Source organism: Rhizomicrobium sp. (genome assembly GCA_037200045.1).
Lineage (GTDB): Bacteria > Pseudomonadota > Alphaproteobacteria > Micropepsales > Micropepsaceae > Rhizomicrobium.
Map to the genome: position 1 here is coordinate 802539 of JBBCHM010000001.1, position 57671 is coordinate 860209.

Below are 57671 nucleotides of genomic sequence, written 5' to 3' on the forward strand. Positions count from 1 at the left end.
TGGCGTCGTCGCGGTGGTCCAGGCCGCCTGCACGATCTCGGCCACTCCATTGGCGTTCGGCAACTATATGGCCGTGCAGAAGGACACGACGGGAACGCTCACGGTGACCTGCACCAACACGACGCCTTACAATGTGGGCCTATCCGTCGGGCTGGCGCCGGGCGCGACCGTGCGCACACGCGCCATGACGGGTCCGGGCGCGGAAACGCTGAACTATGCGATATTCAGGGACAGCACGCGAAGCATCAATTGGGGCAATACGGTCGGGACCGACACCCTTGTCGGCCAAGGCACGGGTTCTACCCAAAGTCTCTCCGTTTACGGACGAATTCCCGCCGGACAGAATCGACGCCCAGGTTCCTATGCGGACACGGTCATCGCAACGATCGCTTACTAATTGCAACCCGCTGGCAGCCGCCGCGAGGTCGGTTCTTGCCGAATGGTCGGCTTTCTAACGACATCGGCTGTCCGCCGTCGGCAATAGGATAACCGCCGTGAAGACCTGTTCTCCGGCCCACAGGTGCTTGCCCCGGAATGTGAGGCCGGCCCGGAATTCGTCCGACAGGTCGGTCAGCAGGCGAAGGGAGAAGGAACCGGCGGCGGAATCGAAACCGACCACTTCGGCGTCCGTGAAGTCGAACATGCGTCTTGCGATCGGGTAGAGACATTTGAACAGCGCTTCTTTGGCGGAAAAGCAGGCCGTCAGCGTCGGGCGCGGCAACGCATCCGCGCGCTGCATGAGGCTCGCTTCCGCTGCGTTGAAGCATAGCGACGCGATTTCGCCGGCGGCCTGGGGCGACATGACGGACTCGACGTCAATCCCGACTCCGCGCACGTCCGCGCGGCGAGCCGCCGCGGCATAGACGAACCCGTCCGAATGGCTGATGGATCCGATGAAGCCCCGCGGCCAGGCAGGCGAGCGGTCGGCGTTCTGGGCGACGTCGCACCGGCCGGCCCCAAGCTGTGCCAATACTTCGGCGGTCAGGCGGCGCCCGGCACGGAACCGGACCTCCGTGGCCGCACGCCGGGATTGCCTGTCCGTGGAGTGGAGAGGCGGGACAAACGGCAAAACCCCACAAACGACGCCGGTATTCGCGAAGAATTCCGTTTGCACGATCGCGGTCAATCGGGAGCCGGAAGATGCTCCGACGGGATCTGGTGCGAAGCGATATGTCATCGGCGCTACACCGGATCTCCGCATGACATCGACCCCGATACAATAATCAATTGTCTTCGCAAGCAGTAAAGACGGTCGTTCCGCAGTTATAATATTCGTACAAAATATTTCGTGCTGTACAATACCATGGACAGTTGTATTGGGGGAAAAAATCTCTACTATTCCAGTCACGGGCGCGTGCTAGCCACGATGTAGTCGTTCGGACCCAATAGTTTCTGTCATCTGACAAGTCCGCATACATGTTCGTGTGTGGATGACGACGGGTTTGGACGATTCTTTGAAAGAGTCGCGCGTGCTGACCATTCCGATAGCCGTTGTAAACGCAAGTACACTCGTGGACGCCGAAGAAGTACTTGCATCAACGGCCGCGCTGCAAGTCCAGGTGCGCCGCGACTTCGCGCCCGCCTGGGGCGTGGGTGCGGATCTGGCGATCGTCGCCTCCGGCCAAGCCCCGCCCACCGGCGCCTGGTGGGTGGTGATCCTGGACAACTCCGATCTCGGCGGCGCGCTGGGTTATCACGATCTGACCTCGCAGGGTCTGCCGATCGCCAAGGTGTTCGTGGAAACCGCCAGGAAATCGGGGCAGGACTGGACGGTCCTGCTCAGCCACGAAATTCTCGAAATGCTGGCCGACCCGTTCGACTGCCTGACCGCGCTCGCGCCGGGGGCCTATGGCACTTATCTCTATGCCTACGAAAACTGCGACGCCTGTCAGGCCGACCAGTTCGGCTACAAGATCGGCGATCAGCTCGTATCCGATTTTTGCCTGCCGGCCTGGTTCGATGCCGGCGCCGCCGCATCGGGCGGCCCGTTCGATTTCAAGCTGCACATGAAGCAGCCCTTCGAGCTGCTCCCCGGCGGATACGCGATGTGCTGCAATCTCTCCTATTATGCCGGGTGGCAGCTGGTCACCGCGCCTGGCCAGCCGCCGGCCTTTTCCACGCGCCCGAGGGTCGGCAGCAGGCGCGAGCGGCGCAGGACCGATCAGACCAGTTGGCAAAAGAGTGTCGTCAAGACGGGCGGCGACTTTCGGACGGCCAAATTGATCCGCCCGCAACCCGAGTTGTTGTCGAAGCTGTCTGCGTCGGGATAGCCGCGATATTTCCCGCGCGGCAATCGCGTCGACAAGATTGGTAATTGAGCATCGTTCAGTACGGTCGCAACAACGATAGAGGTCGCAGCTCGCTCGAAGGCGCGGGCGAATGTATCGGCGGCCTCTTCTGAAAGGACGCAACAATGCAGATACCCAAACAGCCTCGCACGAAAGCCGTGTCCGCGGCGATCGCGAAACCGGACACCAAGCCGATCGAACATCAGAAAGGCCCCGCAACCATGTCGCTGCAAGATCTCAACGAGCAAATACAGCAGGCTTACAAGGGCTACGCGGAGGAACTGAATTCCGCCTACGCGGACGCGCAAACGGCGCATGCCAAGGCCTATCTGGCGTATTTGGACGCGCTGCACCAGATCGTGCAGCCGGGCCGGGATCCGACGCTCGAATATTGGAAAGCCGTCCTACAGGCGCCGCAGGACGCGCAAGCGACCCTCGATGCGCATCACAAATTCCTGGTGGCGGCCGCCGATCAGCAAACGACAAGCCAGAAGGCGGTCGCCAGCGCCGCCACAAGTTACACCCAGGCGATCCACGAAATCGGCGAACAGCTTCAAAACGACGTCAAACAGCACAACACGACGATCGCGAACACGTTGAAGGATGCGGTGCTGAACGCGAATTTCAACGTCGCGGACATCCCGGTGCTCTCGGCATTCTATCAGGGCATCAGAGCGACGAGCGCCGCGCCGGAGAGCGACACATCCACGCCTTCGTGACGGTACGGACGGGGCCTTATGCCGGGTGGGCGGCGCTGGAAATCATCGGTATGGCGAATAGCGATGTCGACGTAACGGGCCGCGTTCGGGCGGCCGATTGCCGTGCAAGCGGCCACGGCCGCGCGCGCGGGAAAGTTTCGCCATGACGAACGACGCGGCCGCCTTTCCGCTGTCGTTCGCGCAGCGGCGCCTGTGGTTTCTCGAGCAGCTCGAACCCGGCAATACGTTCTACAACTTGCCGCTGGCGGTGCCGCTGAACTTCGCGGTCAATGTCGCCGTGCTGGAACGCAGCATCAACGAGATCGTCGGCCGCCACGAAGCATTGCGCACCGTGTTCGACACCATCGACGGCGAGCCGATGCAGCTCGTCTGCGAACCTTTTCCGCTTCCGTTGACGGTCGTGGATTTCCGCGCGCTGCCCAAGGACGAGCAGGACGCCGAAACGGCGCGGCTGACGGCGGAGCTGGCGCAGCGTCCGTTCGATCTTGGACGCGGGCCGCTGTTGCGTGCGGCCCTGATCCGGCGGGGCGCGCAGGACAACGTCTTCGTCCTGGTGATGCACCACATCGTCTCGGATGGCTGGTCGCTCGGCATATTCTGGCGCGAACTCATCGCGCTCTACAATGCGTTCTACATGGGCGGGCCGTCGCCGCTGCCCGAATTGCCGATCCAATACGCCGATTTCGCGGTGTGGCAGCGCGAGGAACTTCAGGGCGAGCGACTGGCGCGTCTGGTGGACTATTGGAAGAGGCGACTTGCGGACCTGCCGGTGCTGGCGCTGCCGACCGACCGCCCGCGGCCGCCGGTTCTCAGTTACCGCGGCGCGGTCCAGGAGTTGACGCTGCCGCGAGGCCTGACGGGTGCGCTCCGCGCGCTCAGCCAGCGCGAGGGCGCGACGTTGTTCATGACGTTGTTTTCCGCGTTCGCGGTCGTGCTGCAGCGCTATAGCGGCCAGGACGATATCGCCGTCGGACTGCCGTCCGCGAGCCGCAATCACAAGGAGCTCGAAGGACTGATCGGCTTTTTCATCAACTCCCTGGTCCTGCGTGCCGACCTTTCCGGCGATCCTACCTTTCGCGAATTGCTGACGCGGATACGCGAGATCGCGCTCGACGCCTATGCGCATCAGGAATTGCCGTTCGAAAAGCTCGTGGAGGAGCTCCAGCCGGAGCGGGATTTGAGCCGCAATCCGCTTTTCCAGGTCAGTTTTCAACTTTTTTCGGTCCCCGGCGAGCGTGCTCAAGCGGGGCAGGCGGAAGCCGCGCCCGCGGTCAGCGTCAATCGCGGTTCGGCGATATTCGATCTCGCGGTCAATCTCTGGGAAGCCCCCGAGGAGATCGGCGGGCAGCTCGAATTCAGCACCGATCTGTTCGATGCGCCGACCGTCGCGCGGCTCGCCGGCCATTTCAAGACGATGCTGAAGAGCATCGCGGCCAATCCGGACGCCAGGCTCTCCGAGCTGCAACTCCTCGGCGATGCCGAGCTGCACAAGATGCTTTTCGAGTGGAACGACACGCAAATGCCGATTCCGCCCTTTTGCCTTCACGAACTGTTCGAGCAGCAGGCGGAACAAAGGCCGCAAGCCGTTGCGGTCGCGGATGGAGCGGAGATGCTGACTTACCGCGAGACGAACGGCAGGGCGAACCGGCTCGCCCATCGCATGCTGGCGATGGGCGTCGAACGCGGCGATCTCGTCTGCGTGTGCCTGGAGCGCGGCACCTCCTTGGTGGTGAGCCTGCTCGCGGTTCTCAAGGCCGGAGCGGCGTATGTCCCGCTGGATCCGGGTTATCCCGGTGAGCGTCTTGCATTCATGATGGCGGACAGCGGCGCCAAGCTCCTCTTGAGCACATCGGCAATCGCGTCACGACTGGGCGCGGTTCTCGCGCCCGCTCTGTTGCTCGACGACGAGGCTGCCTTCGAAGGCATGAGCGACGTCAATCCGGGCCTCGGCGTGACGCCGGAGGATCTCTGCTACACCATCTACACGTCGGGATCGACCGGCGAACCGAAGGGCGTCGCGGTTCCCCATTGCGGCTTGATGAACCTCGTGGCCTGGCATCGCCAGGCATTCGCCGTATCGTCGTCCGACCGCGCGAGCCAGTTGGCATCCGTCGCCTTCGACGCCTGCACCTGGGAGATCTGGCCCTATCTCGCGTCGGGAGCTTCGCTGCACGTCATTGCCGACGACGTCCGCGGTTCGCCTCCCACCCTTATCCGGACTTTGATCGACAAGAAGATCACGATCGGATTTTTGCCCACGCCGCTAGCGCAGATCGTGTTCGAGGATCCGGCCTGTATCGGTCTCGAAATGCGCTATCTCCTGACGGGCGGCGACAAGCTCACGCGTCCCGCACCCTCGGGCAGCGACTTCGTCGTCGTGAACAATTACGGGCCGACCGAATATTCCGTGGTGACGACATCCTGCGTGCTCGGCAAGCACCAGAGCCTGTTGCCGCCGATCGGGCGGCCCATCGCCAATACGCAGGTCTACGTCCTGGACAGCCATCGCAAGCCCGTGCCGATCGGCGTCGCGGGCGAACTCTATATCGGCGGCCTGGGCCTGGCGCGCGGTTACCACAACCGTCCGGCGCTCACCTCCCAATCGTTTGTCGCGAATTCGATTCCCGGCACGCCCGGCGAGCGGCTCTACAAGACCGGCGATCTTGTGCGCTATCGCGCGGACGGCATGCTGGAATTCCTGGGCCGCAAGGATCATCAGGTCAAAATTCGCGGCTTCCGCGTCGAACTGGGCGAGATCGAATCGGCCTTGACCGCGCATGACGGCGTACGCGAAGCCCTCGTCATGGTCTTGCCGCAGGCCGGCGACAGCGGACGCCTCGTGGCCTATGTCGCGCCGCAGGAATTTCGCCGCGACGGCAATGGTACCTCGCCGGACATCGCGGACGGGTACGAACTCGTCGCGATCCTGCGCGGGTATCTGCGCGCGCGCCTGCCCGAATTCATGGTCCCCGGGGATTTTGTCGTCCTTTCCCATCTGCCGCAGACACCCAATGGAAAGATCGACCGGCGTGCGCTGCCTTCTCCCCAGGCCGCCCGGGACGCCACGGGCGGTTCCTACACCGCCCCGCGCACGCCCCTGGAGGAAGTCGTTGCCTCGATATGGGGCGAGATTCTCGATGTCGAGCGTGTCGGGATCGACGACAATTTCTTCGAGGTCGGCGGGCATTCGCTTCTCGCGGCCCGGCTCATTTCCCGGGTGCGCGACTGGCTGAAGGTCGAAGTGCCGCTCAAGACGCTGTTTCGCTTTCCCACGCCCGCGCAATTCGCCGCCAATCTTATCGCAACTGCCCCAAACCCCGCCGCGATCGAGAAGACCGCCAAGCTGATCCTATCGCTATCGGACATATCCGACGCCGAAGCGCGGCAGATGCTTGCGCGGCCTTCGCCGCCCATCGACGAAAGCATTCGCCCATGAAGGCGCAGACCTTTTCCGCCGAGAAACGCAACCTGCTGGACGCCCTGCTCAAGGACGAGGACGGTGTCGAAACGGCGACGACCGGCATTCCGCTTCGCAATCTTCAAATCGACGGCATGGATGCGTTTCCGCTGTCGTTTTCGCAGCTTCGCCTCTGGTTCCTCGACCAGCTCGAGCCCGGCAGCGCCTTCTACAATTTTCCGCTGGCCGTTCCGTTCAATGTCGCGGTGAATACCGCCATCCTCGAACGCAGCATCAACGAGATCGTCAAGCGGCATGAAGCGCTTCGCACGGTGTTCGGCTCGGTGGGCGGCGAACCGGTGCAGATCGTGCTGCCGGAACTCGCTCTACCCCTTGCGGTCTTCGATCTGAGGTCGCTGGACAAGGAGGCGCAGGACGCCGAAATGACGCGGCTGGCCGCGGAATGGGCGCAGCGGCCGTTCGATCTCGCCCGCGGACCGCTGCTCCGCACGGCCTTGCTGCGGCGCGGGCCGGACGACAACGTATTCCTGCTCGTCATGCACCACATCATTTCCGACGGCTGGTCGCTGGGCGTGTTCTGGCGCGAGCTAATCGCGCTCTACAACGCCTTCTACGTCAACCGTCCCTCGCCGCTTCCCGAGCTGGCGATCCAATATGCCGATTTCTCCGTCTGGCAGCGCGAGCGCCTGCGGGGCGAGAGACTCGAGGAACTCGTTTCTTACTGGAAGAAGCAGCTCGCCGGGATGCCGGTGCTGCAGCTTCCGACGGACCGGCCGCGGCCGCCGGTGCTCTCTTATCGCGGCGCGTTTCAGGAGCTCGTTCTGCCCCGCGCCCTCACCGACGCGCTGAGGACGCTCAGCCAGCGCGAGGGCACGACGCTGTTCATGACGCTTTTCGCGGCGTTCACGGTTCTGCTGCAGCGTTATACCGGCCAGAGCGACATCGTCGTCGGCTCCTATGTCGCCAGCCGAGATCGCGCCGAACTCGAAAACCTGATCGGCTTCTTCATAAATTCGCTCGTCTTGCGCGCCGACCTGGCCGGCGATCCGACGTTCCGCACCTTGCTCGGGCGGGTGCGCGAAATGGCGCTCGATGCCTATGCGCATCAGGAGCTCCCTTTCGAAAAGCTCGTCGAGGAGCTCCAGCCCGAACGCGATTTGAGCCGCAATCCGCTCTTTCAGGTGAGCTTTCAACTGTTTTCGGCGCAGGCCGAGCGCGGCGCGGCGGCCGGACCCGACGGGACCCCGACCATCGATCTCAACCGCGGCATGGCGATCTTCGACATCGCCGTCAATATCTGGGATGGACCGGATGGGCTGAGCGGCCATCTCGAATACAGCACAGATCTGTTCGACCCGGCCACGATGGCGCGGCTTACGGGCCATTTCCGCAACCTGCTGAAAAGCGCGGTGACCAGCCCCGATGCGAAGCTGTCCGAGCTCGACATGCTGAGCGAATCCGAAAAGCGGCAATTGCTGGTCGAATGGAACGACACGAGCGCGGAGATTCCCGAGGCCGGCGTTCACGCGCTTTTCGAGCAGCAGGTCGCGCGAAATAGCGACGCCGTGGCGCTCGTCGCGGAAGGCGCCAGCATCACATACGGCGAGCTCAACAGGCGCGCCAACCGGCTCGCCCACCGCCTGCGTCTCATGGAGGTCGGCCCAGGATCGGTGGTCGGCATCTGCTTCGAACGCGGCGGCGACATGGTGGCGGCGATCCTTGCGGTCCTCAAGGCGGGCGGCGCCTATCTGCCGCTCGATCCGAGCTATCCGTCGGAGCGTCTCGCGTTCATGCTGCAGGACAGCGGCGCGAAGATCGTCATTTCCGAAGAGCGTGCGTTCGGGCGCCTGCCGCCGCATGACGCCGAAATCCTGCGCATGGACGACGACGCCGTATTCGCCGGCCAGAGCGAGGCGAACCCGCCGGCCTCAGCCGGGCCGGACGATCTCTGCTATGTGATCTACACATCCGGCTCGACGGGAAAACCCAAAGGCGTCATGGGCCCGCATCGCGGGACCGTCAATCGCCTGCAATGGATGTGGTCGGCCTATCCGTTCGAAGCCGGCGAGACCGTATGCCAGAAAACGGCCCTCAGCTTTGTCGATTCGATCTGGGAATTGTTCGGCGGATTGCTCCAGGGCGTCAAAACATTGGTTCTCCCGGACGAGACGGTCAGGGATCCGCGCAAGCTCGTGGACGCTCTTGCTAGGGCGAAGGTCAGCCGGATCGTCCTGGTGCCGTCCCTGCTGCGCGCGATGCTGACGAGCGGCATCGATCTGGCCGCGGAACTTCCGCATCTGAAGTTCTGGACGCTGAGCGGCGAGGCGCTGTCCTACGACCTGTTCACCGATTTCCGCCAGGACGTTCCCCACGCACGGATCCTCAACCTTTACGGATCTTCGGAGGTCGCCGCCGACGTATTGTGTTGCGATCTGGGAACGACGGAGCCGGTCGCGAAATCGGTGCCGATCGGGCGGCCGATCGCGAACACCGAAGCCTATGTGCTGGACCGCGATCAGAACCTGGTTCCCATCGGTGTTCCCGGCGAACTGTATGTGGGGGGCCATGGGCTTGCGCGGGCCTACCACAACCGGCCGGAACTGACCGCCGAGAGCTTCATCGCCAGCCCGTTCGATGGGGCGAAGAGCGCCCGTTTGTACCGGACGCGCGATCAGGTCCGCTACCGGGCCGACGGACAGATCGAGTATCTGGGGCGGCTCGATCACCAGGTGAAGTTGCGCGGCTACCGCGTCGAATTGGGCGAGATCGAGACCGCTCTGGCGGAGCACCGGCTGGTCCGCGAAGCGGCGGCGTCGGTCGTCCAGGTCGGCGGCGAGGAAAATCGCCTGATCGCCTACGTGGTCCCCGCAGACGGCGACGGCGCGAACGTCGCGGACGATCCGGGCGCGGAACTCGCATCGCGCTGGCAGACCGTCTGGAACGAGACCTATGTCGGCACCGAGGCGGGCAGCGGATCGTTCAACACCATCGGCTGGAACAGCTCCTACAGCGGGGAGGCGATTTCCGAGCCCGAAATGCGCGAATGGGTCGAGCAGACGGTCGACCGCGTTCTCTCTTTCGCGCCGAAGCGGGTGCTCGAGATCGGGTGCGGCACCGGCCTCGTTCTGCTGCGCGTGGCCGATCGCTGTGTGGACTATGTCGCAACGGACTTCTCGCGCATCGCGCTGGACCAGGTGCGTCGCGAAATCGAAAAAGCGCCCGAGAAATATCGGTGCGTTTCGCTCCTCGAACGCGAGGCGACCGATTTCGACGGCCTGGAAGGACCGTTCGACCTCATCATTCTCAATTCGGTGATCCAGTATTTCCCCGGCGCTCCCTATCTCGCGGAGGTGTTGAAGGGCGCGCTCGGCCTGCTCGCCCCTTCGGGTTCGGTCTTTATCGGCGACGTGCGCAGCCTCTCCTTGCTGCGCGGATTCCACACGGCCGTCGAATTGCATCACGCGCCCGACGACCTCTCGGCCGATGTCTTGAGTGCGCGCATCCACCGGCAGGTCGTGCAGGAGAAAGAGTTGGCCGTCGATCCCGCCGTTTTCCACGCGTTCGGACCGGACGTTGCGCAAGTCACCGTGGATTTGAAGCGCGGAACGCTCGTCAACGAGATGATGCAGTTCCGCTATGACGTGACTCTGCGCCGTGAGGCGGCGCCATTGGCGTCCTCTCCGGATAGCTGGATGGACTGGCGGGCGGACGAAATGACGCTCGAGCGGCTGCGCGATCTCCTGTCGGCCGAGCGGCCTGCGGTGCTCGGCGTGACGGGCGTTCCGAATGGGCGGCTGGGCAAGCCGATGAAGGCGCTCGAGCTTCTCGCCACGGCGTCCCTTGCGGCCGCGGGTGAATTGCGCCGGGCCGTCGAACGGGCGGAACATGACGGCATCGATCCCGAGGCGGTGTGGGCTCTGGGCGGCGAGTTCGACTACGACGTTGCGGTGGGCTGGCTCGGATTGGGCGGCGACGGCTGCTACGACATCGTATTTCGGCGCCGCGAACCGTCTTCGCCGCACCGCGGCTTCGGATTCCCTTCGGCCGGCATGGCGCATGGCGCGGCGGGCGAGCAGCACGTCACCAATCCGGCCGCCGGCGTAAGGATGCAGATTCTGATCGCCGACCTGCGTGCGCATCTTCAGAAGCGTCTGCCGCACTACATGGTGCCCGCTTCGATCGTTGTGCTCGAAAATCTGCCGCAGACCCCGAACGGCAAGGTCGACCGCCGCGCCTTGCCGGCGCCCAACGCGGTCCGCGACCGTTTCGTCAACACCTATGTCGCGCCGCGCAACCGCACCGAAAGGCAGCTTGCCGCCATCTGGTCCGACGTTCTCAACGTGGAGCGGATCGGCGTGCGCGACAATTTCTTCGAGCTTGGCGGCCATTCGCTGCTTGCGACGCAGCTGGTGTCGCGCATACGGATCGAGTTCAACAGCGAAATGCCGGTGCGCGCGATCTTCGAGATGCCAACCATCGCGGCGCTCGCGATGAAACTCGACCGTCGCCCCGGCGGCGCGCAGCGGCCGGCGGAATCGGGGATCGGAAGAATTTCGCCCGCCGGGGCCTTGCGGGCGTCGGCCAACAAACGCAACGGACGATCGGGACGCGCGTCGTGAACTCTCCAGACGATCCTTCGCCGAACGTGGATTTGTGTCGTCTCGGCACCGGGCATGGGCCTATCGCGCTGGTCTGTCTGCCCTATGCGGGCGGCGGAACGTCGATCTATCGGTCATGGCCGAAGGCGCTGCCCGGCGTTGCCGTCTATGCGCTCGGCCTGCCGGGGCGGGAAGGGCGGCTCGCGGAAGAGCCGTTCGCGGAGATCGGCGCGCTTGTCGCCGCGACGGCGGCCGCGATCCTGACCGTTGGCCCAGAACCCTACGCGCTGTTCGGCCACAGCATGGGCGCGCTGGTCGCGTTCGAAACCGCAAGGCGGCTGCGGCACCAGGACGCCGTCGCGCCGGCCCACCTCTTCGTGTCGGGATTCCGGGCGCCGCATCTGCCCGATCCCAAACCGCCGCTCCACGATCTGCCGCATGCGCGATTCATCGACGAACTGCGCCGCATCAACGGCGACGCCTTCGATCCGGACGGCCATTCGGAGTTGCTCGAACTGATGCTGCCCACGCTGCGCGCGGATTTTCGGCTGGTTCAGACCTATGCCTATCGCGCCGAGCCGCCGCTCGTTTCGCCGATCACGGCATTCGGCGGCCTGGGCGACACGGATGTCGACGAGCAGCAATTGCTGGGGTGGCGGCGGCACACTTCGGCATCCTTCGCGCTGAAGCTGTTTCCGGGCGGGCATTTCTTCCTTCAGACCGCGGCGGACAACCTGCTCAAGGAAATCGGCCTGCGCCTCAATCCGCAACCGACGAATCCATCCTGGCGATCGAGGGAGACTTGAAATGCGCCGCATGTTCAAAAGCAAAATCCACCGGGCGACCGTCACGGATGCCGATCTTCACTACGAAGGAAGCCTCTCGATCGATCGCGATCTGATGGCCGCGGCGGACATCGTCGAATTCGAGGAAGTTCACGTCTGGAACGTGACGCGCGGCACGAGGCTGACCACCTACGCCATCGCGGCGCCCAAAGGCAGCGGCATCATCTGCACGAACGGCGCCGCCGCCCATCTCACCAAGGCCGGCGATCTCGTCATCATTGCGACATTTCACGACGTCGATGAGGTGTCGGCGTCCTATGCGCCGATCGTCGTGCGGGTCGACGAGAAAAACCGTATCGTCGGACTGCAGCCGGAGACGGCGGGGCCGGCGCGGGCGGCGTAACAGCCTGTCAGTGCGCCGTCTGGGCACCGTCGATGACGAAAGTCTGACCGGTGGCGAAGCTTGCCAGGTCGGAGCACAAATAGAGCACCAGGCCGGTGATCTCCTCCGGCTTGGCGGCCCGGCCCACCGGACTGTGCGCCAGAAGCGCGGCCCGAAACTGCGGATCGTCCAGCCAGCGCTGGGTCATCGGCGTCTCGACGAAGCCCGGCGCCAGCGCGTTGATGCGGATGTTCTGCTTGGCGTAGTCCAGCGCGCCGGCCTTGGTGAGGCCGATCACGCCGTGCTTGGCCGCGACATAGGGCGCCATGCCGGGATCGGCGACCAGTCCGGCGATCGAAGCGGTGTTGACGATCGCGCCGCCGCCTGTCTTCAGCATATGGCGGATCTCGTACTTCATGCACAGGAACACGCCGAGAAGGTCGACCGCCAGGATATCGTCGAAGGTGTCGTCGGCCATGTCGGCCAGCGGCAAAGTGGGCGGCAGGATGCCGGCATTGTTGAAGGCGCAGTCCATGCGGCCGAAAGCGGAGACCGTGGCGTCGACGAGCGCGGCGACCTGATCGGCCTTGCGTACGTCGCAGCGCTTGAAGAAGGCCCGGCCGCCGGCGTCGGTGATGACCTTGGCGGTCTCTTCGGCGCGGTCATCGACATCGCCGATGGCCACGCTCGCGCCCTGCCGCCCGAAAGCCAGCGCGGTTGCCCGGCCGATGCCGGTCGCGCCACCTGTGATCAGGACGGTCTTGCCCGTGAAGTCCAGCAGGCGATCGACCATGTTCCCATCCTCCTGGCGCGAATCTCAGCGCGCCACCCAATCCCCGTATACCGGGCGACCAGTCCCCGCAACTTCGCGGGACAGGGCTATTCCGCCCAGTAGATCGATACGGGCACGTCGCTCTGGTGCAGCACGGCGCGCACGGGCTGCGACAGCACATCGTGACCGGCCAGGGCGCTCTTATAGGCCGCCAGCTTCGCCTCGCCCCGGATCAGAACCGCGATCCAGCGCGCGTCCAGGATCGCGCGCAGCGTCAGCGTCATGCGTTCGCCCATCGCGGTGACGTTCGGCGGGTTCACCGCGCGCACCAGTGCGGGATCTTGCCGGTCCAGCGCCTGCGCCAGTCCCTCGGAGCCGGGAATGAGCGACGCCGTATGTCCGTCCGTCCCCATTCCCAGCAGCATGACATCGAACGGCCGCGGCATCGCGGCCACCGCGGCATCGACATCGGCCTGCGCCGCGCGGGCCGTTTCGTGCGGCGTCTTGAACGGCACCAGATGGGCGGCGGCGGCCTTGCCCCGCAACAGGCGCGTGCGCGCCAGATGCTCGTTGCTGCGATCCGTCGTCGGCTCGGTCCAGCGCTCGTCCGAAAGCGTGATCTCGACATTCTTCCAGGGCACGTCGCGCGTCGCCAGCACGTCGTAGAAATCGCCCGGCGTCGTTCCGCCCGAGACGACGAGCCCCGCGCGCCCGCTGCGCGCGACGCCGGCGCTCAGGCGCGATCCAACTTCTTCCGCCAAAGCGCGATGCAGATCGTCCGCGCGATGGAATCCGACGAAGGACGGTCTTGCCGTATTGGCGGCGGTGTCACTCATACCAGCTATGTCCGTTGCGTTCGGTCAGCGCGATGGCCGATGACGGGCCCCAGCTTCCGGCGGCGTAGGGAGCGGGCGGCGTGCCTTGCCGCTGCCACCCCGCGACGATGTCGTCGATCCACGTCCATGCCGCTTCCGCCTCGTCGCGGCGCACGAACAGCGTGCTGTTGCCGCCCAGCGCTTCCAGCAGCAGACGCTCATAGGCGATGCGCCGCCGGGTCCGCTTGAATGTGTCGCTCAGGCTCAGGTTCAGGCTCAGCGGCCGCAGCCGCATCTGTTCGAGATCCGGCGTCTTGTTCATCAGCAGGAGCGCGATCTCCTCTTCCGGCTGAAGGCGGATGGTCAGGCGGTTCGCCAGCAATTCGTTTCCGGCGAAGATCGAATGCGGCACTTCGCGGAACTGGATCACGATCTCCGACTGGCGCCGCGGCAACCGCTTGCCGGTGCGCAGATAGAACGGCACGCCGGCCCAGCGCCAATTGTCGATATTGGCCTGGATCGCGACGAAGGTTTCGGTGCCGCTGGGGCGGCCGCCGGCCTCGTCGGCATAACCTTTGACCTCACGGCCTTCGGCGAAGCCCGCGCCGTACTGTCCGCGCACGGCCCTCCTGGCGATGTCGCGGCTGTCGATCGGGCGCAGCGAATGCAGCACCTTCACCTTCTCGTTGCGCACCGAATCCGGATCGAGGTTCGCCGGCGGCTCCATCGCCACCAGGCACAGCAGCTGGAGAAGATGGTTCTGCACCATGTCGCGGACCGCGCCGTACTCGTCGTAATAGGACCAGCGATCCTCGACGCCCACGGTCTCGGCGACGGTGATCTGCACCTGCTCGATGCTGACCTTGTTCCACAAGGGTTCGAACAGCGTGTTGGCGAAGCGCAGCGCCAACAGGTTTTGCACCGCCTCCTTGCCGAGATAGTGGTCGATGCGGAAGATGTTTTCCTCGGCGAAGGTCCGCGCCAGCGAATCGTTGATCGCGCGGCAGCTTTGCAGGTCGCGGCCGATCGGCTTCTCGACGACCACGCGGCTGCGCGGGCCCGCGAGCCCGGCGGTCTTCAGATGGCCGCAGATCGCGCCGTAAAGGCTGGGCGAAGTCGAAAGATAAAACAGGCTGTCCTCGGTCCCGCCCAGCGCATCGCGCAGGTTCGCGAACGAGGTTGCGTCCGTCGCATCGACCGCGGCATGCCGCAGGCGCTTCGCGAAACCCTCCCACGCCGCGTCGTTGTAGCGCTCGCCCGAACGGCTTCTGACCCATTCGCGCACCCGCGCGGCAAAGGCTTCGTGCGTCATCGCGGCGCGGGAGCAGCCGATGATCGTCAGATCGGCCGGCAGCAATCCTTCCGTTTCCAGGAAATAGAGCGACGGGAACAGCATGCGCTGCGCCAAATCGCCAGTGGCGCCGAAGATCGCGAGGACGCGACTGGCGGTCATCACCAGACCCTTGCGCCGTCGATCCAGGTTTCCTGAACGCCGAGCGCGTCGTCCATCACGACGAAATTGGCCCGCTGCCCTGTTGCGATCGTGCCCATCTCTCCGCCAAGCCCGAGAAAAGCCGCCGGGTTCCGGCCGGCCATGGCGACCGCCTCGGCGAGATCAACGTTCATCAGGCTCATAGCGTTGCGCACCGCGCTCGCCATGTCGAGGTCGCACCCCGCCAGCGTGCCGTCCGGCGCTATGCAGACGCCGTCCTTCACCGTGATCGTGCGGCCCTGCAGCGTGAACGTCTTGGTCGCCGCCCCGACGCTGGGCATCGCGTCGGTAACCAGCATCAGCTTGTCCGCGCCCTTGCAGGCCAGCGCGATGCGCAGAGCCGCGGGATCCACATGGTGGCCGTCGGCGATGATGCCGCACCAGCTCGCCGCGTCGTCCAGCGCCGCGCCAACCGTTCCCGGCTGGCGCGCACGCAGCGGCGACATCGCGTTGAACAGATGCGTGAAGCCGGTGAGCCCATGGTCCAGCGCGGCGCGGATGTCGCCATAGGCCGCATCCGTATGTCCCGCCGATACGATCACGCCCGCCCCGGCCAGCGCCGCCACCATGTCGGGCGTGGTCTGTTCCGGCGCCAGCGTGACCAGCGTCTTGCCGCGCTTGAACGACGTCAACAGCTCGAACGCTTCTGTGTCCAGCGCGCGGAAATTCGCCGCGTTGTGGATGCCCTTGCGCTCGGGATTGAGGAACGGCCCTTCGATATGGATGCCGAGCACGCCTGGCACGCCTTCCTGCATCGCCGCGTCGACGGCAGCGATCGCGGACCGGATGAGCGCGAGGTCGCCGCTGATCAGCGTCGGCAGAAAACCGGTCGTGCCGAACCGCGCATGCGCCTGGGCGATGGTCCGCAGGGTCTCGATGCCCGGCGCATCGCCGAACAGCACGCCGCCGCCGCCATTCACCTGGACGTCGATGAAGCCCGGCAGCAGCAGCCTGCCGCCCAGATCGTGGCGCGCCGCATCGGCCGGAATATCGCCCTGGCGCACGACGCCCGTGATGCGGCCGCCTTCGACCAGCACCGCGTGCTCCGCGATCGCGCCGCGGTCCGTCATCACCCGGCCGTTGGTCAAGGCGGTCTGCATGTCAGAAGGTCTCGGTGATCTTGTTCAGGTTCGGCGGCCGGTCCGGGTCGATGCCGCGCTCCAGCGCCAGCGCCTCGACCATGCGATAGAAGCTCAGCGTCATGGCGATCGGCTCCAGCGCCGGATGCGCCGCAACGAAGGGCAGGGCGGTTGCGCCCGGCTGTTCGAATCCGGTAACGAGGACGTTCGCTCCCGTGGCGACGAGATTGGCGGCAAGTTCCTGCAATCCCGGTCGCGTCTGGTCGTTCTGCGCCAGCAGCAGGACGGGAAATCCTTTCTTCACCAGCGCCATCGGGCCGTGCCGGACTTCGGCCGAACTGAATGCCTCGGCATGCAGGCCACAGGTCTCCTTGAATTTCAGCGCCCATTCCTGCGCCGCACCGAAGCCGAGCCCGCGGCCGATGGCGTAGAGATCACGCGCCGGCTTCAGTTGCGTGACGGCTTTTGTCCAGTCGCAGGCCCACGCCTTGCGCAGCAGCGCGGGCAGGCCGTCCAGCGCCGCGCGCAGTTCGGCATCCTCGGTCCACTCCGCGACGAGATCGGCCACCGCCGCGACCGATGCGAGATAGGTCTTGGTGGCGGCGACGCTGGCTTCGGCGCCGGCATGCAGCGGCAGCACGCTGTCCGCGAGCGCCGCCAGCGGGCTCGCATCGTCGTTGACGAGCGCCACGACATAGGCGCCGCCGGCCTTCGCCGCCGCGACGGTCGCGAGCAGGTCCGGGCTTTTGCCCGACTGCGAGATCGCCAGGAACAGCACACGATCGAATTTCGGCTGCGTCTCGTAGACCGAGCTGATCGACATCCCGGTGGAGGACGTGATGATTCCGGTTTTGGTCTCGATCAGATATTTCGCGAAGGTCGCGGCGTGATCGGAACTGCCGCGCGCGCCCGTCACGACGGCGCGCGGGTTCAGTTCGCGCAGCCGCGCACCAACCGTCCGCACCTGAGCACGGTTGCGGGCGAACTGCCGCGCCACGACGTCCGGCGCCTCTTGCGCCTCGTGCAGCATCCGCGTCAGCGCGGCCGCCTTCACTTGTCCATCTCCGACGCGTTGAGTTCGGCCACGAAGTCGTAGGTGTCGCCGCGATAGAAGGACTGCGAGAACTCCATCGCGCGCCCGTCCGGCAGAAAGCCGCGGCGCTCCACCAGAAGCCCGGCGTCGCCTTCCTGCGCGCGCAGAAGCTCGGCCTGCTCGCCGGTGAACAGTACCGCGCGCAGCCGCTGCAACGCCCGCGTTGGGCGATAGCCGGCCTTGGCCAGCGCCATATAGAGCGACGATTCCACCGCCTCGATCGACGGCAGGCAGAACGCCGGCACCGAGCAATATTCCAGCGCCATCGGCGCGCCGTCGGCGAAGCGCAGGCGATGGAAGCGATAGACCGGCGTGCCGGGCGACAGTCCCATGGTCAGGGATTCTTCCGGCGTCACGGTGCCCTGGCTCTTGCGCAGCCACTGGCTCGTCGGCACGCGACCGCGCGCGATCATGTCTTCGGTGAACGAGGTGAGCTTGGAGAAATTCTTCTCGACGCGCCCCGCGACGAACGTGCCAGAGCCCTGCTTGCGCGTCAGCAGGCCTTCCGCGACCAACCCGTCGATCGCCTTGCGCACCGTGATTCGCGACACCGAGAATTCTTCCGCGAGGTCGCGTTCCGGCGGCAGCGCGTCGTCGGGCGCCAGCAGCTTGTTCTCGATCGCGGCGCGCAAGCCGCGCTGGAGCTGCTGGTAAAGCGGCTGCGCGGCGGTCTCATCCAGCCGTCCGATGACTTTGAGCAGCGCCACGTCGCTCTCCCTGAGCTTTCCGCGCAACAGGCGGAAGAATTCGTTCTAAGTTCATATAACCAATCTAGTACCACATGTATAGGGTTTCACGTCAACGGCGGAAATACGACAAATTTTCGGCTTGACAGTGACAGCCCAACCGAGAAATGGTTCTACATTGGACTTGGATTGGTGCTTCTCCAGGTGGCGGACGCAAGCCCATCCGAGTCGCGGGGATTGTAGCTCAAGGAGGGATATCGCATGTCATTTCGGGGGATGTTGGCCGGATCGGTCAGCCTTGCGGCGCTCACGGCGGGGGTGGCGCCGGCTGTTGCTGCCGATACGAACGAACCGGTGGAAGTCGTCGTCGTGACGGGTATCCGTGCGTCGATGGGCCGGGCGATCGACATCAAGCGCGATGCGACGGGCATCCTCGACGCGGTATCGGCCGAAGACATCGGCAAATTCTCCGACAAGAACGTCGCCGACGCGCTGCAGCGCGTGCCCGGCGTCAACACCGTCTCGGCGGCGAGCGGCGAGGGCGGCTTCGACGAGAACGACCGCGTCTCGATCCGCGGCACCAATGCCAGCCTGACCCAGACCGTGGTCGACGGCCACACCATCGCCAACGGCGACTGGTTCATCCTCGACCAGTACGCAGCCATCGGCCGCAGCGTCAGCTATACTCTGCTGCCGTCCGAGATCGTCGATACCGCCAAAGTGTACAAGAGTCAGCAGGCCGACCTGGTCGAAGGCGGCGTCGCCGGCGTGGTCGACATCATCACCCGCAGCCCGCTCGCCTTCAAAGAGAACCTGACCTTCGAAGGCAGCGCCGAAGCCGCCTATACCACGCTGCGCGGCAAGACCACGCCGCAGGTCAACGGCCTGCTCAATTGGAAGAACGATTCCGGCACGTTCGGCGTCATGGTCCAGGGCTTCTACGAGGCGCGCGACATCCGCCGCGACGGCCAGGAATTCCTCGGCTATTCGACGGTGCAGCCCTGGGTCTGCGACGCGGCGTCGAATTCCTGTTCGGGAAATCTGGCCGCGCTGTCCCATCCCGATCTGGTCGGCAAGGCCTATCCGACGCTGATCGGCTCGGCCCTGTTCGAGCAGCAGCGCGTGCGCGAGGGCGGCGACATCACCGCCGAATGGCAGCCGAACAACGCGTTCGACATCAAGCTGTCGGGCTTCTATTCGCACCTCTCGGCCAGCAACGTCAACGACAACAACATGTTCTGGGGCACCAACGAATTCGCCACCATGAACAACGTGCCGACCAGCTATACGGTCAAGAACGGCACCATCGTTTCGGCGGCGTTCCCGGCGATCGCGCCGGCCTACACGCTGCCCGATGGCACGGTCGTCGCGGCCCGGCCCACCGCGCCCTTCGTGACGGACTTCATCCAGCGTCCGGGCGGCGGCGCCGAGACCTATTACTTCAACGCGGACGCGCATTGGGCCGCGACGGATACGCTGGATGTCGGCGTCAAGGGCGGCTACAGCCACGGCGTCGGCAAGACCGATCCGCAGGTCGCCTGGGAAGGCGAGATCGGGCTGGGCACCGGCGCGCCGGGCACCTACGACTTCTCCAAGGGCGTGGGGGTCGTGACCGTCCCCGGCGTCGACACCTCCAATCCCGCCAATCTCATCAACGATTGGGCCTGGACGGCGGTGTCCACCGCGGTCGACAGCGAGTGGTACGGCCAGGTCGATGCCGAGCAGCAGCTCGCGATCGGACCCATCACCTCGGTGAAGGGCGGCGTGCGCTATGCCGAGCATACGCGCCGCAACGACCTCTATAACGGCGGCGTCTCCTATGGCGGCTCGATCGGCAGCGACGTATCGACCCGGAACTATCCGGACGACTTCGCCGATGCGTTCAAGATCCCCGGCATGCTGACCGATCTGCCGCAAGGCGACACGGCGCTGATCGAGAAGCTGCTCTACAACAACACGAGCTGGCGCCCCTATCCGCAGACGCCGGCGGCGATCTCCAATCCCGCCAATGGCCGCTTCGACTGGCCGGCCAGCATGCATTTGAGCGAGCAGGATTTCGCGGCCTATGCCATGACCAATATCGGCGGCGACCACTGGAAGGGCAATTTCGGCGTCCGCGTTGTCAACACCCGCGAGGACATCGACCAGTACATCAATGCGCCGGGCGGCCTTCCCAGCGACTTCGGCACCTATGGCATCAACAAGATCACCCACAGCTACTGGGACGTCCTGCCGAGCGCCAACCTGTCGATCGACCTGAACGAGGAGATGGTGCTGCGCTTCGCGGCGGCCGAAACCATGGCGCGTCCGGACTATTCGGCGCTCGGTGGCGCGGTGCAGCTTACCGACACCAACCTCACCGGCCAGGGCGGCAACCCGAACCTCAAGCCGGTGAAGTCGGCGAACTACAACCTCTCCTATGAGTGGTATTACGGGCCGCAGGCGCTGTTCTCGGCCGGCGTGTTCTACATGGACCTGTCGTCCTACGTCTCCTACGGCAACACCAACGCCAGCTATGTGAACATGACGCTGACCGGCATGAAGCCCGTGCCCGTCTACTCGACCTATTCGATCACCTCGCCGTTCAATTCCAGCGGCCATGACGAGGGCATCGAGCTGTCCTGGCAGCAGCCGGTGTGGAACGGCTTCGGTGTGCAGGCGAACTACACCTTTGCCAGCGGCGTCGACGACGGCGGTGGCCCGCTGGTCGGCGACTCCAAGCACGTCGCGAACCTGGTGGGCTATTACGAGAACGACTGGCTGAGCGCGCGGCTGTCCTACAACTACCGCTCAAAGATGCTGCTCGGCCTGGATCGCAGCTCCGCCGAAGTCCAGAACGCCTACAACACGCTGGACGCCTCGGTGCAGTTCACGGTCACCGACTGGGCCTCGATCACCTTCGATGCCCTGAACCTGACCAACCAGACGCTGAAATACTACGCGGCGAACGAAACCCAGCCGCGCGCGCTCTATTCCAACGGCACGCAGATCTATGGCGGCATCCGCTTGAAGTTCTAAGAGGGGAAAAGGTGCGTCTTATCCGTCGCACTGCTAGCATCGAGGGGCGGAGAGCGGATGTTCTCCGCCCCTTTCTTTTGCACCGAGGGATTTGCGCCATGAAATCCGTCCGCCTGGTCGCGGCGGCCTTCCTCGCCCTGTGCGGCGCGGCGGCGGCGAACGCCCCGGCGCCGTCGGTTGTCCCCTATCCGGCGCATCTGACGCCGCAGGCTGGCGAGTTCACGGTCGATGCGACGACCCCCATCGTCTTCGACAGGGCCGATGCGCTTGCCGCCGCGTATTTCGTCGATCTCCTTCGCCGGTCGCGCGGCATCGCGCTCCACCGGCGTACCGGCGCGAACGCCATCACGCTGCGCCGTGACCCGAGCATCGGCGGCACGGAAGCCTATCGCCTCGACGTGACACCCCATGGCGTGACAATCTCCGCCGGCCGCAGCGCCGGCGTGTTCTACGGCACGATCACGCTGTGGCAGTTGCTGACGCAGACGCCGGGAAAATCGCCGCGCCTGGTCGTTCCCGCCATGCATATCGAAGACGCCCCGCGCTTCGCCTGGCGCGGCCTGCTGCTCGACTCGGTGCGCCATTTCCAGTCGGTCGCCTTCATCAAGTCGTTCCTGGATGCGATGGCGCGCGAAAAGCTCAACGTCCTGCAATGGCACCTGACCGACGACCAGGGCTGGCGGCTGGAGATCAGGAAATATCCGCGCCTCACCCAGATCGGCGCCTGGCGCGTTCCCGCCGGCGGGCAGGGCGATATCGATCCGAAAACCGTCAAGCCGCGGCTCTACGGTGGCTATTACACCCAGGCGCAGGTGCGCGAGATCGTCGCCTTTGCCGCCGCGCGCCACATCGCCGTCGTGCCGGAGATCGAGATGCCCGGCCACGCCATGGCCGCCGTCGTCGCCTATCCCCGTCTCGGCTCCGTTCCCAATCCGCCGACCGCCGTGTCGAGCGACTGGGGCGTGTTTCCCTACCTTTATAATGTCGACGACAAGACCTTCGCCTTCCTCGAAGACGTGCTGACCGAGACCATGGCGCTGTTTCCGAGCGCCTATATCCATGTCGGCGGCGACGAAGCGGTGAAGGATCAGTGGAAAGCCAACCCCGCCATCCAGGCGAAGATGCACGCCCTCGGGTTCGCCGACGAGGACGCGTTGCAAAGCTGGTTCGTCGCGCGCATCGGCGCGTTCCTGAAGGCGCATGGCCGGCGCCTGATCGGCTGGGACGAGATCCTGCAAGGCGGCGTGCCGCCCGACGCCACCATCACCTCCTGGCGCGGCATCGACGGCGCGATCACCGCCGCGAAGGCGGGGCACGACGCCGTGCTGTCGCCCGCGCCGGTGCTCTATTTCGACAACCGACAGGCAGAGGGCGCGAACGAGCCGTCCGGCCGCGGTGCCATCGTCTCGCTCGGCGATGTCTACGATTTCGATCCGGCGCCGACGTCGCTGAGCGATGCCGAGCGCGCCCACATCATCGGCGTGCAGGCCAACATCTGGACCGAGCATATCCGCGAGGAGCGCAACGCCGCCTATGCCACGTTCCCCCGCGCCGCCGCGTTAGCGGAACTCGCTTGGTCGCCGGCCGCGATGCACGACCACGCAGATTTCTTTGCTCGCATGCCCGCCGAGCTCGACCGCTACGCCGCGTTCGGCCTGCCGCATGGCCCGCTGGCGGCGGACCCGGCGCCTTTGTCGCCAACGATCCGCGACAGCCACGAACTCGCCCTGTGCAGCAGCGCCATCGTGCTCTCCATCGAGGGGCCCCAGCCCTTCACCGGCCCGCGTCCCGTCTTCCTACACGACATCATAAATCCTTGCTGGATCTGGAAAAATGCCGACCTCGCGGGCGTCATCCAGATCGCGCTGACCGCCGGCCTTCTGCCGTTCAACTTCCAGATCGGCGCGGACGCCGAAAAGGTCGCGAGACGCCCGGCCGCGACGCCCGACGGCGAGTTCGAGGTCCATCTCGACACCTGCGACGGGGCGAAGATCGCGACCGTGCCCATGTCCCAGCCATCGCCTGGGACGGGCCTCGCCGCCGCGCGCGGCCCGCTCGCGCCGCAGGCCGGTGTGCACGATCTGTGTTTCGTCTTCACGCGGCCGGCGCTTGATCCATACTGGGCGCTGCATACGGTCGAACTGGTCCACTAGAAGAAGGGACGCATGTCCAATCTCACGCTTGTCGCGCCGATCAAAGGATGGGTGGCGCCGCTGGACGAGGTGCCCGATCCGGTTTTCGCCGAGCGCATCCTGGGCGACGGCCTCGCCATCGATCCGACCGGGGCCGCGGTGCACGCGCCCTGCGACGGCCTCGTCATCGCGCTCGCGCGCCATGCCGTGACGCTGCGGGCCGCCAACGGCGCCGAGATCCTGATCCATGTCGGCCTGGAGACCGTGGCGCTGCACGGCCAGGGCTTCATCACCCATGTCCGCGAAGGCGCGATGGTGCGCACCGGCGATCCGCTGATCGCCTTCGATCTCGACTTTCTCGCGACCCACGCCAAGAGCCTGATCTCGCCGGTGGTCGTCACCAACGGCGACGCCTTCGCCATCATCCGCCGCAGCACCGGCCGCGAGACCGGTCTCGGCGAATTCCTGATGGAGCTGCGCCCGCTGACCGAGCAATCCGTCGCCGCGCCGGTCGAGGCGACGCGCGAGGTCGTCGTGCGTCTCGCGCACGGCATCCATGCGCGTCCCGCCGCGCAGATTTCCGCCGCCGCCAGAGGCTTCACGTCGGAGATCGAACTCTCCGCCCGCGCCCGCCGCGTCAACGCCAAGAGCATCGCGGCATTGATGTCGCTGGGCGTCGCCCGGGACGAGTCCGTCGTCGTCGCGGCGCGCGGTCCCGATGCGCAAGCCGCCGTCGTGTCACTCGCCGAGCTGATCGAGTGCGGCATCGAAGAAGCCCCCGAACTTCCACCGCCGCCAGCGCTCGCCGCCGCTCCGCCGGCGCCCGATCTTCCGCCCAACACGCTGCGCGGCGTCTGCGGCGCGCCGGGCCTCGTCATCGGCAAGGCCTTGCAAATGCGGGCCGCCGAATTTGCCGTCAGCGAAGATGGCCAAGGCGCCGTGCAGGAATGCACCGCGCTGGCCGACGCGCTTGCCGCCGTCCGCGCGCGTCTCGACCGCCTCGCCGCCGCCGGCAACCGCCAGCGCCGCGAGATACTGGGCGCGCATCTCGCGCTGCTCGACGATCCCGAGTTGCTCCGCCAGGTCCACGCCGCCATCGACGACGACAGGAGCGCCGCCTTCGCCTGGCGCCAGGCCATCCGCGGCTATGCGGATGCCTTCCGCGCCGCCGAGGATTCGCGCCTGCGCGAGCGGGTCGGCGATCTCGTCGACCTGGAACGCCAGGTCCTGGCGGCGCTGCAGGGCGACGCCGGCGCGGAGGGCAGGGCGCTCGCGCCCGACACCATCCTTCTCGCCGACGAGTTGCTGCCGTCCGAACTCGCGGGGCTCGGCGTCATCGGCGGATTCGTCACCGCCGGCGGCGGTCCCACCTCGCATGTCGCGATCATCGCGGCCGGCATGAACGTGCCCGCGCTGGTCGGCGCCGGCGCGGGCGTGCTTGCCATCGCCGACGGCACCACGCTGCTGCTCGACACCGAAGCGGGCCTTCTGCATATCGACCCCGACGCCGCGCAGCTCGATCGCGCCGGCGCCGCCATCGCCGAGCGTGCCGCCCGCGACTCCTCCGCGCGGACACGCGCTTTCCAAGACTGCCGCACCGCCGATGGCACGCGCATCGCGGTCGTCGCGAATCTCGGTGCCGGTGCCGAAGAAGCGGCGGCGGCGATCGCTGCCGGCGCCGAAGGCTGCGGCCTGCTGCGCACCGAATTTCTCTTCCTCGACCGCGACACGCCGCCGTCGGAGGACGAGCAGGCCGCCGTCTACCAATCCATCGCGCGGGCTCTGGACGGCAGGCCGTTCAAGATCCGCACCTTCGACATCGGCGGCGACAAGCCGTTGCCGTATCTGCCGATGCCCGCCGAGGAAAATCCGGCGCTTGGCCTGCGCGGCATCCGGGCCGCGCTGTGGCGCAGCGATCTTCTGAAGACCCAGCTCGCCGCCATCCTGCGCGTGACGCCCACGCCCCGCATCATGCTGCCAATGATCGCTTCGCTGAGCGAATTGCGCGCCGTCCGCGCCATGCTTAGTGAGATGGGCGCGCCGCCCGGGATCGAACTCGGCATCATGATCGAGACTCCCGCCTCGGCGGTCATCGCCGCCCGGTTCGCCCGCGAGACCGATTTCTTCTCCATCGGCACCAACGATCTCACGCAATACACGCTCGCGATGGATCGCGGCCATGCCCAACTCGCCCCGCGGATTGATGCCTTCCATCCCGCCGTCCTGTCGCTGATCGCCCAGGCCGTGGCGGGCGCCTCCACGCAGGACAGGCCGGTTGCGGTGTGCGGCGGTCTGGCCGGCGATCCGCTCTCCGCCTCTCTGCTGATCGGGCTCGGCGTGCGCGAGCTTTCCATGCCGGCCGGCGCCGTCGCGCGGCTGAAGGAAACCATCCGCGCCCTCGACATCGAACAATGCCGCATCGCCGCCGCCGAAGCGCTGAAGCAGGACTCGCCGGAGGCGGTGCGCGCCGTCGCCGCCACCTATCTTCCCGAGACGGGAGCACAGCCATGAACCTCGTCGAACGACTCCAGCCGCTGGGCCGCGCGCTGATGCTGCCGATCGCGGTACTGCCCGCCGCCGGCCTTCTGCTGCGCCTCGGCCAGCCCGACCTGCTGAACATCGCGTTCATCGCGTCGGCCGGCGACGCCATCTTCTCCAATCTGGGGCTTCTCTTCGCCATCGGCATCGCCGTCGGCCTGGCGCGGGAGAACCATGGCGCCGCCGGCCTGGCCGGCGCGGTCGGCTTCCTCGTCGCCACCAAGGGCGCGCAGGTCCTGATCGCCGTGCCGCCAACCGCGCTTGCCGGCATCCCCGCGACGGCGCAGGCGCTCGCCGCCGATGCGTTCAAGGCCGCCGCCATCGCCAAGCTCAGCGTGCCGGCCGGCATCGCCTCGGGCCTGATCGCCGGCTGGCTCTACAACAAGTACCGCGACATCAAGCTTCCCGAATTCCTCGCCTTCTTCGGCGGCCGCCGTTTCATCCCGATCGCCTCCGGCGCCGCCGGCGTCGTGCTGGCCGCGCTGATCGGCTTCGGCTACGCGACGATCAACGACGGCATGGACGGCCTCAGCCACGCCATCCTCGGCGCCGGAGACATCGGCCTTTTCGCTTACGGCGTGCTGAACCGGCTGCTCATCGTCACCGGCCTGCACCACATCCTCAATAACCTCGCCTGGTTCATCGTCGGCGACTTTCACGGCACGACCGGCGATTTGAAGCGCTTCTTCGCCGGCGATCCCGAGGCCGGCAAGTTCATGAGCGGCTTCTTCCCGGTGATGATGTTCGGCCTGCCCGCCGCGTGCCTCGCGATGTACCGCGCCGCGCTGCCGTCGCGGCGCCAGGAAGTCGGCGGCATGCTGCTGTCGATGGCGCTGACGGCGTTCCTGACCGGCGTGACCGAGCCGATCGAATTCACCTTCATGTTCCTGGCGCCGTTGCTCTACGCGATCCACGCCGTCCTGACCGGCGCGGCGATGGTGATCATGAACCTTCTGGGCGTGCGGCTCGGCTTCGGTTTCTCCGCCGGGCTATTTGACTATGTGATCAATTTCGGCAAGGCGACTCGGCCTCTATGGCTGCTCCCCGTCGGCCTGGTCTATTTCGCGCTCTATTATGGACTCTTCAGCCTTTCGATCCGCGCGTTCAACCTGAAGACGCCGGGCCGCGAGGAGGAAACCGAGGCGCCAACCGCCGCGCCGGCCGCGACCTCGCGCGGTGAGGCCTATGTCATCGCGCTGGGCGGCGCGGACAACCTCGTCAGTGTCGACGCCTGCACCACACGTTTGCGCCTCGTCCTCGCTGACGGCCAAGCCGCCGACGAGAAGGCCCTGAAGGCGCTGGGCGCCCGCGGCATCGTGCGTCCGTCGGCCAACGCGCTGCAGGTCGTGCTCGGCCCGATCGCCGATCAGGTCGCCGGAGAAATCCGCGCTGCCGTACCGACCGCGCCGCGCGGTGCGCCAGCGTCCATCGTCGTGGCCACGCCGCCATCGACCGTGGCGGCGCCGCAAATCGGCGACACGCGCGCCTTGCTGCGCGCGCTCGGCGGACCCGCGAATGTGCTCAAGGTCGAAACCTGTTCGAGCCGCCTGCGCGTGACCGTCGCCAGCGGCGAGGACATCGACGAAGCCGTGCTGCGAGCTCTGGGCGTGCGCGGCGTCGTGAGTCCCGTGGCCGGGAGCATCCACCTCGTCATCGGACCCGGCGCCGACGCCGTCGCGGTGAAATTGCGCGGCGAACTCGCCGCCTAACGCAGCGCCGCGATCAGCGGACCCAGATGCTTCTCATAGTGCCGCCACCGCCCGATGGAACTGGCGAACAGCGGCTGGCGCACCTGCGACTGGCTGAGCGTCCGCACCGGCCGTTCGGTCCTGGAGAAATCCAGGCACCGCGCGTCCCAGTCCAGCCCACAGAACGCGACGATCCTGCGCGCCTGTGCTTCGAAGTCGTCGACCAGCGTCTCGTATTGGACGTCGAGCAGCACACGCTCCGGCAACACACCATGCCAATGCGCCGTCAGTACCTCGTACATCTTGTGATAGCGCCCCAATTCACCGAGGTCGTAGGCGAAGTTCAGTCCGCCGAGGAACAGCTTGGAATAGCATGAGAGGCATGTGTCCATCGGATCGCGTCGCACATGCACGATCTTCGCATTCGGCAGCGCGAGATGGATCGTCCCCAGGTGGCGGAAATTCGCCGGCAGCTTGTCGACGATTCGCTTCGCGCCGGGCGCCAGCGCCCGCATGTGCTCGATATAGCGCCGCCCGAACTTTCGCAGTGCAGCGTCCGAAACCGCAGCGATCCCGGACGGATAATCCGGCAGATCGGCGATCAGATCGTTCATGACCAATAGCTCACCGGCGCCATACACGTCCGGATGGCTGGCGAGGATCTGCTCGACCAGCGTGGAGCCGGAGCGCGGCATCCCGACCACGAACACCGGCGCGTCCGAAAGATCGCCGGCGCCGGCCCTGCTTCGCACCAGGGCGGGAGAGAACGCCGCCGCTATTGCCGTGAAGAACTCCGCGACCGACGTCTCGTCGTAGGATATCAGCGTCCGCTTGAGCGCATTGCCGGCGCGCATCTGCTCGAACGCCTCGTCGTAGCGAGCCAGATCGTCATAGGCCTTGGCCAGCGCGAAATGCAGTTCGACGTTCTGGGCGTCGCCCAGACTCGGTCCTTCGCGCGCCAAGGCTTCCAGCGCGGGCAGGCGCGTATCGCCGACAACGAAGCGAGCTGTTTCGGCCAGGGCGCGATGATAGGCGGCGTTTTTTGGCGCGCAGGCGATGGCACGCTCGAACGCCAGCCGCGCTTCCGCCGTCTCTCCGGTCTGTGCCGCGAGGCTGCCCAGGCCGAAATGCGCCGTGGCGTTCTTGGCATCGGCCGCCAAAACCCTTTCGAACGCGGACCGGGCCGCGTCGACCCGGCCAAGTACGCTCAGAGCGTCGCCGAGCCCCAACAGCGCCTGCGCGTCGCCGGGCCGGTATTTTATCGCGGCCTCGAAGCTGCGCGCCGCATCGCCATAGCGTCCCAGGACGAGATATGCGCTGCCGAGATCGCTTTGGATCGCGCCGTTCTGCGGAGCCGCGGCGGCCGCCTCCGCCAGATAGGCCACGGCCTCTTCTGGCCTTTTGGTCCGTAGACGGATCAATCCCAGACCGTGCAGGACTCCGGGATGGCGCGGAAAGGCTTGGCGCACCGCCTCATAGTGCCGCTCCGCCTCGGCGAGCTCGCCCGCCCGGTGCAAGCCGACCGCCGCTTCGTAGTTTTTCCGCGCGGCTGCCAGCCGCTCGGTTTCCGTCTGTGTTGGCGCCACGGCTTATCCTCGTCGCGGCAATCCTAATCGTTCGTCCGCGTCGCCGAAACATCCGCGCGTGGGCGTTTTCCGCCGGCATTTGCGTCAGACTGCTGGGCCGATCGGCACGACATCGACGCCGACTTCGACGATGTGATCGCCGCCGCCGGTGACGATGCCGTTGAGCGGCGCGACGTCGCTATAGTCGCGGCCCCAGGCGAGCGTGACATGGCCCTCGCCGCAGCGCATGTCGTTGGTGGGGTCGAGATCGATCCAGCCGAATGGCGGCGCCCATACCGAGAACCAGGCATGGCTGGCATCGGCGCCCAACAGGCGTTTCTGGCCCGGCGGCGGCTTGGTCAGCAGATAACCGCTGACATAGCGGCCGGCCAGACCGATGGAGCGCAAGCAGGCGATCCCGACATGCGCCAGGTCCTGGCAGACCCCCGAATGGATCTGGAAAACGCGGTCGACCGGCGTGGTCGCGTCGGTCACGGTGGTGTCGTACTGGAAGTCCTTGTGGATGCGACTCATCAGGTCGAGCGCGCCGGCCAGGATCGGTCGGCCGCGCGGGAAGCTCGCCGCGGCATAGATCGCGATCTCGTCGCGCGCCGCCGTCAGCGGCGAGTCGAACAGAAACTGGATGGCATCGCGCGCCGCTGCGTCCGGCGTGTATCCCAAGCTCGTCCGAACCTGCTCCCAGGGCAGGCTGCCCTCGGCGGCGGGCGCCGCGATCGGGCCGACGCCGACCCGGCTCTGCGTTTCGACCTGCAGCACGGAGTGTGCCTGATCGATGGCGAACCATTCGGTCTTGTTGCCGAAGACGTCGGTCACCGTATAGCGCCGGGCCGGCGGCAGCGAGATCTTCAATGCGCTGGCGGCGACGCGCTGCGTCGGCGTCTCTCGGGGGGTCAGATGGGCCAGGTGGCAGGAATAGGACACGCTCTGCAGGTAGCGATAGGTCGTGCGATGCCGAACCGCGTATTCCATCACAGGGCCTCGCGCCAGGGCGCCGCGCCGGTGCGCCGACGCGTCGTGTGCTGAAAATAGGCGTCGGCGATCGTGTCCGTGAGAAGCGCCAGCGTGCTTTCGACCTTGGTCGAGAAATCGGCCAGCGCCGTGCGGCGCCCCGTCTGAGCCGCCTGCGCCAGCACGGGAGAATGGACGCTGCCGACCGCGAGGCGCAGCGCCGCGGCGATGGCGTTCGCGCTTTCGTGCCGCTGCACCGGGGTGATGCGCGGCAGCTGATTGAGATTGCGCGCGATCGCCTCGAGCTGGAACGCCAGGCTGCGCGGGTTGCTATCGTCGAGCAGCAACAGGTCCACGAAGGGAGGAATGTCGAACAGGTTCAGATAGCGCGAACGATAGGTCATCGCGCTGTCGGCGATTTCGAGCACCGCGCGCATGCGCGGGACTTCCGCTTCCGTCGCCTCGCCGGCCGCCTGCCGCACCAGCCAGGCCAGATCGGTGCCACGCTCGATGCGCCGGCCGAGATCGACGAACAGCCAGTTCGGTCCGCGCGTCATGTTCTCGGCGCAGAGGCCGGAAAACGCCGCCGATCGGCGCACGAGTTGGTCGAGATAGGTCTGGGCCGCCGGCGCGTCGAAGGTCTGCTCGGCGGGCGAGGCTTCCTCTTCGGTCAGGAAACGGATGGTGCGCCAGGTGTCGAGCGACAGCCGATCGCGCGCCGCCCAGGCGGTCCGCCGCACGCGTGCCAGAAGACGCGGCAGGCCGTCCGGTGCATTGCGGTCGTAGAGCAGGGCACGCAGTTCGGCGAGCAGCTTTTCGTCGTCGCCCGACGCGGCATCGTGGACGGCCGCGGTGCCCGCCGGCGAGGCGCGAAACAGGAAGCGGTCGGCGGTATCGGCCACGACCGCGGCGTCCTCGCCCAGCCGCGCGGTCACCGCCCGCAGGACGCGGACCGTGCGTTCGGCGCGCTCTGTGTAGCGCCCCAGCCAGAACAGATTGTCCATCGCGCGGCTCGGCGGCGCCTCGCCGGTGCGGCGGATCTCGATGGCGCCGCCGTCGCCCTTGAGCAGGCTGAACGTATCGGCCGGTTCGCGGCCGCGCACCCACACGTCCTTGCTCGCCGCGCCGGATTGGATCGAAAGCGACCGCGCGTGATCGTCCTGCGCCACGCGTACCAGGCCGCCCGGCATCGCGATATAGCCCTGCGGCGTCCAGGCCGCGAAGACGCGCAGGTTCACCGGCCTGGTGCCGAACTTACCGTCCTCGAACACCGGCGCAAGGCCGAGCGGCACGGCGTCCTGGGTCACGATGGTGGCGCCGCGTCGCCGGATACGGTCCTTCAGCGTGTCGATGTCGCTCAGCGACAGTTCCGCGCCGAGCCGGGCGCTCGACTGGCGCGAGAACAGCGGCCTTGCATCGAAGGCGTCGCGCACGACCACGCGTTCGAGCCGCGACAACGCCTCCTTGCGGCCCCATTCGGTGCCGCACCACACCGTCGGGATATCGGGCATCTTGAGCTCTTCGCCGAGGAGGGCGCGCGCCAGGCCAGGCAGATAGGCGTCCATCGCCGGCGATTCCATGACGCCGCCGCCAAGGGCATTGGCGAGCACGATGCTTCCGGCGCGCACCGCGTCGACAAGACCGGGAATGCCGATGGCGGAATCGCCGCGGAATTCTAGCGGATCGCAATAATCGGAATCGACGCGCCGGAAGATCGCCGCGACGCGCTCCAGCCCCATCAGCGTCTTGAGGAAGACCTGTCCGTCGCGCACCGCCAGGTCGTCGCCTTCGACCAGCGTGAAGCCCAGATAGTGCGCGAGATAGGCATGCTCGAAATAGGCTTCGTTGTGCGGCCCCGGCGTCAGCAGGACGGCGCGGCCTTTGCGGTTCCGGGACAGCGCGAGGATGTGCTCGCGGTAGGCGCTGAAGAACGAGGCGAGCCGCCGGATATGCATGTCGTCGAACAGATCGGAAAACGTCGCGCCGACGACGATGCGGTTTTCCAGGGCATAGCCAATGCCGCTCGGTGCGTCGGCGCGGCTTGCCAGCACGCGCCATGAACCATCGGGCATGCGCGCGAGATCGGCGGAATACAGATGCACATGCACGCCGCCCGGCGGCGTCAGGCCGACTAGCGGCCGCAGGAACTGCGGATGGCCGAGCACCAGATGCGGCGGCAGATGGCCGGCGGCCATCAACTTTTGCGGCCCATAGATATCCTTGAGGACGAGATTGTTCAGATGCGCGCGCTGGACAACCGCGGCCTCGATCGCGCGCCATTCGTCGGCGCCGATGACGAACGGCACGATGTCGAGCTGCCACAGCCGCGCCTGGCCGTCGGCATCGTCGTACACATTATAAGTCACGCCGTTGTCGCGGATCATGGCCTGGGCGGCGGCGCCACGGCGCGCATAATCCTCCGGCGGCATCGCGGTCAGCGCGTCGGCCAGCGGTTTCCAGGCGGGGCGTACCGTGCCGGCCGCATCGCGCAACTCGTCATAGCGCGGCGGGCTGGCCGGTTCGGCGGAGGAGGCGACATCGACCTGGCTCATCGGCGATTGGCGGCCCGCCTGAGGTCGAGGGTGTGCGGAAAGTCGGTATTGGCGTCCTCCGGCGGCGGCTCGAAGATGCCACCGGTGAAGCCGAACGGCTCGAAGCGCGCCAGGCGGCGCCCTTCCGCTTCATAGCCGTTGACGGGAAAGGTCACGTAATTGCGCCCGCCCGGATGGGCGACGTGATAGGTGCAGCCGCCCAGGGACCGCTTGCGCCAGCCGTCCCACACTTCGCAGATCAGCGGCGCGTGGCTGGGGATCGTCGGATGCAGCGCGCTCACTGGCTGCCAGGCGCGGAAACGCACCCCGCCGACCGCTTCATCGAGCGCGATCGGCTTCAACGGCACGGCGCGGCCATTGACGAGAATCTTGTGGCGGCCGGCGACCAGTCCCTTCACTTTCACTTCCAATCGTTCGACCGAGCTGTCCACGAAACGTACCGTGCCGCCGACCGTTCCTTCCTCACCCATGACGTTCCAAGGCTCCAGCGCCTGGCGCAGTTCGAGGGCGACGCCGCCATACTGCACCTTGCCGGCGAGCGGGAAGCGGAAGGCCCAATGGGGCCGGAACCAGTCCGCGTCGAAGGCGAAGCCGTTGGCGTTCAGATCGGCGATCACATCGGCGAAATCGGCCCATACGAAATGCGGCAGCATGAAGCTGTCGTGCAACGCCGTGCCCCAGCGCACCAGCTTGGTCTGATAAGGCGTCTGCCAGAACCGCGCGACGAGGGCGCGCAGCAGCAGGCCCTGCGCCAGGCTCATTTCGGGATGCGGCGGCATCTCGAAGCCGCGGAATTCGACAAGGCCGAGGCGGCCCGTGGGTCCGTCTGGTGAATAGAGTTTGTCGATGCAGATCTCGGTGCGATGGGTGTTGCCGGTCACGTCGATCAGGAGGTTGCGGAAGATGCGATCGACCAGCCAGGGCGGGATATAGCCCGTCTGCGGATCGGGCACCTGCGCGAAGGCGATCTCCATCTCGTAGAGCGTATCCAGCCGCGCCTCGTCGATGCGCGGCGCCTGGCTGGTCGGCCCAATGAACATGCCGGAGAACAGATAGGAAAGCGACGGATGGTTCTGCCAATAGCCGATCAGGCTGCGCAGCAGATCGGGCCGCCGAAGGAACGGGCTGTCGGCCGGCGTCGCCGCGCCGAGAACGATGTGATTGCCGCCGCCGGTGCCGGTGTGGCGGCCGTCGAGCATGAACTTCTCGGTGCCCAGCCGCGTCAGCCGCGCCTCTTCGTAAAGCGCCTCGGTGATCGCGACCTGGTCGTCCCAGGATTTCGCGGGATGGATGTTGACCTCGATGACGCCGGGATCGGGCGTCACCTTGATGACGTTGATGCGCGGGTCGTAAGGCGGGCCATAGCCTTCGACATGGATCGCCGCGCCAAGCTCGGCGGCCGCGTCTTCGACCGCCGACAGCAGGTCGAGATAGTCCGCCGCGGTTTCGGTCGGCGGCAGGAACACGCTGAGGCGGCCGCCGCGCGGCTCCACCGTCAGCGCGGTGCGGACGCTGGCGCCTTCCAGCGGCGGTTCCTGTTCGACGCGCGCGCGGCGCGCTTCCCAGGCCGCGTCGCGCAACCCGCCGGAGAGATAGGGCTGGCGGTAATCGTCGCGCTCGGGCAGCGGCGGCAGCTTCTCGAACGGATCGGGCGGCGGCACGAAGGGTCGCGCCGTCGCCGGCAGCCAGGGCAAAGCCTCGAGCGGCAGGCGGTATCCGAGGGGCGAGTCGCCCGGCACAAGCTGGAGCCGGCCGGCGCGCGTCGCCCACCGTTCGGAGCGCCAGCGCCGCTTGTCCGCCGCGTTCCAGCGCTGCACCGGCAGCACGAATCCGGTCGGCTTGCCCAGGCCACGCTCGAACACGCGCGCCAGGCGGGCGCGCATCTCCGGATCGTCGAGCTTGGAATTCAGCGGATCGACATTGACCGGCAGCATCCGCTCCTTGCCGATGTAGTGCCACGGGTCCTCATAGGCCTCCATCGCATTGCCGGGATGGATGTCGAGGCGCCGTGCGATGCCGGTCGCAAGATTGCGTGCGTCCTCGACGGTCGGCTTGTAGTTGTCGCGCTCGCGCGCGATGCGGGCGGCGTCGCGCCACAGCGGCACGCCGTCGCCGCGCCAGTAGAGCGCGAAGGCCCAGCGCGGCAGGCTCTCGCCCGGATACCACTTGCCCTGGCCGTAATGCAGGAAGCCGCCCGGCGCGAAACGGTCGCGCAGCCTGCGGATCAGCGTGTCCGCCAGGCCGCGTTTGGTGGGACCGACCGCCGCCGTGGTCCATTCCGCGCCGTCCATGTCGTCGATCGAGACGAAGGTCGGCTCGCCGCCCATGGTGAGGCGCACATCGCCGTCCTGGAGCAGCGTGTCGATGCGGTCGCCCAGCCGATCGATCGCGCGCCATTGGTCGTCGGTATAGGGCTTGGTCACGCGCGGCGGCTCGACGACGCGCTTGATCGACATCTCAAACTCGAAGCTGACCTCGCAGTCTTCGAGGGCGCCGCTGATCGGCGCCGCGTGGGTCGGATTGGCGGCACAGGCGAGGGGAATGTGGCCTTCGCCGGCGAACAGCCCGGAGGTCGGATCGAGTCCGACCCAGCCGGCGCCCGGCAGATAGACCTCGCACCAGGCGTGCAAATCGGTGAAGTCCTGTTCGGCGCCGGACGGTCCGTCGAGCGATTTCTGGTCCGGCTTCAACTGGATGAGGTAGCCCGATGCAAAACGCGCCGCGAGCCCGAGGTGACGCAGGAGCTGCACCAGCAGCCAGGCGGAATCGCGGCATGAGCCGGCGCGGGTCTCCAGCGTGTGGTCCGGCGTCTGGATGCCGGGCTCCATGCGGATCAGATAGTTGATGTCGCGCTGGAGCTGCGCGTTCAGGTCGAACAGAAAGCCGGTGGTCGGTTTTTCGATTCGCGGCACGGCGGCGAGATAGGCCGCGAAGCGCGGCCCGACCTCCGCCTTCTGGAAGAAGGGCTTGAGGTCCTCCAGGACTTCCGGCGCATAGGCGAAGGGAAAGACCTCGGCCTCGGGCTCCAGGAAGAAGTCGAACGGGTTGATGACGTTCATCTCCGCCGTCAGGTCGACGGTGACCGTCAGGTGGTCGGTCTTCTCCGGCACGACGATCCGCGCCAGCCAGTTGGACTGCGGGTCCTGCTGCCAGTTGAGGAAGTGCTGCTCGGGGCCGATCTTCAGGCTGTAGGCCAGGATCGGGGTGCGGCAATGCGGGGCGGGGCGCAGCCGGACGAGCTGTGGGCCGAGGGTGATCGGCTTGTCGTAGCGGTAGCGGGTGGAATGGGAGAGGGCGACCTGGATGCTCATGACTCCACCTTGCCGCAACTGCGAAAGGCCCGCCACCCATCCCGGATGGCCGCATCGACGGACGGCGGCGGATTGCCCGCCCGTGGATGCTTTATGAGGCTCATTGCCCGGAATTTCGTCGCAAACGGGCCCCTGGGCCGGCCCGAATCGGCCGTCGGGCGTTCAGGGCTATCCGTTGAAGCCGTGGGCCGCCGCGTCGATCAGGCGTTCGTTTGGAATGTTGAATCCCACGGAGGTTCCCTTGCCGGGCGTGCTCACCACCCTGAGACCCCCGCCATGCATATCGATCATCGATTTCGCGAGCGGCAGGCCCAGCCCGGTGCCTTTGTGCTTGCGGCTCACATAGCTGTCGATCTGCCCAAAGGGCTGAAGCGCCACCGCCGCTTCCTCGGGCGTCATGCCGATACCGGTGTCCGACACCGTGACGACCGCGCCGGCGGCCGGGTCCAGCTGCAGCCGCACGACGACGAGGCCGTCCGGCGGCGTGAACTTGACGGCGTTTGAGACGAGGTTCAGCAGAATTTGCTGGATCATCCGTTCGTTTCCCGCGATCCGGATCGGCTGCTCCGGAAGCTGGTCCGCCAGCACGACGCCGCCGTTCGACGCCGTCATGCTCATGAGCCGGCAGACATCGCGTACCGCCATCACGAGTTCGACGGGCTCGTCCATGCGAATCTTGGCGCTCGCCGACTCGATCCGGGATAGATCGAGGACATCGTTGACGAGGCTGAGGAGGTGATGGCCGCTCGTGAAGATATCGTAGGCGTATTCGACGTAGCGAGAGCTTCCGACGGTTCCGAAGGTCTCGTTCTTGAGAATTTCCGCGAAGCCGATGATCGCGTTGAGCGGCGTCCGCAGCTCGTGGGACATGCTCGCAAGGAATTTCGACTTCTCCTTGTTCGCGGCCTCGGCCTCGTCCCTGGCGATGATGAGCTGGTCCGTGAGCGACCGGGACGCAAGAAGCGACGACCGCGCCCGCCGGTACTGCATCTGGCCGAAGCCGACGACCGGGATGCCGACGAATATCGACGTGATCGCCATCGCGAACGACATCGCCCACGCGTTCCGGCCGAGGCCGACCGCGGCGAGCAGGCCGACGACCACGACATGGGCCGTGGCCAGCAGAAGCACGATGGCGCTCACGGTGACCGTGTTCGGCAGCCGATCCAGGAATTCGATGGAAATGGCGTCGAACAGCTCGGCGATCGCTTTCAGCAATCGGGCCAGGGCCTTTTCGAGGTTCCACCCGCGGCTGGCCGGCCGGGCGCCCAGGCCGGCAATCGTCTGACTCAAGGAATCGACTTGGATCATCAACTGCCTCTTCGCGCAAAGCCGTCTGACGCCCGCTCAGGATAGAATGTCCTTCCCTACCAACTGCTACACACTGTCGCGGATTGGGATAACCTACGTTACGAGCCGATACGACGGCGCGCGGTTTGCAGAAATGGTTCGTTCGCCGCCGGCAATCCGTCTGCTTTTTTCTTCAAGCGTTGGAACGCCCGGGTGGGGTATAAAAGCGACCGCCGGCGGCGAACGAATTCATTCGAACGACCTTCTTGCCGACAAAGATCGTTCGGCGGAGCGCTCAGGCGGAAGCGTGCTCCAGCATTTGATCGATATCGTCCTGACTGAGCCCCTCGCCCTGAAGAGCCGGTCCTTCGAGCCTGCAATCGCCGGAGTCCGGCGGTCCTTCCGGAATGTCCGTTGCGCCGTTCAACGCGCCGGCGACCTTGGCGAGCCGCTGGCCCACGATGTCCTGAAAGGTGCAGGCCTCGCGGATTCGCATGCACTCCGAACGGATCTGGCGCGCCATCGGGTCGTCGCCGCCACCGGTGGTGAGACCGACGATATGGTCGACGGCATCGAGGATCGCGATGACCGCGGTCTCGGTCTCGCCGATCGACGTCGACAATTCCGCCGCCAGTTGCAAGCGTGGTGTGGCAATCCCGGTCATGATCTGCCTGTTCTGAAGAGGGCCGCTCGGCGCCGTCGGCGGTGCACGCGCAGACCGCCATACCGTCGCTATTGCGTGAGGAAGGGCGTGATCTTCGTCTTGAGCGTCGCGCCGTTGAACGGCTTGACCATATAGCCGCTGACGCCGGCGGCCCGCGCGGTCGCGACGTTCTCGACCTTCGCCTCGGCCGTCACCAGGACGAAGGGCGTCTTGGCGGTCTTGGGATTGGAGCGCACCGCCCGCAGGAGGTCGAGCCCGCTCATCGGCTGCATGTTCCAATCGGAGAGGACGAGGTCGTATTTCTTGGCCTGCAGGAGCTGCAGCGCGCCCTCGCCATGGGTCGCCTCGTCGATGTTCTTGACGCCGATCTCCGTGAGCAGCCCTCGAACAATTCTCAACATCGTCTTGTAGTCGTCGACGATCAATACGTTGCAATCGGTGCGCATGTTGTCCTCCTTGTCTTGCAATTCGAAGAAGCCGTTTTCCCTGTCGATTCCGCTCAGGCCGCAAGTCCGGTGACGACCGACTTCACGGCGGTTCCGAAATAGCTGCCCTGGCCGAGCTTGATGCCGATGTCGCGCGCGCGAACCATTTCTTCGCGGGTCGAGATATTGTCGGCGACGGTCTCGATGCCGAGCTTGGTGCAGATGCCGAGCAGGCCGCGAAGCAGAATGTCGTGTCTGTCGCCGCTCTTCGAGCTTCGCACGATCGTGCCGTCTATCTTCACGAAGTCCACTTCCAGATCCTGCAGATACGCGATCGGCAAGACGCCCGGCGCGAAATGGTTCAAACCGACGCGTATTCCCATCTGCCGCAGAAGCCCGACCGCCATCTGGAGCTTGTCGAAATCGCAGGCCGATGGAAGGGTCGCCACCTCCAGGAGGAGCCGCGGCGCGAGATGCTGCCTGGCTTTGAGCAGGCCGGAGAAAAGCGCGAAACACGCCGGATCGGCGAGCGTGTGGCCGCAAATGCCCAGCGCCAGCTTGAAATGCGCGGTCGACTGGCTCTCCAGAACCCCGAGAACCTGCGCCAGTGAGACGACATCGAACGTGTCCGCGAGCCCGATCTCGCGCGCGATCCGAAGAGATTCGGCGGTCGATTCGGCGGCGTCGAGCCGGGTCAGCACGTCGTAGCGGCCGGTCTTGCCGGTCTTCAGATCGGCGACCGCTTCGTAGCGCAACTCGAACCCGTCGTTTTCCGCCGTGCTCGCTTCGCTGGAGGCCCGGGCGATGGCTTCGCCGACGAACCGGCCGAACACCGTCGCCAAACTGCCTTGATGCCGGCCGGGCATGTCGCCGCGCGTGAACCGGCCGATCGCCTGGCGCATCGCGAGCGAGGCCTGCTCGAGCGTCAACCCGTTATCGTCGAGAGACAGAAATCCGTCCGACGCGGACAATCCGTCGACGTCGCAGGTCTTGGCGACGCCTTCGATCGCGCTTGCGAGCGTACAATCGGTGTCCTGCGCGTCGCAGACCACGCCGAAGGCGTTCTCCGTCAACTGGCCGGCGCTGCCCAGCGCCTTGAGCGCCGCGCCGATCTGGAGGAGGAATTTGCGGGCGCGCGCGGGCGGCAGCCCCGCGCATATCTGGGACAGATTCGGAATGTCGACCAGCTTCATGCCGTACTGCGTTCCCAGGCTCTTTTCCGCCGCGGCGAGAAAGGCGTTCAGGTCCGGAAGCCCCGTGCGGGCATCGGTTCCCGACGCCGTCGCCGTGCGGGCGGGCGGCAGCCGGACGGCGCAGGAAATGCGCGGCACCTTCGCGGGAAGGCAGCACATCGAGACTTGGACCGCGTCGCCATTCGCGAGGCCGAGGCGAACCGGGCCGAAGCGGCGTCCCGGCCGGATGGCCATGGCGTAGGTGGCGAATTTCGAGCCATCGGAGGGCATGAACAGCGATCCGGCCCGCCGGCTGATCAGCTCTTCGGCCGGCACGTCGCACACAGCCGCGCGCGGCGCCCGATGCGAAGTGGATCAGGCATTCGGCATCGATCTCCAGCAGGAGGTCGGCATTGGCGAAGGCAAATCCCAGCAATCGGGCCGTGTCGATCATCGAAGTTCTCGGTGCCTGACGCGACCAGGCTAGCGCCGAGAGCGTTAGCATCGAGAAACCCTAATCCCGAAAAAGGGTAACAGATGTTTCCCTTCGCCGCAGGCGCCGGCGGCGCCCATGGGCGCGGGCCGGTCAGGCGGCGGCGAGCTTGCGCAACGCGGCGTCGTCGAAAATCGAAATCACGCCGCGATTGAAATCCACGATTCCGAGATCGCGCAGTTTCTTGAGCGAGCGGCTGACATGGACCGCCGTCATGCCGAGGGCATCGGCGAGGTCGTCGCGCCGCAGAGGAACCTCGAAGGCCAGCGGACGGTCCAGGGTATCGCCGAGGCGCGCCACCCGCCGCTGCAAAAGCAGGATGAAATGCGCGAGCCGCTCCACGGCCGTCCGCGCGCCCAGGCTCAGGGCGATTTCATCGGCGTCCCGCTGCGCGTCGCCGCAGGCGCGCAACACATCGGCCAACGCATCCGGATTCGCCATGAGCTCGCGAAGCAGGACATCGCGGGGAAACTCGCACAGCGTGGCGCGGGTCAAGGTGCGGACGGAGTATCCCCACCGCTGCTCGTCGAAACTGACTTGTCCGATCAAGTCGCCGGGAAGAAGCAGGGATAATATCTGCCGGCGGCCGTCGCGGGTGGCGCTGTAGCGGTAGGCCCAGCCGCTGCGCAGGGTGTAGACGAACTGCCGCCGGTCGCCCTGGTGGATGATCACCTGGCCCTTGTGCATCGTCCGCGCCGCGGTTCGCATGGACTCCGCGGCAAATTCGCGGCGAGCAATTATATTGCGATACGCAATCAAGCCGCGCACCGGGCAGCTCGCACAACTCGGCAGCAGGGGCTGCGCCGCCGCATCCGCCAAATTCCTGATGTCGCGGACCATCAGCATGATAGTGTTGCCCCGAGCCGAGCGCGGCGCCCAATCGGGCGCCAGTGGGCGCAAAAGTGCTTCGGGATGCCCGAAAACCGCGCTTTCCATCCGATCGTCGCCACAACATCCCCCCGTCTGACTTCGTACGCTTCCGCGTAATTTCGCCACGACTGTGCGACAAGTTGTCTGAAGCCGACGGTTGTCCTCTTAGGGTTAACAGAAGGTTAATACAGCAGAATAATCCATGTGATTTCAATCACTTACATTTGTTAATAACATAAATCATTTACATTGATCACAGATACTTTCCTTCTCCTTTGGGCGCGATTGGGCAATTTTAGCGCGTGAGATTTTATGCCCAGACGGCAGGCACTTTGGTCGGATTTCCGGCCTCTTGGGTGATGGCGGCGTCGGCCTAAATGACCTTCGAATTCGAAGAGGACCGCCACCGTCAATGAGTAGTGTGAACAGTGGATGCCAAGCCTGCGTGATGGGCTCGCTATCGATTTATGGGCCGACGCTTCGTCGGCAGGTTTCGGCGATCGAGACCCTGAAAACCGGGAGACGGGAATTTCCGGCGCGGCGTCGCATTTTCCGCGAAGGCGACAAGATCACCGAGATCTTCACGATCCGGGCGGGCTGGGCCTTTCGCTATCGCGAGCTTTCCGATGGCGAGCGGCAGATACTGTCCTTCTTCATACCGGGGGACATCATTCCCCTGGAATCGGTCTGGATGCCCAACTCGCCGCTGCTGTATTCGGTGAAGTCGCTGACCAATCTGGCGGTCTGCGCCCTTCCGCTGCCGAGCTTCTGCAAGATGCTCCAGGCGTCGGACGAACAGATCCGCGAGGTCGAAAACGCGGAATACCGATTTCTGCATTCCCTCTACGGCCGGTTTGTCCATATGGGCCGCAAGAGCGCGCGCAGCCGGATGGCGCATTTTTTCCTCGATATCGAAGCGCGCCTGCGCCGAAGGGGCCTGACGGAGGGCGCCACGATGTTTTTCCCGCTGCGCCAGGAGCACCTCGCCGATTCCCTGGGCCTGACGACGACCCACGTGAATCGCAGCCTCGCCAAATTCCGCAGCGAGGGCATCCTGACCTTGGAGCGCCAGGTGCTGTCGATCCTCGATCGCCAAGAACTCGCCAAGGCCAGCGACGAACCCTGAGCGCGGCGCGCAAAGAGTCGTCCAACGGAAAATCTGCGGAACAAATGTTACAAACCGCGCCTTGCAAGCGTGTCTGACGCGGTCCGTCGTATCGACTTGGTTGTGGCGACTCTACAAATGAGCGAGGCGGCGATTCGCCGTGCGTGAGGGGAAACACAAGAGGGCCATATGACACAGCAAGCCAACGTCGATCGTGAGACGCGCCTGCGCTTCATGCGTATTTCCCGGGAGACCGGAGCACTGCTGCACGAGGTATGGGGCAAGCTCGAGCCCAATTTGGCCGATCTTCTCGAGGGATTTTATCGACACGTCACGCAGGAGCCGCAGCTTGCGCGCCTGCTCGGCGGCGAAATACCTCGCCTCAAATCGGCCCAGGCCTCGCACTGGGCCCGGCTGTTTTCCGGCCGGTTCGACGATTCCTACATTCAGGGCGTGCGCGCGATCGGCCTGGTTCACAACAAGATCGGCCTCGAACCGCGCTGGTATATCGGCGGCTACAATTTCGTGCTCCAGGAGATCATCAGCACGGTCACCAAGCTGTACCGGTTCAGCCCCAGGAAGATGACCAAGATGCTGCGGGCCATCAACGCGGCCGTGATGCTGGACATGGACTTCGCGATCTCCGTCTATCAGGAGGCGATGCTCGCCGAGCGCCAGAAGCGCCAGGACAGCGTCGATGTCGCCATCCGGGAATTCGACACCCAGATGAAGAAGGTCCTGGACTCCGTCACCGCCGCGGCGGAGCTGATGCAGACGACGGCCCAGGCCATGGCAGCGAATTCGGAAGAAACGTCGCGGCAGTCCGCCGTCGTCAATTCCGCGTCGCAGCAGGCCTCGACCAGCGTGCAGACCGTCGCTTCGGCGGCGGAGGAGCTTGCCGCGTCGGTCGCCGAGATCGGTCGCCAGGTCGAACAGTCCGCCCAGGTGACGGCGAAGGCGGTCGGGGAGGCGAACGAGACCAATCAGATCGTCCGGGCGCTCGCCGACAGCGCGCAGAAGATCGGCGATGTCGTCAGCCTCATCAACGACATCGCGGGGCAGACCAACCTGCTCGCGTTGAACGCGACGATCGAAGCCGCGCGGGCGGGCGAGGCCGGCAAGGGTTTCGCGGTCGTCGCGGCCGAGGTCAAGGGTCTCGCCAACCAGACCGCCAAGGCGACCGACGAGATCGGCGTGCAGATCACCGGAATACAGGAAGCGACCCGGAAGGCCGTCGCAGCGATCGAAAGCATCGGCGGCACCATCACGCAGGTGAACGAAATCGCCACCACGATCGCCTCGGCCGTCGAGCAACAGGGCGCCGCGACCAAGGAGATCGCCCGCAGCGCCCAGCAGGCCGCGATGGGCACCGGCGAAGTCACCTCGAACATCGCCAGTGTTGACCATGCGGCGGCCGAGACCGGCCAGGGCGCGACGAAGGTGCTCAATTCCGCGGCCGAGCTTCGCGGCCAGGCCGACAAGCTGAGATCGGAAGTGATGGAGTTCTTCCAGGTCGTCAAGGCGGCGTGAAACATCCGTGGACGCAGTGCGGGGACCGTGCGGTCCTCGAGGTCGAACCGGAGATCACACCATGACCGACAGCTTTCTGGACGAAACGATTGCGGAATTCCTCACCGAGACGGCGGACAGCCTGACCGTGGTCGATGCCGAACTGATAAAGCTCGAACGCGATCCCGAGAACAAGGAGGTTCTCGGCCACATCTTCCGCCTGGTTCACACGGTCAAGGGCACCTGCGGCTTCATCGGGTTGCGACGGCTGGAAAAGGTCGCGCATGCGTCGGAGAACCTGCTCGGGCTGTTTCGCGACGGAAGCCTCAAGGTCACGCCGGCCTGCGTGACCCTGATCCTGGAATCGCTCGACCGCATCAAGGAAATCCTGGCGCAGCTCGAGAGCGCCGGTGCGGAGCCCGAGGGCGACGACGGGCCTCTGATCGCGCGGCTTGAGCAGGCCGCGGCCGGCTCCGACCAAGCCAGCCCGGCCGATTCCACCGAGGCGTTGCTCGGCATCGAAGCGATATTCTCCGGATCCGATGCGGTACCGCCCGCAACCCAGCCCGATCAGGCGGCGCCGATCGCCGAACCGTCGATCGCCAGCCAGTCGCTTCGGGTGAGCGTCGACGTCATCGAGAAGCTGATGACCATGGTGAGCGAACTGGTCCTCACCAGGAACCAGCTGCTCGAAATGGTCCGTCACCAGGACGACAGCGAATTCAAGGTTCCGCTCCAGCGGCTGTCCAACGTCACCGCCGAATTGCAGGACGGCGTGATGAAGACCCGCATGCAGCCGATCGGCAACGCCTGGCAGAAGCTGCCCCGGATCGTTCGCGATCTGTCCGCCGAGCTGAACAAGAAGATCGATCTGCAGATGCACGGGTCGGAGACCGAGCTCGATCGGCAGGTCCTGGAGCTGATCAAGGATCCGCTGACGCACATGGTCCGCAATTCGGCCGATCACGGGATCGAGACGCCGGCGGAACGCAAGGCGGCGGGAAAGCCGGAAAAGGGCACGATAAACCTGCGCGCCTATCACGAGGGCGGGCACATCATCATCGAGGTCGGCGACGACGGGAAAGGTCTTTCGACCGAACGGATCAAGGCCAAGGCGCTCGAAAACGGCATCGCCTCGGAGCCCGAACTGTCGCGCATGAACGAAGCGCGCATTCATCGCCTCATCTTCCATGCCGGCCTTTCGACGGCCAGCCAGGTCACGAAGGTCTCGGGCCGCGGCGTGGGCATGGATGTCGTCCGCTCCAACATCGAGCTCATCGGCGGATCGGTGGACCTGAAGTCGCGGGAAGGCGAGGGCACCGTCTTCACCATCAAAATTCCGCTGACCTTGGCGATCGTTTCGGCCCTCATCGTCGGCGTCGCGAACATGCGTTTTGCGATTCCCCAGATTTGCGTCGTCGAACTCGTGCGCGTCGCGAAGGGGACCGACGCGCAGATCGAGCGGATAAACCACACGCCCGTGCTGCGCCTGCGCGATCGCCTCCTGCCGCTGGTCCGCCTGTCGGAGATTCTCGGCCTGTCGTCCGGCGCCGTTCCGGCGACGGAAGCGTTCATCGTCGTGGCGCAGGCCGGCGGCCGCACCTTCGGCATCGTCGTCGAGAGCGTCTTCGATACCGGCGAGATCGTGGTCAAGCCCGTCAGCCCGCTGTTGCGGAACATTCCGATGTTCTCCGGCAACACGATCCTGGGCGACGGCAGCGTCATCATGATCATCGACCCCAACGGCGTCGCGGCGGCGATCAGCGGCGAAGCGGCCACCCGGTCGCCCTCGGAAGAGGACGCCGGCGACGGGCTCTCGACGGCGTCCGCCAAGGTCCAGTCGCTGTTGCTGTTCCGGGCCGGATCGGCGGAGCCCAAGGCGGTGCCGCTCGCCCTCGTCACGCGCCTGGAGGAGGTGGAGGTCGGACGGATCGAATCGTCGAACAACCGCCTGGTCGTGCAATACCGCGGCCGTCTGATGCCGCTGTCGACGATCGACGCCGGCCAGGTTCTCAGAAGCGCCGGCCGTCAGCCCATCTTGGTGTTCAGCGACGACGAGCGGACGATGGGGCTGGTGGTCGACGAAATCGTCGACATCGTCGATGCGCCGCTGAGCGTCGAGCTGCGCGCCAACGGCGAAGGGTTCCTCGGCACCGCCATCATCCGCGGCAAGGCGACGGAGGTGCTCGACGTCGCCTATTTCGTGCGAAAAGTGGCCGGCGACTGGGTTCGCCGCGTCGCGCACAGCAAGCAGCAAAGGCAGGTGCTGCTCGTCGACAAGAGCACGTTCTTCCGCCGGCTGATGGTGCCGCAGCTCCTGGCGTCGGGCTATGAAGTCGTCGAGGCGACCGACATGGAGTCCGCCCTGAAACTCGCCGAGGAAGGGCGCAGCTTCGACCTCATTCTCGGCGACATCGAAACCCTGGGCGGGGCGGAGGAGATCGAGGGCAGGCTGGCGCCGTCCTGGTCGTCCATTCCCATCGTCCATCTGAGCGACGAGAGCGAGGATCCGGAGCGCGACATCCGCCAGCCTGTCGTGCAGAAATTCGACAGCAACGCGGTGCTGACCTGCATTCGCTCTCATCTCGAGCAAAGGGAGCGCGCGGCATGAGCACCTCTTCCGACGCCGGCGCGCCTTCGACCGGCGCGCGCGACTTCGTGACGGTCGAAATCGGCAGCCAGCTCTTCGGAATTCCGATCGATCAGGTTCACGACGTCTTCCGGCCGCAGCACATCACGCATGTCCCCCTGGCGTCTCCGGGCATTGCCGGGGTCCTGAACCTGCGCGGCCGGATCGTCACCGTGATCGACTGCCGGGCGCGCCTTGGCCTTCCGCCTCGTACCGAGGGCGCGAACGTGATGGCCGTGGGGGTCGAATATGGCGACCAGTCCTACGGCTTGCTCATCGACGACATCGGAGAGGTCTTGAGCTTCGAGCCATCGGCGATCGAGCCGAACCCCGCCAATCTCGACGCGCATTGGCGCAGCATTTCGAAGGGCGTCTATCGCTTGAAGGGCCGCCTTCTGGTCGTGCCCGATGTCGCGGCCATCCTCGACATGCGGGAGCGGGAAGCGGCGTGAGGCGGCGCTCGGGCAGGCTGCCGGGCCCGGCAGCAAGATGCGTACATCCGGCCGTACCGCCAGGGAGTTCATGATGAAGCACTGTCTGGTCGTCGACGACAGTCGCGTGGTGCGCCGGATCGCGCGAAGATTTCTCGAAAACCTGCAGTTCTCCATCACCGAGGCGGAGGACGGCCGGATGGCGCTCGATGAGTGCCGCCGGCGCATGCCCGATGCGATCCTGCTCGATCGCAACATGCCGAACATGAACGGCGTCGAATTCGTGCGGGCGCTTCGCGTCGAGGCCGGCGGCGACAAGCCTATCGTCATCTTCTGCACGACGGAAAACGAAATGGCCTTCATGGTGGAGGCGATCGAATCCGGCGCCAACGAGTACATCATGAAGCCGTTCGACGAGACCGTCATCGTCGACAAGTTCACCCAGGTCGGATTGCTGGAGAGGTGATGATGTGAGTCTCTCCAAGCCCGCCACCGTTGCCGATCCGGCCGAGCCCATCCGCGTCATGCTGGTGGACGATTCGGCGGTCATCCGCGGCGTGATCGGGCGCTGGATCGACGCCCAGCCCGGTCTGAAGGTCGTCGCCGGCGCGTTCAACGGACGCATGGCGCTCGACCTTCTCGTCACCGCCAGGCCCGACATCGTCATACTCGACATCGAGATGCCCGGCATGGACGGCATCACGGCGCTTCCGCTGCTGGTCAAGGCGGCGCCGCATGTCAGGGTGATCATGGCTTCGACGCTGACGCGCCGGAACGCGGAGATCTCGCTGCGGGCGCTTTCGCTGGGCGCTACCGATTATGTCGCCAAGCCGTCCGCGCTTCAGGACGGTGTGGCGGCGGATGGGTTTCGTCGGGATCTGATCGGAAAGATCCTCGCCTTGGGGCGGCCGGCCCGGCGGGTCGCAGCCCCCCAGCAATCGTTGCGCACGCGACCGCCCTCCAGCATCGCCGCGCAGATCGTGGCGATCGGAGCATCCACCGGAGGGCCTCAGGCGCTGGCCAGCGTGATCGGCGGGATCGCCGCGCGGCTTTGCGTGCCGGTGCTCGTCACGCAGCACATGACCGCGACGTTCACGCCGATCCTGGCCGAGCATCTGGCGCGGATTTCCGGTCTCAAATGCGAGGAAGGGCGCAACGGGACACAGCTTCTGCCGCGCCACGTCTATGTCGCGCCGGGCGACTACCACATGCTCGTGAAACGCCGCGGCGGCCCCATCGAACTGGTGCAGACGCCGCCGGAGAACTATTGCCGGCCATCGGTCGATCCGATGCTGCGCAGCGTCGCCGCGACCTACGGCGCGGCCGCGCTGGCGGTCGTTCTCACGGGAATGGGCGCGGACGGACGCGAAGGCGCGCGCGCCATCGCGGCCAGCGGCGGCACGGTCCTGGCGCAGGACGAAGCCACCAGCGTGGTTTGGGGAATGCCCGGCGCGGTCGCGACGGCCGGCCTCGCATCCGCCGTGAAACCGCTCAGCGCGATCGCGGACGAGATTCTGAAACACATGGAGTTGCGCGGTTGATCGCCCAGGACGATTTCGACTTCCTGGCGCAACTCCTCAAGCGCCGCTCCGGCCTCGTGCTCGGAACGGAGAAGGGATATCTCGTCGAAAGCCGCCTGAAGTCTGTCATCGATGCGTTCAGCACGCGCGACATCGCCGGGATCGTGGCCAGGCTGCGCACCGGCGACGAACGGCTCGCCGTCGCGGTGACGGAAGTCATGACCACCAACGAGTCGTTCTTCTTTCGCGACGGCACGCCGTTCACCCTGTTCAAGGACACGATGCTGCCGGCGATGATGGCCGCGCGGGCCGAAACCCGTTCGCTCTCCGTCTGGTGCACGGCGGCGTCGACCGGCCAGGAGCCCTATTCGCTGGCGATGCTGCTGAAGGAAAGCGCCCTGCTGTTGAAGGACTGGCGGGTGCAAATCCTGGGGACCGACATCTCGAAGGACGTTCTGGCGCGTGCCGAGGCCGGCCTCTATTCGCAGTTCGAAGTACAGCGCGGGCTGCCGGTCCAGTTCCTGATCAAGTACTTCACGAAAATCGACAGCCAGTGGCGGATCAAGGACGAGATCCGCGCCATGGTCCAGTATCGCCGTCTCAACCTGCTCGATTCCTATCTCGGCATGGGCCCGTTCGACGTCGTCTATTGCCGCAACGTCCTGATCTATTTCGAGGAGGCGACGAAACGCCAGGTGCTCGAACGGATCGCGGCGCTGATGCACGACGACAGCTTCCTGGTGCTCGGCGCGGCCGAAAGCGTATTCGGCGTCACGGATGCGTTCGCTCCGGTTGAGGGCGCCCGTGGGCTTTACCGGCGCCGGCCGCGCGCCGGAGCCGCGAAAGATATCGACTCGCGGCGCCTCGACGGACCGCGCTACGGCCGGGTCGCCGCAAAATAGGAAATTCCGCCGCGGCTGCCGAGGGGAGAGCGGGAAACCGCCGTCAGTTTCCCAGCCAGCGTTTCATCCAGGCCTCGACGGTCGCGTACCACATCACCGAATTCTGCGGCTTGAGCACCCAGTGGTTCTCGTCCGGAAAATAGAGCAGTTCGCTCGGCACATGCCTGAGCTGGGCCGCGCCATAGGCGCCCATGCCTTGATCCAGCGGTACCCGATCATCGGTGCCGCTGTGCACGACCAGGATCGGCGCCGTCCAGTCCGCGACATGGTCGATGGGATTGAACTGCTCGACCGCCTCGGGATGCACCCAGGTCGGCGTGTCGTTCTGGGCCTGCTGAAAGCCGGGGATGTCGGTCGAATAGGACATCAGGCGGATATCGAACACGCCGTCATGGTCGACGAGGCATTTCCACGGCTTGGCCCAGTTGCCGGCGATCCACGCCACCATGTAGCCGCCATAGGAGCCGCCCAGCGCGCAGGCGTGGTCGCCGTCCAAGTAGGAGTATTGAGACAAGGCATGGGCCCAGCCCTTCTGGAGGTCTTCCAGCGGGCGGTCGCCCCAATGGCCGACGATCGACTTGGCGAACGCTTCGCCATAGCCGCTGGAGCCGTGGAAATCGATCATCACGGCGGCGTAGCCCAAGCCGGCCCACACTTGCGGATTCCAGCGATAGCTCCAGGCATTGCCGAAGGAACCGTGTGGGCCGCCATGGATCAGGAAGGCGACGGGATATTTGCGTCCCGGTTTGAAATCGGCCGGCTTGACGACATAGCCATGGACCGTTTCGCCGTTCCAGCCGGTAAAACTGAACTGCTCGAAGTCGGAAAACGATATTTGCGCGAGGCTGTCTTCGCCCACATGGGTAAGCTGCCGCGCGGCGCCGCCATTGCCAAGCTCGTAAACTTGCGCCGGCGAACTGAGGGAGTCGCGGCTGAAGATCACCGCGTTGCCGGCCACGTCGAGCGAGCCCACATGGCCGTCGCCCGTTAGCGGACTTGCCGCGCCGCTGACCGGGTTGATGGCGAAGAGCCGCGCCTGGCCGACATCCTCGGCGACGGCGTAGAGGACGGAGCCGTCCGCGGACCAGGCGAGGGCCGAGGGCGAGCGGTCGAAACCGGGCGCGATTTCGCGGCTCTGGCCGCTCTTGATGTCTCGGATCATGACCCGCGCGCGCGGCGCGGTGAACACCGAACCGGTCTGCGACAGATAGGCGAGCTTCGTCCCGTCCGGCGAAATAGCGGGGTCGCTGTCCGAGGTGGCCGCCTTGGGATCGAGGCGGCGCGGCGGTGCACCGGCGTCCAGCGGCACGCTGTAGAGGCTGCTCGGATCGCCGAGGCCCTGGGGCGATCCGGATGGGCGGGCGGAGAAGATCACGCTGGCGCTGTCAGGTGTGACGATGAAAGCCGAATCGTCGCCATCGGGCCTGGCGACGATATCGGCCTGATAGTTTCGTGTCAGAGGCTTCGCCTCGGTCGCGGGCGCTGGCCCGTTCAGCGGCACCGCGAACAGATTGATGTAGCGGCCGTCCAGATAGGCGTCCCAGAAGCGCGGCGTGGCCGAATCATAGACGGTGCCGCTCGTCTTGAGCTTCGCCTTGGCGTCGTCCTTCGCCTTGCTGCAGGCAAGCGTGTCGCAATCGGGATGGACGTTGATGGCGAGGACGAGCGTATGTCCGTCCGGGGCGATGCGATAGAACGCGACATCCAGCGGCAGGTCGGTCACCTGCCTGGCCTCCGCGCCGCCCGCCGGCACGCGCCACACCTGCACCGAACCGGACCGGCTGGAAAGGAAATAGAGCCATTTGCCGTCGGCGGACCATCTGGGTTGCGTCGATGTTTTCTCCTGGTCGCGGATCAAGCGCGGCGGCGATCCCGCCGCCCCCGGCTCCAGGACCCAGAGGGCGTTGACGCCGTGATTGGCGGCCCAATCGGTCGAGCGGACATTGTAGGCGACGAAGCGTCCGTCCCCCGAGACATGCGGATCGGACATGCGATCCAGGGTTGCCATGTCCTTCGCCGTGAACGGCCGGGCCTGCGCGGGACCGAACGCTACCAGCGCCAACACCAGACAGGCCGCGAATCGCATGAACATTTTGTGCACCCCCGAAAACACACCACCCTAGTCCGTCGAACCGCGGATTTCGAGGTGCCGATGGGCCGCGGCGGATACCGGCTCCTGCTCGAATCCGTTCTGTCATCGAGCCGATGTAGCTAATGTGTCGTTCCGTGCTCGAATCGGCGCTCTCACTCCGAATGACGATGTGATGTCTTTCCAGATGTTCGATCTCGCCGTGGTCGGCGGCGGCGTGATCGGCCTTGCGCATGCTTACATGGCGGCCAAGGCCGGCAAGCGGGTCGCGGTGATCGAGCGCAACGCCCGCGCCGACGGTGCCTCGATCCGCAATTTCGGATTCATCACGGTCACGGGCCAGGAGCGGGGCGATAGCTGGCGCCTTGCCCGCCGCACCCGCGACGTCTGGGCTGAGGCCGCGCCGAAGGCGGGCGTGCGTATCGAGCAGCAGGGCCTGGTTCTCTCGGCGCGCTCCGACGAGGCGATGGCGGTGATCGCGGCGTTCCTCGACACGGAAATGGGCGAGGGCTGCCGGCTGCTGGCGCCCGAAGAATTCCGACGTCTGGCCGGCGGTCTCGGCGGGTCCGACCTGAAGGGTGCCCTTTTCAGCCCGCATGAGGTCCGCGTCGAGTCCCGGACGGCGATCCCCGGCCTGGCCAAATGGCTGAAAGAGGCCGCGGGCGTCGTCTTCTTCAACGAAACCGTGGTCTTCGAAGCCGCGCCGCCGCGCCTGCGCACCTCGCGCGGCGTCATCGAGGCGGCGGCGACGGTGGTTTGCCCGGGCGATGATTTCGTGACGCTCTACCCCGAGATGATCGCGCGCTACGCGCTGCGGCGGTGCCGCCTGTCGATGGTCAAGCTCGCCGATCCGGGCGTGCGGCTGCCGCATGTCCTGATGTCGGACCTCGGCCTGGCGCGCTATCGCGGCTATTCCGCGTTGCCTGAGGCTCGCGTATTGGAAGCCCGGCTGCGCGCCGAGCATCCCGGCAGCTTCGAACACGGTGTGCATCTGATCGCGGCGCAGGGCGCCGATGGCGGGCTGATCGTCGGCGACAGCCATCATTATGACGGGCTTCCCGAGCCCTTCGCGCCGGCCGATGCGGAGCGCGAGATCCTGGACGAATACGCCCGCGCCACCGGTCGGCCGCCGCCGCCGGTGCGCGAGCGCTGGAACGGGATGTATACCGTCGCCAACGATCGCACCTATCTGATCGACGCGCCGGAGCCGGGGGTGCGCCTTGTGATGATCACCAGCGGCAATGGCGCCTCGACCAGTTTCGGCATCGCCGAGCGGGTCGTCGGCGATCTCTTAGGCCTGAAAGCGGAGGACAGGACGTGACGTTTCCCGTCAAGGCGGTGGTGTTCGATTGGGCCGGCACCATGATCGATTTCGGCTGCATGGCGCCGGTCCGGGCGCTGACCGATACGTTCGCGGAGGAGGGGATGGCGCTTTCGGTCGCGGAAGCGCGCCGCGACATGGGCAAGGCCAAGCTCGACCATCTGCGGGCGCTGCTGGCCGATCCGGTCATAGCCGCACGCTGGACCGCGCTGAAGGGCCGTCCGCCGGAGCAGGGCGATATCGACCGGCTCTATGAGAAGCTGGTGCCGGCGATGACGCGCGCCGCCGCCGAGAGTTCGCTGCTGATTCCGGGCGCGGCCCGTGCCGCGGAGCAATTGCGGGCGCTGGGTGTCCGCATCGGCTCGGGCACCGGCTATACGCGCGACATGATGGCGGACATCCTGCCGCGCGCCGCGGAACAAGGTTATGCGCCGGACGTCGTGGTCTGCGCCGGCGAGACTCCAAGCGGAAGGCCGGCGCCGCTGATGACCTGGAAAGCGCTCATCGCGCTGGACGCGTGGCCGGCGCGCGCCTGCATCAAGGTGGACGACGCCCCGGTCGGTATCGAGGAAGGCCGGCAGGCGGGGTGCTGGACCGTCGGTCTGTCCGCATCGGGCAACGAAGTCGGGCTGGATCGCGACGCCTTTTTCGCCCTGCCGGCGCAGGAACGGCGCGCAAGGCTCGATACGGCCGAGTACGCGCTGCGCGCGGCGGGCGCCGATTTCGTCATCGAGGACGTGTCGCAGTTCATTCCCGTCGTGCACGAGATCGCCCGCCGGATCGCAGCGTCATGAGCCTTGCGGCCGCCTCCGGCGGAACCTCCATCCTGGAACGCCTGCGCGGCTGGCTTTCGCGGGCACCCGCCTTCGTCTTCACGCTCTATGGCGGCACGATGGCGTTCGGCGCCTATTTCGCCATGTACGCCTTCCGCAAACCCTTCGCGGCGGCCAGCTTCGCCGACGCCGCGCCGGTGCTGGTCGACTATAAGATCGCCTTGGTGATCGCCCAGGTGTTCGGCTACGCGCTGTCCAAGATCGCCGGCATCAAGGTGGTCTCCGAGATGCCGCCGCCGCGCCGCGCCGTCGCGATCCTCGGGCTGATCGGGGCGGCCGAGGTCGCCCTGGTCCTGTTCGGCCTCATACCCGCGCCCTGGAACATCGCCTGCCTGTTCGCCGACGGCTTGGCGCTGGGCATGATCTGGGGCCTCGTGTTCGGCTTCCTGGAGGGACGGCGCGTGTCCGAGGCGCTCGGCGCGATGCTGTGCGCCAGCTTCATCGTTTCCTCCGGCGTGGTCAAATCCGCTGGCGCGAGCGTGATGCTGCATGGCTGGGCGAACGAGTACTGGATGCCGGCGGTGACGGGCCTGCTGTTCACGCCGCTCCTGCTGCTCTGTGTGTTCGGCCTTGCCGCCCTGCCGCCGCCGACGGCGCAGGACGAACTGCAGCGGGTGGCGCGGGCGCCGATGGACGGCGCGTCGCGGCGGGCGATGTTCGCGGCCTTCGCGCCCGGCCTGATCGCGTTGATCGTCATCTATGTTGGGCTGACGGCCTTGCGCGATTTCCGCGACAACTTCGCCGCCGAGATCTGGACCGGCCTGGGCTTTCGCAACGACGCCGAGATCTTCACGCTGTCCGAGCTGCCGGTGGCGGCGATCGTCCTGGCGACTCTCGCGCTTCTCATGTTCATCCGCGACAACCGTCGCGCCTTCCTGGCCAATCTCGCTTTGGTGGCGGTCGGCCTCGCGCTCGCCGGATTGTCTTCCGCCGCCTTTCAGGCCGGCGCGATAGGCCCGGTGACCTGGATGATCGCGCTCGGCGCCGGTCTTTATCTCGCCTACACGCCGTTCAATGCGCTGCTGTTCGACCGGTTCATTGCCGCCAGCGGGCGCACCGGCACCGCCGGGTTCCTGATCTACGTCGCCGATGGCTGCGGCTATCTGAGTTCGGTCATCCTGCTGGTCTTCTACAATTTCGTCGGCGTGCGCATTCCGTGGGTCCCGTTTCTTTGCAACATTTCCTATGTCGCGGCCCTGGCCGGGCTCGTGTTGATCGTCGGCGCGGCGATCTATTTCCGCCGGCATCTCGTGGCGGAGGTCCGCTCCGCGGACGGCCCCGCTAAGGCGTAGGCTCCAGCAATCTGTCGGCGGCTTTTCTGACGGGGCGCGGCACCGCATCGGCGCTGACCGGGCGGATCGGCAAGGGACTCATGGCGCGAAGCCCGGCGGCGGCCTCCACCACCGAACACAACAGCGGCGTCCGCCTTCTTTCGTTGAGGCAAACGACGTAGCCGGTGAGGCGGGACGGGCCGACATCGACGTCCAGGGGCAAAAGACTGATCCGGTTGTCCGGGGGACAGTCGAGCGAGAAGAAGATGCTGACGCCCAGCCCGATCGCGACGCCCTCGCGGATCGTCTCGCGCGTATGCAGTTCCATCACCTCTATCGGCGCGATGTCGAAGGCCTGCAGGAGTTCTTCCATGGCCATGCGGGTCCGCGATGTCGTCTCGCGCACCAGCAGACGCTCCTGCGCCAGCGCGGCGAGCGGGAAGACCGGCTGCTTCGCCAGCGGATGGTCCTTTGGCACCGCCATTACAAGTTTGTCACTGAACAGCGGCTCATAGGCGAAGGCGTTGTCGCCCGGCGGATCGCTGACTATGCCGACATCGATCTGCCTGTCTTTCAGCCAGGAAAATGTTTCCACGGCATTGCCGATGCGTACACGTATGGCGATCGCCGAATTCCGGGCGCGAATTGCGGCCGCTAGCCGCACGGCGAAAAAGGGCGAATCCGATCCGAGGCGCAGATCCGCTGTCACGCGTCCTTCAGGATCGCGCAGCAGGTCGTCGATGTCCTGCGAGGCCACGAACAGCTTGCGGGTCAGGTCGAACAATTGCTGACCGAAGGCGGTCAGCCGGAGCGGCGGCTTGCGGCCGTCGAACAGCGCGGCCTGATGCCGCCCTTCGAGCGCCTTAAGCTGTTGGGACAGTGTCGGTTGCGCCACGTTCAGCCGCCGCGCCGCGCGACTGATGCTGCCTTCGGTCGCGATCACGTGAAATGCGCGCAAATGCTGGTGGTTCACGCCCACGCGTCGACCGTCCCGCGGTTCATCGAATAACGAAACACCCTATGCGCCGAAGCCAACGAATTTATGACGCGCAACGCGCCATAGGATTCTTCTATGGCACGCATTCAAGCGAAGTATTGGCCGCTCCCGCTTCGTCGGAGGCATGTATCGCTGCATCGCACCAAGCAAGGACCGCATCCCAGCAAATGTCCGGTCGGTGGGCTGTTTGGTGCTTCCTTGGGCAGTCCTGTCATCGATTTTCGGGGGTTAAATTCATGAAAGCCAGTTACAAGTTTTCCTGTGCCGTGGCGGCCCTGCTGAGCGGGTGTGGCGCCGCTCTCGCCGCCACCGACACGAACACCCAGCCCGGCGGAATCGAGACGGTCGTCGTGACGGCCGAGCGCCGTTCGCAAAGCGTGCAGGATGTGCCCTCGACCATCCAGGCCTTCACGGGACACGATCTGGCCGATCTCAACGTCTTCAACGTCCAGGAGCTTCTGCGCTACACGCCCAACGTCACTTACGGAAACAACGGCCCGGGCCAGGGCGAAATCATCATGCGCGGCCTGAGCAACGGCTTCCGCGGCAACCAGTCCAGCGGCACGATCGGAAACTTCCCGAACGTCGCGATCTACCTGGACGACCAGTCGATGCAGTTCCCGGCGCGCAACGTGGACATCTACATGGTGGACATGGACCGCATCGAAGTGCTCGAAGGCCCGCAAGGCACGCTGTTCGGCGGCGGCGCCGAGGCCGGCGCCATCCGCTACATCACCAAGAAGCCGGTGCTCGACACGTTCGAAGGCAAGGCCGAAGCGGGCTACGGCTTCACCGCCGAGGGCGCCGACAATTCGAGCGCGAACATCACGCTTAACGTGCCGATCATCGACGGCAAGCTGGCGGTGCGCGCATCGATCTATGACGAGCGCCAGGGCGGCTATATCGACAACGTGCCCAGCACCTTCACGCGCTCCAACGAGGATCTCGGCAACTTCTATTTCAACATCCATCCCGCCGGCGGCGTCTGCCCCAACGGCCAAGCGCCCGGTCTGGCGACGGGCTTGTGCACGCTGCCGCTTGCCCAGGCGCCCCAGGCCAACAATCAGTCGGTCGTGGGCAAGGACTTCAATCCGACGACCTATAGCGGCGGGCGCATCTCGGCGCTGTATCAGATCAGCGACGACTGGGACGTCCTGATCGGCGAAAGCCTGGAGAACCTGGAGACGGACGGCCTGTCGGTCGAATATCCGACCGGCTCCGACTTCCAGAAGCTCCAGCCGCTGCAGGTCACGTCCTTCGCGCCGTCCTTCAACAAGGACCGCTACTCCAACACCTCCTGGACCGTGAACGGCAAGATCGCGGATCTCAAAGTCGTCTACACCGGCGGCTATACGGACCGGCACATCAAGGAGCAGATGGACTACACCAACTACTCCCGGTCCGGCGGCGGCATGTACTATCAGTGCGTCGGCGGCAGCACGGGCTGGGGCGCCGGCGCTCCGAGCTGCTATTCGCCCATCGGCTATTGGCAGGACACGATCGACAGCACGCATCTGAGCAACGAATTCCGCGTCAGCACGCCGGACGACTGGCGCCTGCGCGTCATCGCCGGCGCGTATTTCGAGCAGTTCCGCATCTACGACGACATGAACTTCAACTATAAGACGATCCCGGCGTGCAATCCGGCCCAGCTCACCGCCGCGCTCGCCGGCGGACCGGTCTGCGCCGCCGACGTGCGCACGGCGCCGGGCTCCACCGCCAACTTCCCCGGCATCCGCAGCGACGCCACCGCGTTCGGCGAGGATACGCAGCGCGGCTACGACCAGACGGCATTCTTCGCGTCGGCCGATTACGACATCATCCCCGACACGCTCACCGTCACCGCCGGCACCCGCTGGTACGAGTACCGCGAGTTCGAAGTGGGCTCGCAATACGGCACCGGCACCGGCTGCATGAACGTGCCGAACGGCGCCTGCAGCGGCGGGCTCGTCAACATCGACGCCGCGCACGACAAGAAGACCTATGCGGGCTTCAAGAGCCGGGGCAACGTGACCTGGCACATCACGCCCGACATCATGGCGTATTACACCTTCTCGCAGGGCTTCCGTCCCGGCGCGTTCAACCGCTCCGTCAGCAACGTGGCGCCGGGCCCCGGCGGCATCCCGCAGTTCACCAAGCCCAATGGCTACGGCCCCGACTCCCTGCAGAACCAGGAAATCGGCGTGAAGGGCACGTTCCTGGACAACCGCCTGCAGGTGAACCTGTCGGCCTACCTGATGCAGTGGAACA

Annotated in this window: 41 protein-coding genes (2 of these 41 cut by a window edge); 23 read left to right on the forward strand and 18 right to left on the reverse strand. The window is 65.9% G+C overall.

The features are described from left to right. Positions 1–397: the 3' portion of a spore coat U domain-containing protein gene (locus tag WDM86_03520; GenBank protein MEI9989085.1), read on the forward strand. It extends 515 nt beyond the left edge of the window; 397 of the gene's 912 nt are visible here — the last part of the coding sequence; the start codon falls outside the window, past its left edge; it ends in the stop codon at positions 395–397. A gap of 54 nt (positions 398–451) precedes the next feature. Here the strand turns inward: WDM86_03520 and WDM86_03525 are convergent, their stop codons facing one another. Further along, complete coding sequence (locus WDM86_03525) at positions 452–1126, reverse strand: 4'-phosphopantetheinyl transferase superfamily protein (protein ID MEI9989086.1); 675 nt, start codon at positions 1124–1126, stop codon at positions 452–454. Positions 1127–1469: 343 nt separating this feature from the next. On the opposite strand from WDM86_03525, the gene WDM86_03530 reads away from it, so the two are divergent. The 6 genes from WDM86_03530 (at position 1470) to panD (ending at position 12211) form a co-directional block, all read left to right on the forward strand. Further along, entirely contained in the window at positions 1470–2270 is an 801-nt protein-coding gene (locus WDM86_03530; protein ID MEI9989087.1) for a hypothetical protein, read from the forward strand. A 176-nt stretch (positions 2271–2446) separates the two neighbouring features. Continuing rightward, the gene (locus WDM86_03535; GenBank protein ID MEI9989088.1) at positions 2447–3007 is read left to right on the forward strand and encodes a hypothetical protein; all 561 of its coding nucleotides are present in this window, start codon (positions 2447–2449) and stop codon (positions 3005–3007) included. Positions 3008–3149: 142 nt separating this feature from the next. Then, positions 3150–6443, forward strand: coding sequence for an amino acid adenylation domain-containing protein (locus WDM86_03540; GenBank protein ID MEI9989089.1), 3294 nt, complete (start codon positions 3150–3152; stop codon positions 6441–6443). Continuing rightward, positions 6440–11044: an amino acid adenylation domain-containing protein gene (locus WDM86_03545; protein MEI9989090.1), complete on the forward strand. Its 4605-nt coding sequence runs from the start codon at positions 6440–6442 to the stop codon at positions 11042–11044. The genes WDM86_03540 and WDM86_03545 overlap by 4 nt, the downstream gene beginning before the upstream one ends. Then, positions 11041–11829, forward strand: coding sequence for an alpha/beta fold hydrolase (locus tag WDM86_03550; protein ID MEI9989091.1), 789 nt, complete (start codon positions 11041–11043; stop codon positions 11827–11829). The genes WDM86_03545 and WDM86_03550 overlap by 4 nt, the downstream gene beginning before the upstream one ends. Positions 11830–11839: 10 nt before the next feature. Further along, positions 11840–12211, forward strand: a complete 372-nt coding sequence (gene panD, locus WDM86_03555; GenBank protein MEI9989092.1) for an aspartate 1-decarboxylase — start codon at positions 11840–11842, stop codon at positions 12209–12211. A gap of 7 nt (positions 12212–12218) precedes the next feature. Here panD and WDM86_03560 read toward each other — a convergent pair whose 3' ends face one another. From WDM86_03560 to WDM86_03585, 6 genes are all read right to left on the reverse strand, one after another. Then, the gene (locus WDM86_03560) at positions 12219–12983 is read right to left on the reverse strand and encodes a glucose 1-dehydrogenase (GenBank protein MEI9989093.1); all 765 of its coding nucleotides are present in this window, start codon (positions 12981–12983) and stop codon (positions 12219–12221) included. 86 nt (positions 12984–13069) lie between these two features. Next, on the reverse strand, positions 13070–13798 hold the full coding sequence (gene pgl / locus WDM86_03565) for a 6-phosphogluconolactonase (protein ID MEI9989094.1): 729 nt from the start codon (positions 13796–13798) through the stop codon (positions 13070–13072). Next, complete coding sequence (zwf, locus tag WDM86_03570) at positions 13791–15230, reverse strand: glucose-6-phosphate dehydrogenase (GenBank protein ID MEI9989095.1); 1440 nt, start codon at positions 15228–15230, stop codon at positions 13791–13793. Before zwf ends, pgl begins: the two co-directional genes overlap by 8 nt. Further along, positions 15230–16369 (reverse strand): N-acetylglucosamine-6-phosphate deacetylase, encoded by a 1140-nt coding sequence (gene nagA, locus WDM86_03575; GenBank protein ID MEI9989096.1) that lies wholly within the window; start codon positions 16367–16369, stop codon positions 15230–15232. Before nagA ends, zwf begins: the two co-directional genes overlap by 1 nt. 1 nt (position 16370) lies before the next feature. Beyond that, positions 16371–17402, reverse strand: a complete 1032-nt coding sequence (locus tag WDM86_03580) for an SIS domain-containing protein (GenBank protein MEI9989097.1) — start codon at positions 17400–17402, stop codon at positions 16371–16373. After that, positions 17399–18148, reverse strand: a complete 750-nt coding sequence (locus tag WDM86_03585; GenBank protein ID MEI9989098.1) for a GntR family transcriptional regulator — start codon at positions 18146–18148, stop codon at positions 17399–17401. Before WDM86_03585 ends, WDM86_03580 begins: the two co-directional genes overlap by 4 nt. A gap of 240 nt (positions 18149–18388) precedes the next feature. Here WDM86_03585 and WDM86_03590 point away from each other — a divergent pair, with 240 nt between their 5' ends. From WDM86_03590 to nagE, 4 genes are all read left to right on the forward strand, one after another. Beyond that, positions 18389–21145: a TonB-dependent receptor gene (locus WDM86_03590; GenBank protein MEI9989099.1), complete on the forward strand. Its 2757-nt coding sequence runs from the start codon at positions 18389–18391 to the stop codon at positions 21143–21145. A gap of 98 nt (positions 21146–21243) precedes the next feature. Next, a complete protein-coding gene (locus WDM86_03595) occupies positions 21244–23298 on the forward strand; it encodes a family 20 glycosylhydrolase (GenBank protein ID MEI9989100.1) in 2055 nt (684 codons plus the stop codon). A gap of 12 nt (positions 23299–23310) precedes the next feature. Further along, positions 23311–25788, forward strand: coding sequence for a phosphoenolpyruvate--protein phosphotransferase (ptsP, locus tag WDM86_03600; GenBank protein MEI9989101.1), 2478 nt, complete (start codon positions 23311–23313; stop codon positions 25786–25788). After that, positions 25785–27524 carry an N-acetylglucosamine-specific PTS transporter subunit IIBC gene (gene nagE / locus WDM86_03605; GenBank protein MEI9989102.1) on the forward strand — a complete coding sequence of 580 codons (1740 nt, stop codon included), beginning with the start codon at positions 25785–25787 and terminating at the stop codon, positions 27522–27524. The genes ptsP and nagE overlap by 4 nt, the downstream gene beginning before the upstream one ends. On the opposite strand, the gene WDM86_03610 is transcribed toward nagE, so the two are convergent. From WDM86_03610 to WDM86_03645, 8 genes are all read right to left on the reverse strand, one after another. Beyond that, on the reverse strand, positions 27521–29089 hold the full coding sequence (locus tag WDM86_03610; protein ID MEI9989103.1) for a sulfotransferase: 1569 nt from the start codon (positions 29087–29089) through the stop codon (positions 27521–27523). The genes nagE and WDM86_03610 overlap by 4 nt on opposite strands. 84 nt (positions 29090–29173) lie before the next feature. Continuing rightward, complete coding sequence (locus tag WDM86_03615; protein ID MEI9989104.1) at positions 29174–30058, reverse strand: transglutaminase family protein; 885 nt, start codon at positions 30056–30058, stop codon at positions 29174–29176. After that, entirely contained in the window at positions 30058–32589 is a 2532-nt protein-coding gene (locus WDM86_03620; protein ID MEI9989105.1) for a circularly permuted type 2 ATP-grasp protein, read from the reverse strand. The genes WDM86_03615 and WDM86_03620 overlap by 1 nt, the downstream gene beginning before the upstream one ends. Beyond that, positions 32586–35900, reverse strand: coding sequence for a transglutaminase family protein (locus WDM86_03625; protein MEI9989106.1), 3315 nt, complete (start codon positions 35898–35900; stop codon positions 32586–32588). Before WDM86_03625 ends, WDM86_03620 begins: the two co-directional genes overlap by 4 nt. 168 nt (positions 35901–36068) lie before the next feature. Next, positions 36069–37211, reverse strand: a complete 1143-nt coding sequence (locus WDM86_03630; GenBank protein MEI9989107.1) for an ATP-binding protein — start codon at positions 37209–37211, stop codon at positions 36069–36071. Between the two features lie 274 nt (positions 37212–37485). After that, the gene (locus WDM86_03635; protein ID MEI9989108.1) at positions 37486–37854 is read right to left on the reverse strand and encodes a hypothetical protein; all 369 of its coding nucleotides are present in this window, start codon (positions 37852–37854) and stop codon (positions 37486–37488) included. 68 nt (positions 37855–37922) lie between these two features. Further along, the gene (locus WDM86_03640; protein ID MEI9989109.1) at positions 37923–38300 is read right to left on the reverse strand and encodes a response regulator; all 378 of its coding nucleotides are present in this window, start codon (positions 38298–38300) and stop codon (positions 37923–37925) included. Between the two features lie 53 nt (positions 38301–38353). Then, complete coding sequence (locus WDM86_03645) at positions 38354–39742, reverse strand: EAL domain-containing protein (protein MEI9989110.1); 1389 nt, start codon at positions 39740–39742, stop codon at positions 38354–38356. Here WDM86_03645 and WDM86_03650 point away from each other — a divergent pair. Further along, entirely contained in the window at positions 39741–39938 is a 198-nt protein-coding gene (locus WDM86_03650) for a hypothetical protein (protein ID MEI9989111.1), read from the forward strand. The two genes, WDM86_03645 and WDM86_03650, sit on opposite strands and share 2 nt — an antisense overlap. 99 nt (positions 39939–40037) lie before the next feature. Here the strand turns inward: WDM86_03650 and WDM86_03655 are convergent, their stop codons facing one another. Then, positions 40038–40790, reverse strand: coding sequence for a Crp/Fnr family transcriptional regulator (locus WDM86_03655; GenBank protein MEI9989112.1), 753 nt, complete (start codon positions 40788–40790; stop codon positions 40038–40040). 376 nt (positions 40791–41166) lie between these two features. Here WDM86_03655 and WDM86_03660 point away from each other — a divergent pair, with 376 nt between their 5' ends. The 7 genes from WDM86_03660 to WDM86_03690 all read left to right on the forward strand — a co-directional run bounded on the left by WDM86_03660 (position 41167) and on the right by WDM86_03690 (position 48910). After that, entirely contained in the window at positions 41167–41940 is a 774-nt protein-coding gene (locus WDM86_03660; GenBank protein ID MEI9989113.1) for a Crp/Fnr family transcriptional regulator, read from the forward strand. Positions 41941–42108: 168 nt separating this feature from the next. Beyond that, positions 42109–43449: a globin-coupled sensor protein gene (locus tag WDM86_03665; GenBank protein ID MEI9989114.1), complete on the forward strand. Its 1341-nt coding sequence runs from the start codon at positions 42109–42111 to the stop codon at positions 43447–43449. Positions 43450–43510: 61 nt separating this feature from the next. Next, the gene (locus tag WDM86_03670) at positions 43511–46039 is read left to right on the forward strand and encodes a chemotaxis protein CheW (protein ID MEI9989115.1); all 2529 of its coding nucleotides are present in this window, start codon (positions 43511–43513) and stop codon (positions 46037–46039) included. Continuing rightward, positions 46036–46509 (forward strand): chemotaxis protein CheW, encoded by a 474-nt coding sequence (locus WDM86_03675; protein MEI9989116.1) that lies wholly within the window; start codon positions 46036–46038, stop codon positions 46507–46509. Before WDM86_03670 ends, WDM86_03675 begins: the two co-directional genes overlap by 4 nt. 73 nt (positions 46510–46582) lie before the next feature. Then, entirely contained in the window at positions 46583–46954 is a 372-nt protein-coding gene (locus WDM86_03680) for a response regulator (protein MEI9989117.1), read from the forward strand. 4 nt (positions 46955–46958) lie between these two features. Beyond that, on the forward strand, positions 46959–48029 hold the full coding sequence (locus WDM86_03685) for a chemotaxis response regulator protein-glutamate methylesterase (protein ID MEI9989118.1): 1071 nt from the start codon (positions 46959–46961) through the stop codon (positions 48027–48029). Continuing rightward, positions 48026–48910 (forward strand): protein-glutamate O-methyltransferase CheR, encoded by an 885-nt coding sequence (locus WDM86_03690; protein MEI9989119.1) that lies wholly within the window; start codon positions 48026–48028, stop codon positions 48908–48910. The genes WDM86_03685 and WDM86_03690 overlap by 4 nt, the downstream gene beginning before the upstream one ends. 43 nt (positions 48911–48953) lie before the next feature. On the opposite strand, the gene WDM86_03695 is transcribed toward WDM86_03690, so the two are convergent. After that, the gene (locus WDM86_03695) at positions 48954–51002 is read right to left on the reverse strand and encodes a S9 family peptidase (GenBank protein ID MEI9989120.1); all 2049 of its coding nucleotides are present in this window, start codon (positions 51000–51002) and stop codon (positions 48954–48956) included. A 172-nt stretch (positions 51003–51174) separates the two neighbouring features. Here WDM86_03695 and WDM86_03700 point away from each other — a divergent pair, with 172 nt between their 5' ends. From WDM86_03700 to WDM86_03710, 3 genes are read left to right on the forward strand one after another with little or no spacing between them, the layout of a single operon-like run. Next, on the forward strand, positions 51175–52320 hold the full coding sequence (locus tag WDM86_03700) for a TIGR03364 family FAD-dependent oxidoreductase (protein MEI9989121.1): 1146 nt from the start codon (positions 51175–51177) through the stop codon (positions 52318–52320). After that, positions 52317–53114 (forward strand): phosphonoacetaldehyde hydrolase, encoded by a 798-nt coding sequence (phnX, locus tag WDM86_03705; protein ID MEI9989122.1) that lies wholly within the window; start codon positions 52317–52319, stop codon positions 53112–53114. Before WDM86_03700 ends, phnX begins: the two co-directional genes overlap by 4 nt. After that, positions 53111–54445 carry a DUF5690 family protein gene (locus tag WDM86_03710; protein MEI9989123.1) on the forward strand — a complete coding sequence of 445 codons (1335 nt, stop codon included), beginning with the start codon at positions 53111–53113 and terminating at the stop codon, positions 54443–54445. The genes phnX and WDM86_03710 overlap by 4 nt, the downstream gene beginning before the upstream one ends. Here WDM86_03710 and WDM86_03715 read toward each other — a convergent pair. Then, complete coding sequence (locus WDM86_03715; GenBank protein ID MEI9989124.1) at positions 54435–55403, reverse strand: LysR substrate-binding domain-containing protein; 969 nt, start codon at positions 55401–55403, stop codon at positions 54435–54437. The two genes, WDM86_03710 and WDM86_03715, sit on opposite strands and share 11 nt — an antisense overlap. Before the next feature lie 254 nt (positions 55404–55657). Between WDM86_03715 and WDM86_03720 the strand changes: the two genes are divergently transcribed. Further along, positions 55658–57671 carry the 5' portion of a TonB-dependent receptor gene (locus WDM86_03720; protein ID MEI9989125.1) on the forward strand. 659 nt of this gene lie beyond the right edge of the window, so the window shows 2014 of its 2673 coding nt (coding positions 1–2014); the start codon lies at positions 55658–55660; its stop codon lies beyond the right edge, outside the window.

Bases quoted from the DNA above. Each gene is read 5' to 3' on its own strand.
- WDM86_03595 (MEI9989100.1), top strand. From the start codon at position 21,244: ATGAAATCCGTCCGCCTGGTCGCGGCGGCCTTCCTCGCCCTGTGCGGC.
- WDM86_03675 (MEI9989116.1), top strand. From the start codon at position 46,036: ATGAGCACCTCTTCCGACGCCGGCGCGCCTTCGACCGGCGCGCGCGAC.
- WDM86_03635 (MEI9989108.1), bottom strand. From the start codon at position 37,854: ATGACCGGGATTGCCACACCACGCTTGCAACTGGCGGCGGAATTGTCG.
- WDM86_03645 (MEI9989110.1), bottom strand. From the start codon at position 39,742: ATGCCCTCCGATGGCTCGAAATTCGCCACCTACGCCATGGCCATCCGG.
- nagA (MEI9989096.1), bottom strand. From the start codon at position 16,369: ATGCAGACCGCCTTGACCAACGGCCGGGTGATGACGGACCGCGGCGCG.
- WDM86_03560 (MEI9989093.1), bottom strand. From the start codon at position 12,983: ATGGTCGATCGCCTGCTGGACTTCACGGGCAAGACCGTCCTGATCACA.
- WDM86_03640 (MEI9989109.1), bottom strand. From the start codon at position 38,300: ATGCGCACCGATTGCAACGTATTGATCGTCGACGACTACAAGACGATG.
- WDM86_03540 (MEI9989089.1), top strand. From the start codon at position 3,150: ATGACGAACGACGCGGCCGCCTTTCCGCTGTCGTTCGCGCAGCGGCGC.
- WDM86_03695 (MEI9989120.1), bottom strand. From the start codon at position 51,002: ATGTTCATGCGATTCGCGGCCTGTCTGGTGTTGGCGCTGGTAGCGTTC.
- WDM86_03680 (MEI9989117.1), top strand. From the start codon at position 46,583: ATGAAGCACTGTCTGGTCGTCGACGACAGTCGCGTGGTGCGCCGGATC.
- WDM86_03590 (MEI9989099.1), top strand. From the start codon at position 18,389: ATGTCATTTCGGGGGATGTTGGCCGGATCGGTCAGCCTTGCGGCGCTC.
- WDM86_03630 (MEI9989107.1), bottom strand. From the start codon at position 37,211: ATGATCCAAGTCGATTCCTTGAGTCAGACGATTGCCGGCCTGGGCGCC.
- WDM86_03665 (MEI9989114.1), top strand. From the start codon at position 42,109: ATGACACAGCAAGCCAACGTCGATCGTGAGACGCGCCTGCGCTTCATG.
- panD (MEI9989092.1), top strand. From the start codon at position 11,840: ATGTTCAAAAGCAAAATCCACCGGGCGACCGTCACGGATGCCGATCTT.
- WDM86_03615 (MEI9989104.1), bottom strand. From the start codon at position 30,058: ATGGAATACGCGGTTCGGCATCGCACGACCTATCGCTACCTGCAGAGC.
- WDM86_03710 (MEI9989123.1), top strand. From the start codon at position 53,111: ATGAGCCTTGCGGCCGCCTCCGGCGGAACCTCCATCCTGGAACGCCTG.
- WDM86_03700 (MEI9989121.1), top strand. From the start codon at position 51,175: ATGTCTTTCCAGATGTTCGATCTCGCCGTGGTCGGCGGCGGCGTGATC.
- WDM86_03670 (MEI9989115.1), top strand. From the start codon at position 43,511: ATGACCGACAGCTTTCTGGACGAAACGATTGCGGAATTCCTCACCGAG.
- pgl (MEI9989094.1), bottom strand. From the start codon at position 13,798: ATGAGTGACACCGCCGCCAATACGGCAAGACCGTCCTTCGTCGGATTC.
- WDM86_03625 (MEI9989106.1), bottom strand. From the start codon at position 35,900: ATGAGCATCCAGGTCGCCCTCTCCCATTCCACCCGCTACCGCTACGAC.
- WDM86_03655 (MEI9989112.1), bottom strand. From the start codon at position 40,790: ATGCTGATGGTCCGCGACATCAGGAATTTGGCGGATGCGGCGGCGCAG.
- WDM86_03545 (MEI9989090.1), top strand. From the start codon at position 6,440: ATGAAGGCGCAGACCTTTTCCGCCGAGAAACGCAACCTGCTGGACGCC.
- WDM86_03650 (MEI9989111.1), top strand. From the start codon at position 39,741: ATGAACAGCGATCCGGCCCGCCGGCTGATCAGCTCTTCGGCCGGCACG.
- WDM86_03620 (MEI9989105.1), bottom strand. From the start codon at position 32,589: ATGAGCCAGGTCGATGTCGCCTCCTCCGCCGAACCGGCCAGCCCGCCG.
- nagE (MEI9989102.1), top strand. From the start codon at position 25,785: ATGAACCTCGTCGAACGACTCCAGCCGCTGGGCCGCGCGCTGATGCTG.
- ptsP (MEI9989101.1), top strand. From the start codon at position 23,311: ATGTCCAATCTCACGCTTGTCGCGCCGATCAAAGGATGGGTGGCGCCG.
- zwf (MEI9989095.1), bottom strand. From the start codon at position 15,230: ATGACCGCCAGTCGCGTCCTCGCGATCTTCGGCGCCACTGGCGATTTG.